This window comes from Bradyrhizobium sp. LB8.2 (assembly GCF_040548035.1).
Classification (GTDB): domain Bacteria; phylum Pseudomonadota; class Alphaproteobacteria; order Rhizobiales; family Xanthobacteraceae; genus Bradyrhizobium.
Genome location: NZ_JBEPQV010000014.1, coordinates 111,329 through 166,842, shown reverse-complemented (window position 1 = coordinate 166,842; position 55,514 = coordinate 111,329). Strand labels below are relative to the sequence as shown.

52 protein-coding genes (2 of these 52 running past the window's edge) are annotated in these 55,514 nt (G+C 63.6%); 13 read left to right on the top strand and 39 right to left on the bottom strand.

Annotated features, from left to right (window positions below):
* The 8 genes from pyrH to ABIB06_RS18935 form a co-directional block, all read right to left on the bottom strand.
* On the bottom strand, window positions 1–577 hold the 5' portion of the coding sequence (pyrH, locus tag ABIB06_RS18970) for a UMP kinase (protein WP_247349256.1). Its footprint begins 140 nt before the window's first position; only the first 577 of its 717 coding nucleotides appear in the window; its start codon is at window positions 575–577; its stop codon lies beyond the left edge, outside the window.
* 60 nt (window positions 578–637) lie between these two features.
* The gene (gene tsf, locus ABIB06_RS18965) at window positions 638–1,561 is read right to left on the bottom strand and encodes a translation elongation factor Ts (RefSeq protein WP_354049548.1); all 924 of its coding nucleotides are present in this window, start codon (window positions 1,559–1,561) and stop codon (window positions 638–640) included.
* Between the two features lie 132 nt (window positions 1,562–1,693).
* Window positions 1,694–2,683, bottom strand: coding sequence for a 30S ribosomal protein S2 (locus ABIB06_RS18960; RefSeq protein WP_247349258.1), 990 nt, complete (start codon window positions 2,681–2,683; stop codon window positions 1,694–1,696).
* Window positions 2,684–2,905: 222 nt separating this feature from the next.
* Entirely contained in the window at window positions 2,906–5,407 is a 2,502-nt protein-coding gene (locus tag ABIB06_RS18955; protein WP_354049549.1) for a caspase family protein, read from the bottom strand.
* Between the two features lie 213 nt (window positions 5,408–5,620).
* Window positions 5,621–6,361: a carbonic anhydrase gene (locus ABIB06_RS18950; RefSeq protein WP_354049550.1), complete on the bottom strand. Its 741-nt coding sequence runs from the start codon at window positions 6,359–6,361 to the stop codon at window positions 5,621–5,623.
* A gap of 112 nt (window positions 6,362–6,473) precedes the next feature.
* Window positions 6,474–6,992 (bottom strand): hypothetical protein, encoded by a 519-nt coding sequence (locus ABIB06_RS18945; protein ID WP_354049661.1) that lies wholly within the window; start codon window positions 6,990–6,992, stop codon window positions 6,474–6,476.
* A 114-nt stretch (window positions 6,993–7,106) separates the two neighbouring features.
* Window positions 7,107–10,613, bottom strand: a complete 3,507-nt coding sequence (gene dnaE / locus ABIB06_RS18940) for a DNA polymerase III subunit alpha (protein ID WP_354069210.1) — start codon at window positions 10,611–10,613, stop codon at window positions 7,107–7,109.
* A 480-nt stretch (window positions 10,614–11,093) separates the two neighbouring features.
* Entirely contained in the window at window positions 11,094–11,819 is a 726-nt protein-coding gene (locus ABIB06_RS18935; protein WP_354049552.1) for an outer membrane protein, read from the bottom strand.
* Between the two features lie 254 nt (window positions 11,820–12,073).
* Between ABIB06_RS18935 and ABIB06_RS18930 the strand changes: the two genes are divergently transcribed.
* The 3 genes from ABIB06_RS18930 (at window position 12,074) to ABIB06_RS18920 (ending at window position 14,022) form a co-directional block, all read left to right on the top strand.
* Window positions 12,074–12,391 carry a DUF3551 domain-containing protein gene (locus tag ABIB06_RS18930; protein WP_354049553.1) on the top strand — a complete coding sequence of 106 codons (318 nt, stop codon included), beginning with the start codon at window positions 12,074–12,076 and terminating at the stop codon, window positions 12,389–12,391.
* On the top strand, window positions 12,318–12,542 hold the full coding sequence (locus ABIB06_RS18925) for a DUF3551 domain-containing protein (protein WP_354049554.1): 225 nt from the start codon (window positions 12,318–12,320) through the stop codon (window positions 12,540–12,542). The genes ABIB06_RS18930 and ABIB06_RS18925 overlap by 74 nt, the downstream gene beginning before the upstream one ends.
* A gap of 145 nt (window positions 12,543–12,687) precedes the next feature.
* Window positions 12,688–14,022, top strand: a complete 1,335-nt coding sequence (locus ABIB06_RS18920; RefSeq protein WP_354049555.1) for an MFS transporter — start codon at window positions 12,688–12,690, stop codon at window positions 14,020–14,022.
* A 10-nt stretch (window positions 14,023–14,032) separates the two neighbouring features.
* On the opposite strand, the gene map is transcribed toward ABIB06_RS18920, so the two are convergent.
* Complete coding sequence (map, locus tag ABIB06_RS18915) at window positions 14,033–14,782, bottom strand: type I methionyl aminopeptidase (RefSeq protein ID WP_354049556.1); 750 nt, start codon at window positions 14,780–14,782, stop codon at window positions 14,033–14,035.
* Window positions 14,783–15,010: 228 nt separating this feature from the next.
* Here map and ABIB06_RS18910 point away from each other — a divergent pair, with 228 nt between their 5' ends.
* Window positions 15,011–16,330, top strand: a complete 1,320-nt coding sequence (locus ABIB06_RS18910) for an epoxide hydrolase family protein (RefSeq protein ID WP_354049557.1) — start codon at window positions 15,011–15,013, stop codon at window positions 16,328–16,330.
* A gap of 430 nt (window positions 16,331–16,760) precedes the next feature.
* Here ABIB06_RS18910 and ABIB06_RS18905 read toward each other — a convergent pair whose 3' ends face one another.
* The 3 genes from ABIB06_RS18905 to ABIB06_RS18895 all read right to left on the bottom strand — a co-directional run bounded on the left by ABIB06_RS18905 (window position 16,761) and on the right by ABIB06_RS18895 (window position 18,639).
* A complete protein-coding gene (locus ABIB06_RS18905; protein WP_354049558.1) occupies window positions 16,761–17,276 on the bottom strand; it encodes a hypothetical protein in 516 nt (171 codons plus the stop codon).
* 66 nt (window positions 17,277–17,342) lie between these two features.
* Window positions 17,343–17,804, bottom strand: coding sequence for a YybH family protein (locus ABIB06_RS18900; protein ID WP_354049559.1), 462 nt, complete (start codon window positions 17,802–17,804; stop codon window positions 17,343–17,345).
* 85 nt (window positions 17,805–17,889) lie between these two features.
* A complete protein-coding gene (locus tag ABIB06_RS18895; RefSeq protein ID WP_354049560.1) occupies window positions 17,890–18,639 on the bottom strand; it encodes a hypothetical protein in 750 nt (249 codons plus the stop codon).
* A gap of 577 nt (window positions 18,640–19,216) precedes the next feature.
* On the opposite strand from ABIB06_RS18895, the gene ABIB06_RS18890 reads away from it, so the two are divergent.
* Window positions 19,217–19,516 carry a hypothetical protein gene (locus tag ABIB06_RS18890; protein WP_354049561.1) on the top strand — a complete coding sequence of 100 codons (300 nt, stop codon included), beginning with the start codon at window positions 19,217–19,219 and terminating at the stop codon, window positions 19,514–19,516.
* A 512-nt stretch (window positions 19,517–20,028) separates the two neighbouring features.
* Here ABIB06_RS18890 and ABIB06_RS18885 read toward each other — a convergent pair.
* The gene (locus tag ABIB06_RS18885; RefSeq protein WP_247447360.1) at window positions 20,029–20,823 is read right to left on the bottom strand and encodes a helix-turn-helix transcriptional regulator; all 795 of its coding nucleotides are present in this window, start codon (window positions 20,821–20,823) and stop codon (window positions 20,029–20,031) included.
* 106 nt (window positions 20,824–20,929) lie between these two features.
* Between ABIB06_RS18885 and ABIB06_RS18880 the strand changes: the two genes are divergently transcribed.
* The gene (locus ABIB06_RS18880) at window positions 20,930–22,009 is read left to right on the top strand and encodes an alcohol dehydrogenase catalytic domain-containing protein (protein ID WP_354049562.1); all 1,080 of its coding nucleotides are present in this window, start codon (window positions 20,930–20,932) and stop codon (window positions 22,007–22,009) included.
* 165 nt (window positions 22,010–22,174) lie between these two features.
* Here the strand turns inward: ABIB06_RS18880 and ABIB06_RS18875 are convergent, their stop codons facing one another.
* The 10 genes from ABIB06_RS18875 to ABIB06_RS18830 all read right to left on the bottom strand — a co-directional run bounded on the left by ABIB06_RS18875 (window position 22,175) and on the right by ABIB06_RS18830 (window position 32,976).
* Window positions 22,175–22,876 carry an ABC transporter ATP-binding protein gene (locus tag ABIB06_RS18875; RefSeq protein WP_211398118.1) on the bottom strand — a complete coding sequence of 234 codons (702 nt, stop codon included), beginning with the start codon at window positions 22,874–22,876 and terminating at the stop codon, window positions 22,175–22,177.
* A 7-nt stretch (window positions 22,877–22,883) separates the two neighbouring features.
* Complete coding sequence (locus ABIB06_RS18870) at window positions 22,884–24,152, bottom strand: lipoprotein-releasing ABC transporter permease subunit (protein ID WP_456649699.1); 1,269 nt, start codon at window positions 24,150–24,152, stop codon at window positions 22,884–22,886.
* 84 nt (window positions 24,153–24,236) lie between these two features.
* Window positions 24,237–25,556: a proline--tRNA ligase gene (proS, locus tag ABIB06_RS18865; RefSeq protein WP_247349275.1), complete on the bottom strand. Its 1,320-nt coding sequence runs from the start codon at window positions 25,554–25,556 to the stop codon at window positions 24,237–24,239.
* A gap of 154 nt (window positions 25,557–25,710) precedes the next feature.
* The gene (locus ABIB06_RS18860; protein WP_354049564.1) at window positions 25,711–27,273 is read right to left on the bottom strand and encodes a copper resistance CopC/CopD family protein; all 1,563 of its coding nucleotides are present in this window, start codon (window positions 27,271–27,273) and stop codon (window positions 25,711–25,713) included.
* Window positions 27,273–27,791, bottom strand: a complete 519-nt coding sequence (locus tag ABIB06_RS18855) for a YcnI family copper-binding membrane protein (RefSeq protein ID WP_354049565.1) — start codon at window positions 27,789–27,791, stop codon at window positions 27,273–27,275. Before ABIB06_RS18855 ends, ABIB06_RS18860 begins: the two co-directional genes overlap by 1 nt.
* 32 nt (window positions 27,792–27,823) lie before the next feature.
* Window positions 27,824–28,345 carry a copper chaperone PCu(A)C gene (locus ABIB06_RS18850; protein WP_354049566.1) on the bottom strand — a complete coding sequence of 174 codons (522 nt, stop codon included), beginning with the start codon at window positions 28,343–28,345 and terminating at the stop codon, window positions 27,824–27,826.
* Between the two features lie 28 nt (window positions 28,346–28,373).
* On the bottom strand, window positions 28,374–28,871 hold the full coding sequence (locus tag ABIB06_RS18845; RefSeq protein WP_354049662.1) for a TlpA family protein disulfide reductase: 498 nt from the start codon (window positions 28,869–28,871) through the stop codon (window positions 28,374–28,376).
* Window positions 28,868–30,079: a sialidase family protein gene (locus ABIB06_RS18840; protein WP_354049567.1), complete on the bottom strand. Its 1,212-nt coding sequence runs from the start codon at window positions 30,077–30,079 to the stop codon at window positions 28,868–28,870. The genes ABIB06_RS18845 and ABIB06_RS18840 overlap by 4 nt, the downstream gene beginning before the upstream one ends.
* A 26-nt stretch (window positions 30,080–30,105) precedes the next feature.
* On the bottom strand, window positions 30,106–32,517 hold the full coding sequence (locus ABIB06_RS18835; protein ID WP_354049568.1) for a TonB-dependent receptor family protein: 2,412 nt from the start codon (window positions 32,515–32,517) through the stop codon (window positions 30,106–30,108).
* A gap of 84 nt (window positions 32,518–32,601) precedes the next feature.
* A complete protein-coding gene (locus ABIB06_RS18830; protein WP_247447351.1) occupies window positions 32,602–32,976 on the bottom strand; it encodes a DUF2946 domain-containing protein in 375 nt (124 codons plus the stop codon).
* Window positions 32,977–33,454: 478 nt separating this feature from the next.
* On the opposite strand from ABIB06_RS18830, the gene ABIB06_RS18825 reads away from it, so the two are divergent.
* From ABIB06_RS18825 to ABIB06_RS18810, 4 genes are all read left to right on the top strand, one after another.
* Window positions 33,455–33,859 (top strand): globin, encoded by a 405-nt coding sequence (locus tag ABIB06_RS18825; RefSeq protein ID WP_354049569.1) that lies wholly within the window; start codon window positions 33,455–33,457, stop codon window positions 33,857–33,859.
* A 135-nt stretch (window positions 33,860–33,994) separates the two neighbouring features.
* Window positions 33,995–35,017, top strand: coding sequence for a sugar ABC transporter substrate-binding protein (locus ABIB06_RS18820; RefSeq protein ID WP_247349284.1), 1,023 nt, complete (start codon window positions 33,995–33,997; stop codon window positions 35,015–35,017).
* Between the two features lie 6 nt (window positions 35,018–35,023).
* Window positions 35,024–36,526: a sugar ABC transporter ATP-binding protein gene (locus ABIB06_RS18815; protein ID WP_354049570.1), complete on the top strand. Its 1,503-nt coding sequence runs from the start codon at window positions 35,024–35,026 to the stop codon at window positions 36,524–36,526.
* Window positions 36,527–36,538: 12 nt separating this feature from the next.
* On the top strand, window positions 36,539–37,567 hold the full coding sequence (locus ABIB06_RS18810) for an ABC transporter permease (protein WP_354049571.1): 1,029 nt from the start codon (window positions 36,539–36,541) through the stop codon (window positions 37,565–37,567).
* A 323-nt stretch (window positions 37,568–37,890) separates the two neighbouring features.
* Here ABIB06_RS18810 and ABIB06_RS18805 read toward each other — a convergent pair whose 3' ends face one another.
* Both ABIB06_RS18805 and ABIB06_RS18800 read right to left on the bottom strand, forming a co-directional pair.
* A complete protein-coding gene (locus tag ABIB06_RS18805; RefSeq protein ID WP_354049572.1) occupies window positions 37,891–38,595 on the bottom strand; it encodes an L-2-amino-thiazoline-4-carboxylic acid hydrolase in 705 nt (234 codons plus the stop codon).
* A gap of 39 nt (window positions 38,596–38,634) precedes the next feature.
* Window positions 38,635–39,027 carry a RidA family protein gene (locus tag ABIB06_RS18800; protein WP_354049573.1) on the bottom strand — a complete coding sequence of 131 codons (393 nt, stop codon included), beginning with the start codon at window positions 39,025–39,027 and terminating at the stop codon, window positions 38,635–38,637.
* Window positions 39,028–39,155: 128 nt separating this feature from the next.
* Here ABIB06_RS18800 and ABIB06_RS18795 point away from each other — a divergent pair, with 128 nt between their 5' ends.
* From ABIB06_RS18795 to ABIB06_RS18785, 3 genes are all read left to right on the top strand, one after another.
* Window positions 39,156–39,779, top strand: a complete 624-nt coding sequence (locus ABIB06_RS18795) for a LysR family transcriptional regulator (RefSeq protein ID WP_354049574.1) — start codon at window positions 39,156–39,158, stop codon at window positions 39,777–39,779.
* A 583-nt stretch (window positions 39,780–40,362) separates the two neighbouring features.
* Entirely contained in the window at window positions 40,363–41,820 is a 1,458-nt protein-coding gene (locus ABIB06_RS18790) for an amidase family protein (protein WP_354049575.1), read from the top strand.
* Between the two features lie 73 nt (window positions 41,821–41,893).
* The gene (locus ABIB06_RS18785; RefSeq protein ID WP_247447343.1) at window positions 41,894–42,475 is read left to right on the top strand and encodes a TetR/AcrR family transcriptional regulator; all 582 of its coding nucleotides are present in this window, start codon (window positions 41,894–41,896) and stop codon (window positions 42,473–42,475) included.
* Window positions 42,476–42,586: 111 nt separating this feature from the next.
* Here the strand turns inward: ABIB06_RS18785 and ABIB06_RS18780 are convergent, their stop codons facing one another.
* The 14 genes from ABIB06_RS18780 to ABIB06_RS18715 all read right to left on the bottom strand — a co-directional run.
* Entirely contained in the window at window positions 42,587–42,805 is a 219-nt protein-coding gene (locus tag ABIB06_RS18780) for a hypothetical protein (RefSeq protein ID WP_247349293.1), read from the bottom strand.
* A 205-nt stretch (window positions 42,806–43,010) separates the two neighbouring features.
* Window positions 43,011–44,048 (bottom strand): ABC transporter ATP-binding protein, encoded by a 1,038-nt coding sequence (locus ABIB06_RS18775; RefSeq protein ID WP_354049576.1) that lies wholly within the window; start codon window positions 44,046–44,048, stop codon window positions 43,011–43,013.
* Window positions 44,041–45,021, bottom strand: a complete 981-nt coding sequence (locus ABIB06_RS18770; RefSeq protein ID WP_354049577.1) for an ABC transporter ATP-binding protein — start codon at window positions 45,019–45,021, stop codon at window positions 44,041–44,043. The genes ABIB06_RS18775 and ABIB06_RS18770 overlap by 8 nt, the downstream gene beginning before the upstream one ends.
* Window positions 45,018–45,839: an ABC transporter permease gene (locus ABIB06_RS18765; protein WP_247349296.1), complete on the bottom strand. Its 822-nt coding sequence runs from the start codon at window positions 45,837–45,839 to the stop codon at window positions 45,018–45,020. Before ABIB06_RS18765 ends, ABIB06_RS18770 begins: the two co-directional genes overlap by 4 nt.
* Window positions 45,836–46,759 (bottom strand): ABC transporter permease, encoded by a 924-nt coding sequence (locus tag ABIB06_RS18760; RefSeq protein ID WP_354049663.1) that lies wholly within the window; start codon window positions 46,757–46,759, stop codon window positions 45,836–45,838. Before ABIB06_RS18760 ends, ABIB06_RS18765 begins: the two co-directional genes overlap by 4 nt.
* A 60-nt stretch (window positions 46,760–46,819) precedes the next feature.
* Entirely contained in the window at window positions 46,820–48,409 is a 1,590-nt protein-coding gene (locus ABIB06_RS18755) for an ABC transporter substrate-binding protein (protein WP_354049578.1), read from the bottom strand.
* A gap of 132 nt (window positions 48,410–48,541) precedes the next feature.
* Complete coding sequence (mtnK, locus tag ABIB06_RS18750) at window positions 48,542–49,828, bottom strand: S-methyl-5-thioribose kinase (RefSeq protein ID WP_354049579.1); 1,287 nt, start codon at window positions 49,826–49,828, stop codon at window positions 48,542–48,544.
* A 35-nt stretch (window positions 49,829–49,863) separates the two neighbouring features.
* Complete coding sequence (locus ABIB06_RS18745; RefSeq protein ID WP_354049580.1) at window positions 49,864–50,211, bottom strand: hypothetical protein; 348 nt, start codon at window positions 50,209–50,211, stop codon at window positions 49,864–49,866.
* Window positions 50,212–50,243: 32 nt separating this feature from the next.
* Window positions 50,244–50,519 (bottom strand): DUF1467 family protein, encoded by a 276-nt coding sequence (locus ABIB06_RS18740; protein ID WP_247349302.1) that lies wholly within the window; start codon window positions 50,517–50,519, stop codon window positions 50,244–50,246.
* Between the two features lie 10 nt (window positions 50,520–50,529).
* Complete coding sequence (gene mce / locus ABIB06_RS18735; protein WP_354049581.1) at window positions 50,530–50,934, bottom strand: methylmalonyl-CoA epimerase; 405 nt, start codon at window positions 50,932–50,934, stop codon at window positions 50,530–50,532.
* A 69-nt stretch (window positions 50,935–51,003) separates the two neighbouring features.
* Window positions 51,004–52,674, bottom strand: coding sequence for a ribonuclease J (locus ABIB06_RS18730; protein WP_247447338.1), 1,671 nt, complete (start codon window positions 52,672–52,674; stop codon window positions 51,004–51,006).
* Window positions 52,674–53,480, bottom strand: a complete 807-nt coding sequence (locus ABIB06_RS18725) for a biotin--[acetyl-CoA-carboxylase] ligase (RefSeq protein ID WP_354049582.1) — start codon at window positions 53,478–53,480, stop codon at window positions 52,674–52,676. The genes ABIB06_RS18730 and ABIB06_RS18725 overlap by 1 nt, the downstream gene beginning before the upstream one ends.
* 1 nt (window position 53,481) lies before the next feature.
* Window positions 53,482–54,918, bottom strand: a complete 1,437-nt coding sequence (gene nuoN, locus ABIB06_RS18720; RefSeq protein ID WP_354049583.1) for an NADH-quinone oxidoreductase subunit NuoN — start codon at window positions 54,916–54,918, stop codon at window positions 53,482–53,484.
* A gap of 22 nt (window positions 54,919–54,940) precedes the next feature.
* Window positions 54,941–55,514, bottom strand: the 3' portion of a protein-coding gene (locus tag ABIB06_RS18715) for an NADH-quinone oxidoreductase subunit M (RefSeq protein ID WP_247447335.1). Its footprint extends 935 nt past the window's final position; the window shows 574 of its 1,509 coding nt (coding positions 936–1,509); its start codon lies off the right edge, out of view; its stop codon occupies window positions 54,941–54,943.

The following is a 55,514-nucleotide window of genomic DNA, read 5'->3' as shown; positions in this document are numbered from 1 at the left end:
CGCCCTCGATCGCCTGCGAATGCGTCAGACGGTCGAATCGCGTCGCCGTCGGATCCTTCTTCGGGTCGGCCGAGTAGACGCCGTCGACATTGGTTGCCTTCAGCACCGCCTCGGCGCCGATTTCGGCGGCGCGCAGCACTGCGGTCGTGTCGGTGGTGAAGAACGGATTGCCGGTTCCGCCGCCGAGCAGCACGATCCGGCCCTCGGCGAGGTATTTGTGCGCCACGGTGCGGGTGAAAAGCTCGGAAATCTCGGGCATGACGAAGGCCGACAGCGTGCGCGCCGGCGTTCCCTTGCGCTCGATCGTCGCCTCCAGCGCGAGGCAGTTCATCATGGTGGCGAGCATGCCCATGGTGTCGCCTGTCGGGCGCGACACGCCGCGCGAGGACACCTCGACGCCGCGAAAGATGTTGCCGCCGCCGATCACGACCGCAACCTCGGTGCCCAGTTGGCGGGCGGCGATCAGATCGTCCGCGACCCGGTCGATGGTCGGCTGGTCGATGCCAAAACCCTGCTGTCCCGCGAGATATTCGCCGGACAGCTTGATCACGACGCGACGATAGACCGGATCAGTCATGAGCACTTTCCTTGTCCGGGCGCCGCTTCCGGCGGCACGCCGGAAGGAACGTTCCGGCGCTTACTTCTTGCCGCTGACCGCGGCGACCTCGGCCGCGAAGTCGCTTTCCTGCTTCTCGATTCCCTCACCGAGAGCATAGCGCACAAAGCCCGCGATCTTCACCGCGCCGCCGACCTTGCCTTCGGCTTCCTTCACCGCCTGCGCCACCGACTTGCCGGTGTCGTGGATGAAGGCCTGCTCGAGCAGGCAGACTTCCTTGTAGTAGGTCTTGAGACCGGACTCGACGATCTTCTCGATCACGTTCTCGGGCTTGCCCTGCTGGCGATATTTGTCGGCGAGCACGTCCTTCTCGCGCTTGACGACCGCCGGGTCGAGACCGGACGGTTCGAGCGCCAGCGGATTGGCGGCCGCGACATGCATCGCGATCTGGCGACCGAGCGTTGCGAGCTCGTCGGCCTTGCCCGGCGATTCCAGCGCCACGATCACGCCCATCTTGCCGGCGCCCTCGACGACCGAGCCGTGGACGTAGCTTGATACCACGCCCTGGCTCACTTCGAGCGAAGCTGCGCGGCGCAGCGTCATGTTCTCGCCGATGGTGGCAATCGCGTCATTGATCGCGGCTTCGATCGTGACGTCGCCGACCTTGGCGGCCTTGATCTTCTCGACATCGGCGCCGACGTCGAATGCGACCTGGGCGATCATCTTGACGAGGCCCTGGAACTGGCCGTTGCGCGCGACGAAGTCGGTCTCGGAGTTGACCTCGACCACGACGCCCTTGGTGCCCTTGGTGAGCGCACCGATCAGGCCTTCGGCGGCGACACGGCCCGACTTCTTGGCGGCCTTCGACAGGCCCTTCTTGCGCAGCCAATCCTGCGCCGCTTCCATGTTGCCGTCGTTTTCGGTCAGCGCGGCCTTGCAGTCCATCATGCCCGCGCCGGTCGACTCGCGCAGCTCCTTGACCATCGCAGCTGTGATCGTTGCCATCGTTGAAAATCCTTTTTGCCTGCCGGTTCGACGCGGCGTGGCATTCAATTGCCCCGCCGCGGTCCATCTCAGGAATTCGCGTCAACTGAAATGGTGGCCGGAGCTTATCCGGCCAATCCATCGCTCTTTTGACTATTCCGCTTCCGCGGTCAGCGCCTTGGCCTTGGCCACCCAGGCATCGGCCCGGCTCGGCAGACCGACTTCTTCGCCGATCTTGTGCGCGGTGTCGTGATCGAGCTCGGCGAGCTGCCAGAAATGGAAGATGCCGAGGTCGTTGAACTTCTTCTCGATCGCACCCGACACGCCCGGGAGCTTCTTGAGGTCGTCGGAGGTGCCGCGCGGACCGGCGAGGCCCTGGAAGCCGCTCGTGACCGGCAGCTCTTCGGCGGCCGGCCGAACCGAAGCGCCGACGTCGACGCCGGAATCGCCCTGGGCACGCGAGATGCCGTCAATCGCCGCACGCGCGATCAGATCGCAATAAAGCGCGATGGCGCGGCCGGCGTCGTCATTGCCCGGCACCACATAGGTGATGCCCTTCGGATCCGAATTGGTATCGACAATCGCGGCGACCGGGATGTTGAGCCGCTGGGCTTCCTGGATCGCGATGTCTTCCTTGTTGGTGTCGATCACGAAGATCAGGTCGGGCAGACCGCCCATGTCCTTGATGCCGCCGAGCGAACGGTCGAGCTTGTCGCGCTCGCGCTGAAGCGTCAGGCGCTCCTTCTTGGTGTAGGAGGAGGCATCGCCACCGGCGAGCACGTCGTCGAGATGACGCAGGCGCTTGATCGAGCCCGAGATCGTCTTCCAGTTGGTCAGCGTGCCGCCGAGCCAGCGCGAATTGACGAAGTACTGCGCGCAGCGCTTGGCAGCGTCGGCGACGCCGTCCTGCGCCTGGCGCTTGGTGCCGACGAACAGGATGCGGCCGCCCTTGGCGACAGTGTCGCTGACCGCCTGCAAGGCGTTATGCAGCAACGGCACGGTCTGCGCGAGGTCGACGATGTGGATGTTGTTGCGAGCGCCGAAAATGAAAGGAGCCATTTTCGGATTCCAGCGGTGAGACTGGTGACCAAAGTGCACGCCGGCTTCGAGGAGCTGACGCATAGTGAAATCGGGTAGTGCCATCGTTCTAATTCTCCGGTTGGTTCCTCCGGAAGCGTGTGAGCAAAACGGAGCGTTGTCGCCCCGGCTGCCACCGGACGGCCTTGTGAGCCATGCTTCCGTGTGAGATGGCGCGCTGTATAGCGCGATTCCGGCCAGAAGCAAGGAAATAAGGGCCATTCTGCGGCGGTTTTCGCCCGCGAGAGGCCCTCTTCCGTAAAGACCACGCTGCGCCCTGGCCCGCGACTAGCATCTGGGCTGGTTCGGCGGGCATTTCTTTGCCGCCGGCGGCGGGGCCGCGGGACGCGGCGGAGGTGCTGCCGGGCGCGGCGGTGGCGCGACGGCCATCCGGGGCGGCGGCGGTGGCGCCGGCCGGGCTACCGGTGGCGGCGGCGCGGGTCGGGCCATTGGCGGCGGCGCTGGCCGAGCGGCCGCGACGGGGGGAGCCACCCGGGCCGGCGGCGGCGCTGCAACACGCGGCGGAGGCGGCGGTGCCGGACGCGCCACGGCCGGCGGTGGAGTCGGCCTCGCCACGGCCTGAGGCCGCGGTGGTGATGCCGACGGCCGGGCGGCCTGCGCGGGAGTAGCCGACGGCTGATTCTGGGGCCTGATCGGCTCGCGCGCGGCAGAGGGCGGCGGGGTGACCGGTCGTCCAGCTGCGCCGGGAAGCGTGCGGGCAGCAGGCGGCGTGCCAGCCGGGTTGCGGGTCGCGGACTTGCCATGCTCCCCGGGCCCGGTCCCGGGCGCGGGCTGGGCCACCGGCGGCTTCGGCGATTGGCCGGCCGCAGCGGCCGGATTTGCAGTGATGGGCTTAGCCGTCGGCGGCGCCGCGGCGGTTGGCGCACCGGGATGAGCCGGCAGAGCGGTACCGGGACCAGCAGTCGTCGGCGCCCCCGGATGCGTCGGCAGCGGCGCGCCGGGTGCAGTCGCCGTCGGAGGTACAGGTCTGCCGCCAGGCAGAGGCCCTGCCCCCGCTGGTGGCGTCGGCGGCCCGCCATGGCTCCCTGGAACCGGCAGTGTATTGGCCTGGGGCAGCCTGGCCGATGGAGCAGCGGTTGGCGCTCCGATCGGTGCCGCGGTCGGCGCGACATTGGCCGGCGTCGCCGGAGCTAGCCCTGGCCTTGCCGTCGGCTGCATCGTCGCGCTCGGCGGCATCGGCGCCTTGCCCTGCTGAATCAGGGCGGCGCGCTGCGCGACCGCCTGCGGCACGGCTGGACCGGCCGGGCTGGCGCGGCCGGCAACGGCTGGTGCGAGATTGCCCGGTCCGGGCCCCGGCCCCACACCCGCCGGCAATGCCTGCGGCCGGTTGATGACGGTGTTGATGACCGTGGTGTTGTGAATGTTCTGGTAGATGATGTTGTTCGGCGGCGGCGCGACATAGATCGGCGGTCTGACGAACACCGGGATCGGCACGAAAACCGGCTGCGGCAGCACGAACAGGCCGAGCACCGGCATTGGCGGCGACAGCACGACGAAATCCGGCGGCGGCGGCGGCAGATAGTAGATCGGCGGCGGCGGAGGCGGCGCGAAGCCAAAATCGGGATCGCTGAAATACAGCACCGGACGGTCGACATAGACGATCTCCTCCGGCGGCGGAGGCGGTACGTCATAGTCGATCATCGCAAAGCTCGGCGGCGGCTCGACCGGCGCGGTCAGGATCGCCAGGCGACGGCGCGCGTCGGCCGCATGCGGCCCTCGCGAATAGCGATGCAGATACGACCAATAAGCTTCCGGCGTATCGGTCCGATAGGTCCGCCGCCAGGTGATCGCCTCGCGGCGCGCCGCGACGATCGCCATCACGCGCTTGGACATCGGATCATTCGGATAGGCGCCGAGAAACTCCTCATAGGCCGGCAGTGTGTCGCGCGCGAGCGCGGCGGCATAGGCATCCTGGACGCCGAGGTCGCGGATCGGCTTGTTACGCATCGCGGCGACCTGGTCGGGCGCGGCCTCCGGCGGCGGCGCGTCGGGCCCGCGCTCGAAGAACGAGAACTGCGCCGATATCTTCTGCTCGTTCCAGGGTACCTGCGCGCCCTTGCTGGCCTCGTTGACGCGCAGGCGAACGCGATCGAACACATCAGGCAGCGGCAGGCCGCCGGTGCGGATCATCTCCGCCAGCGACTGTGCGTAGATGCCGTATGGCCCCGGCTCCTCCGGCGCCACCGTGCCGGGCGCGGCATTGAAGGCGATCAGCATGTTCGGATCGGGCTCGACCAACGCAAGCCCGCTCGCGATCGGCTGGCCGCCCTCGACGAAGGGCTGCGCCCGGGCTGCGTCGAGCACAACGATGTTGGCCTTGAGCGGAACGGAAGCGAGCTGCCGCGCATAATCGCTGATGCGCAGGCCTTCGGTCGGAATGTCGGTGTCACGGGTGATGTTGGAATCGACCGGGATGAAATAGTTCTCACCCGCAAGCTGCACGCCGTAGCCGGCGAGATAGATCATCGCGACGGTGCCGGGGCCGGAGGCCTGCGCCTTCTGGATGAAGTCGCGAAAACTCTTGCGCAGCGTGTCGCCGTCGAGATCGCGGGCGCCGACAACGTCGAAGCCCGCCGCTTGCAGCGTCTGCGCGATCAGGCCGGCATCGTTCGCGGTCGTCGCCAGCGGCGACTTGGCATAGGCGCCGTTGCCGACCACGAGCGCGATGCGCTTTTCCTGCTGCTGAGCGCGCGCCGGATCCGGCGCGCCCGCGGCAAAAACCGCGATCGGCAGGAGAAGGCAGATGAAGGCTCTGAGCGTCCCACGCATGGCTTGCTGCCCGTTATTGTTGTTGAGGTGCCGCCACGCATCAGACGCGCGGCCAGCTGAATGGCACTTGAACGAAGGGCTAAATAACGAAAGGCCCAAATAACGAAAGGCTTGGATTGAGGCGGAGGCATGGCGCCCGTTGCCGGCGCCAAGCTCCTGCGTCAGAGTCGCATCAGCCTCGCGACGGTGGACCGGCGCGAGGCGATCAGCGCGTCAGCCCTGCGCGATCAGTTCGACCGTTCCCGTCGTGAGCCGGTAGATGCCGCCCACGACCTTGAGCTTGCCCTGCTCCACGGCCGCATTGAGGATCGGCGCCGCCGATTTCAGCTTCGCGACGTTGTCGATCACGTTCTGCCGGATCGCATTGTCGAGGACGTTCCCGCCTTGCTGCATCGCAGCCTTGGCGGCAGGCGCGATCGCATCGACCAGCGAGGGGATGTGGCCCGGCGGCGGCTTGTTGTCCTTGATCGCCTTCAGCGTCGCATCGACGGCGCCGCAAGCGTCATGGCCGAGAACGAGGATCAGCGGCGCGTTGAGCACGGCGACCGCATATTCCATGCTGGCAATGGTTTCGGTGCCGGCAAAATTTCCGGCGACGCGGCAGACGAACAGATCGCCGCGGCCGGTGTCGAAGGCATATTCCGGCGCGATGCGCGAATCGGCACAGCTCAGCACGGCCGCGAACGGGTTCTGCCCGCCTGCCAGCGCCTCGCGCTCGTGCTTGAAATCATGACGCCGCGCCACGCCGTCGACATAGCGCGCATTGCCTTCCATCAAGCGTTTCAATGATGCGTCGGGCGACAGCACGTTCTGCGGCTTGGGCGGCGTTTTCGTCTCCTTGGCGAAGGCTCTGCCGGTCAAGGCGAGGCCGAGGGCCGAGGCACCAAACAACATCGCGGACCGCCGCGATGGTACGATCTTCTCCTGTAGGGATTCATTGCATTTGTCGCACATGTTACGTTTCCTCCCGGCGCGATGGACCAACGGCATCGGTGCAATCATAGACGCAACGATGTGACGAAACCACAAATGACGGTGCGGGCCGGCGCCCGAGTTTCGCGCGGGCCTATTCCGCCAAGCGAAGCTCTGCGATTGTCGTCATGGCGGCCGTTTCATCCAGGGGCAGGAAATCCAGCGGGCCCTGATTTTTATAGCCGGACGTCATCGCAAGTGTGAGACCCCAGCCCAGCAGCCCAGTGCTCGCGTTCGCGATCATGGCGCTCTTGCGCTGACTGAAGCGCGCAACGAAGAACACGGTCTGGCCGGACTGAGCCGAGAAGTCCACGCGCGTCACGCCGAGCGCCGCCTCCTCTGCTACGAACTGGTGTTGGCCCGCCGGGCGATCGACATAGACATATGTCCCGGTCTTCAGGCCCTTGATCGGCGTACCGTCGAGGGAAAATGCCCAGTCCGGATCGCCGATGCCGCCGAAGCCCTTCTCGCGAAACACGACGACCCGTGCCTGCCCGGCTTTCGGCGGACCCAGCTTTCGCACCGCCTCCGAATACCCGAGCCCACTTCTCGCCGTCTCACAGCCGCACAGCAATGCCGCAGCCACGAGCAACACCAGCCCACGCAATAGCATCACGCCCCCAGATTTTCCCCGGGAGCATGCTAACCGGAATCAGCGACAGGTTGCAACGGGACCGCAGCATCACCCGCGCAAAACATGCAACCGGCTGCAACTTCGTGCGTGTTGCTAGAGCTGCTGCACGTCCACGACACCCGCCACCGCCTTGATGGCGCCAGCGATCTGCGGCGAGACCTTGAAACGGCCGGGCAGCTTCATCTCGACCTCGGTCTCGAGGTCGAGCATCATCACCAGCGAGACCTCACCGTCGCCGTTGGAGCGCGGCGCGGTGCCGGGGCTGCCGACTTTCGGTGCGGCGCCGTTCGATGCCGCCATGTCGGGTCCGGCGAGACGCTTGGCGATCGAGTCCAGCGGCTTGGTGTCGCGCACGAAAATGCGCAGGCCCTTCTGGGTCTTGGCCGCGGCGTCGTCCAGCGGCTCGGCATGCAGCACGCGGGCGCGCACGTCCTCGCCCTGGAGCTCGGCACCGAGCTGGAGCAGCACGGCAGCGCCCGGCTCCAGCACGTCGCGATATTGCGCGAGGCCTTCCGAGAACAGCACCGCCTCGAAATGTCCGGTCGGATCGGACAGGCCCATAATGCCCATCTTGTTGCCGGTCTTGGTGCGCCGCTCCATGCGCGACACCACGGTGGCCGCGACCTTGCCAGCGGTGGCGCCGGTCTTCACCGCGCGCGAGAACTCGGCCCAGGACTGTACGCGCAGCCGCTTCAGCACGGTGGCGTAATCGTCGAGCGGATGTCCCGACAGGAAGAAGCCGATCGCGTCATATTCGCGGCGCAGCCGCTCGGCCGGCAACCATGGCTCGATCTGCGGCAGCATGACGGTCGGCGCATCGGCCGAGCTGCCGAACATGTCGTTCTGGCCGATCGTCTCGGCCTGATGCGCGCGCTGGCAGGCGGCGAGGATCGCGTCCGCACCGGCGAAGACGCGCGCCCGGCTCGGCTCCAGCATGTCGAAGGCGCCGGCCGCGGCAAGACTTTCGATGACGCGTTTGTTGATCGCGCGCGGATTGACCCGCGCGGCGAAATCGGCGAGCGAGGTGAACAGTCCCTTCTTCGTCCGCTCCTCGATGATCTGCTCGACAGCGGCAATGCCGACGCCCTTCAGCGCGGCGAGCGCGTAGTAGATCGTCTTGTCGCCGACCTCGAAGGTCGCGCCTGAGCGATTGATGTTCGGCGGCTCGACCTTGATGCCGAGGCGCTGCGCCTCCGAGCGGAATTCGGAAAGCTTGTCGGTGTTGTTGAGATCGAGCGTCATCGACGCCGCGATGAACTCCACCGGGTAATGCGCCTTCATGTACGCGGTGTGGTAGGACACCAGCGCATAGGCCGCCGCGTGGCTCTTGTTGAAGCCGTAATCGGCGAATTTCGCCAGGAGCTCGAAGATGGTGTCGGCCTGTGCCTTCGGCACGCCGTTCTTCACCGCACCGGCGACGAAGATCTCGCGCTGCTTCTCCATTTCGGCGCGGATCTTCTTGCCCATGGCGCGGCGCAGCAGGTCGGCGTCGCCGAGCGAATAGCCCGACATCACCTGCGCGATCTGCATCACCTGTTCCTGGTAGATGATGACGCCGAACGTCTCTTTGAGAATCGGCTCCAGCACGGGGTGCAGATATTCCGGCTCCTCGTCGCCGTGCTTGCGCAAACAATAGGTCGGGATGTTCGCCATCGGACCCGGGCGGTAGAGCGCGACCAGCGCAATGATGTCCTCGAACCGGTCGGGGCGCATGTCGACCAGCGCGCGCCGCATGCCCTGGCTTTCAACCTGGAACACGCCGACCACCTCGCCGCGCGCCAGCATCTGGTAGCTTTCGGCATCGTCGATCGGCAGCGTGGCGAGATCGACATGGATGTCGCGCGGCTTGAGCAGCTTGATCGCGACGTCGAGCACGGTCAGCGTCTTCAGGCCGAGGAAGTCGAACTTCACGAGGCCCGCGGGCTCGACCCATTTCATGTTGAACTGGGTGACCGGCATGTCCGACTTGGGATCGCGGTACATCGGCACCAGCTCGCTCAACGGGCGATCGCCGATCACGATGCCGGCGGCATGCGTCGAGGCGTGGCGGGTCAGGCCTTCGAGGCGCTGGGCGATGTCGAAGGCGCGCGCCACCACCGGGTCTTCGTCGCGGAACGCCTGGAGTTTTGGTTCGCTCTCGATCGCGGCAGCCAGCGTGACGGGCGCGGCCGGATTCTGCGGCACGAGTTTTGTGAGCTTGTCGACCTGACCGTAAGGCATCTGCAGAACGCGGCCGACGTCGCGCAGCACGCCGCGCGCCTGCAGCGTTCCGAAGGTGATGATCTGCGCGACCTGGTCGCGACCATAGCGCTCCTGGACGTACTTGATCACCTCGCCGCGGCGGTCCTGGCAGAAGTCGATGTCGAAATCCGGCATCGAGACGCGTTCGGGATTGAGGAAGCGCTCGAACAGCAGGCCGAACTTGATCGGGTCGAGGTCGGTGATGGTCAGCGCCCAGGCGACCAGCGAGCCTGCGCCGGAGCCGCGGCCCGGCCCGACCGGAATGCCCTGGCCCTTTGCCCATTTGATAAAGTCGGCCACGATCAGGAAGTAGCCCGCGTATTTCATGCGCATGATGACGTCGAGCTCGAACGCCAGGCGCTTTTTGTAGTCCTCGTCAGTGGTGCCCGGCGACAGGCCGTGCACTTGCAGACGGTTGCCGAGCCCCTCCTCGGCCTGCCGCTTCAATTCGGCCGCCTCGACCGCGGCGGCATCGGAGCTTGCGGCGGCGCCGACCGTGAAGAACGGCAGGATCGGCTTGCGCGTCATCGGGCGGAACGAGCAGCGCTCGGCGATCTCCACCGTCGAGGCCAGCGCCTCCGGAATATCGGCGAACAGCACCGCCATCTCGGCGCGGGTCTTGAAGCGGTGGTCGGGCGTGAGCTGCTCGCGCTCGGTCTCTGCGATCAGCCGCCCGCCGGCGATGCAGAGCAGCGCGTCATGCGCTTCGTAATCGTCGGTCGCGGCGAAATACGGCTCGTTGGTCGCAACGAGCGGCAGGCCCTTGACGTAAGCGATGTCGATCAGGCTGCTTTCGACTCTCCGCTCCTTCTCGGTATTGTGGCGCTGCAGCTCGACGTAGAGGCGGTCGCCAAACAGGCTGGCCAGACGCTCGCAGCGCGAGGCGGCAATTTCGGGCTGCCCCGCGGCAAGCGCCAGCGAGATCGGCCCGTCCGGACCGCCCGTCAGCACAATCAGGCCTTCGGTCTCGCCCTCCAGCCAGTCAAACTTGATGTGGGAGGCATGGGTGTCGGGGGGCGTCTCCAGGAACGCGCGCGAGTTCAGCCGCATCAGGCTGCGGTAGCCGCGCTCCTGCGCGGCCAGCAACACCACGCGCGAGGGCAGAAGCGCGTTGCGCGCACTGGGATCCTGGTCGCCGAAATCGATCGCGATCTCGCAGCCGACGATCGGCTGGATGCCGGAGCCCGCCATCTTGTCGGAGAACTCCAGCGCACCGAACATGTTGTCGGTATCGGTCAGCGCCAAGGCCGGCTGATGGTCTTTCTTCGCAAGCTCGGCGAGCTTGGCGATCTTGATCGAGCCCTTGAGCAGCGAATAGGCCGAGTGAACGTGAAGGTGGACAAATCCGGCGCTCGGCATGGTCGCGTGACGGCCTCTTGCAGATGGATGGAGCGGTCGCCGGCACCAAGGGGATCATGGAGGCATCCTGCACCCTCCCGGCCGACTCGCCTCACAATGGTGGGGTCTCACCGCTTCAGAGTCCACGCCGGAGCGGCCGATCGGCCGCGTCGTCCCGCTTTTCCCCAATGGGCGCCCGTGAGCGGAGCACCGGTTTACAAAACCGCGGGTCTAGAGCTGCGGAATCACCTGCGCCCAGATTGCGATCATCCCGACGAACAGCGCGATCGAGGCGAGTGCGGCGGCTTCTTCGACGAAAATCCTGAACATGGCTTGCTCCATGGCGAGAACGTATGAAGAACATTGTTCTCATTTTGTTCCTGGGAGTCAAGCCGTCTGCGCCGTCTTGAAAAGCGATGGTTAACTCGCTGAATTCAAATAATAAAAAAGCCCCGGCACAAGGCCGGGGCTTTCATCAACCGCTCGATGGAGTGATCAAGCTCAGTAACGGCCGAGCATCTGGCCGGGGCCGAACTTGTAGTTCAGGCGGACGAGGCCCATGTCGACGTCCTGCTTGACGTGGACCGGCAGAACACCGAAGCCGCCGGTCAGGTTCTGATCGTTGCCACCCAGGAAGATGTGGTTGTATTCGGCGCCAACCGACCAGTTCGGAGCGAACCCGAACTCGAGGCCCGCGCCGACCGTGCCGCCCCAACGAGTGTCGTTGGCCGATGCAAGCGACACGCCGCCGAGAGAGGCGTCGTACTTGGTGCCAACCACCGCCGCACCACCCTTTACGTAGAGCAGCACGTTGTTCCAGGCGTAGCCGACCTGACCGGTGATCAGACCGAACGAGTCGATCTTTGCGTTGTTGGTGAAGCCGGAGATCGCTCCAACGTGGCTGCCGGAGAAGTCAGCCCAGTTGCCCTGGCCTTCCACGCCGAACACCCACTGGCCCGACTGCATGCGGTAGCCGATCTGGCCACCGACCGTGCCCCCGGTCGCGTCATGCGAACCATCGCGGCCGAAGCCCACCAGATCCCACGTCGCGTGCGAGGAACCGCCGCCGCCGTTGACGCCGATGTAGAAGCCGCTCCAGTCGTAGATCGCGGCAACCATCGCGGGCGCCTTGGTGTAAGGCCGCGCAGCGAGGTCAGCAGCCACCGCCGGCGCAGCCGCGCCGAGCGCGATAAGGCTCACAGCAGCAAGCAACAGATTCTTGTTCATTTGATTCCCGTTCCAGTTTCGTCGTTAGGCCCCCGGGCCGTGTCGTCGTTCATACCAGCGCTCGACGGAATTGCTGTAACCTCGACGCCACAGTCCGCCCCAAAGGGCTGCGCTTCATTAATGAAGATTTATCAGGGCGCGCTGGAAACCCTTTGAAACAAGAGTTTTCACGAGTTCCAATGTCGGTTACACGACATATACGGCATGCACGCGTAACAATATCGCGCGCACATTCGCGTGATTGGAGAATTGAAATGCGCAGACGAATTGTTCTCCCCATTTTTGCCATATTTTCGCTCGCGCTCGCCACATTTGCGCTTGCGCCCGGCGGAAGCACGCCGGCGCATGCGTTCGGAACTCACCATGCCTTCTGTCTCACCGGCGATGAATGGCCGGGGCTCAGCAATTGCACGTTCGACAGTTACGCGCAGTGCCAGGCGAGTTCGTCGGGCCGCGCCCTCACCTGTATCGCGAACCCGTATTTCGCAGGCCAGAGCGATGATCCCTACGCCTACCAGAACAGGCCGCACGCGCAGACGCCTGGTTATCCGCCGGGCTATTTCCTGCGCTAAGCTGCGTCGCGCTCGCTTCGCGCTCCTTGATTGCCGCTACGCCTCGCACGAGCAGTGCAGGTATTTGGCCGTGGGTCGGTCGGCGATGCGCATTGCGAACCCGTATTTTGCGCAGAAGATGCCCCCTCGCCGCGCAAGGCGCCTCAATTAAATCGGGACGCTGATATGCGGCCTGCCCAGCATTGAGCTTCCAGTGTTGACGCCGACTGATCCGGGTTTAAGTACGACAGAGAAATCTTGCAGGGGTGGCGACGTTCGCTGGGCTGGTTCCCGTTGACGCCACCATTGCAGGACACATGACGACATCGCACCGAGCGACCTCGCCCCGCGCGACCGCGGCCTCAGCACCCCCTCATCTCGCCATCGTCCTGTTCTCGCTCGCGATGGGCGGCTTTGCGATCGGAACCACCGAATTCGCATCGATGAGCCTGCTGCCGTTTTTCGCCGCCGACCTCGGGATCGACGAGCCGACCGCGGGACACGCAATCAGCGCCTACGCGCTCGGCGTCGTGCTCGGCGCGCCACTGATCGCCGTGCTCGGCGCGCGATTGGCGCGGCGCGCGCAGCTACTGGTCCTGATGGTCGTATTCGCGCTCGGCAATGCCCTCACCGCACTGGCGCCGGGCTTTGGCTGGATGATCGCAGCGCGTTTCCTCTCGGGATTGCCCCACGGGGCCTATTTCGGCATCGCCGCGCTGGTCGCGGCCTCCCTCGTTCCGCAACATCGCCGCTCGCAGGCGATCGGCCAGGTGATGCTCGGACTGACCACTGCCACCATCATTGGCGTGCCGCTGGCCAATCTGATTGGGCAGGCCGTCGGCTGGCGCGCGAGCTTCGGTCTCGTGTCGGTGCTGGCGTTGCTCACGGTCCTGCTGTGCGCCCTGTTCGCGCCACGCGACCAGGCAGGCCGGTCCGATCCGCTGCGAGAGCTGGGAGCGCTGCGAAGCGGCCGCGTCTGGATCACGCTGGCGATCGGCGCCATAGGCTTCGGCGGCATGTTCGCCGTCTACACTTACCTGGCGACCACGCTGATCGAGGTGACCAAGGTCAGCCCCGCGGTCATTCCGCTTTTTCTGGCCGTGTTCGGCATCGGCGCCACGCTCGGCAATCTGTTCGTGCCGCGCTTTGCCGACCGCGCGCTGATGCCGACCGCGGGCGTCATCCTGTTATTCTCGGCAGTTGCGCTGCTGGTGTTTCCGCTTGCCGCTGGCAATCCCTGGCTGCTGGCGGCAGACGTCTTCGCGATCGGCGCCAGCGTCTCGCTCGGCGCCATTCTCCAGACGCGGCTGATGGACGTCGCCGGAGACGCGCAGGCACTTGCGGCCGCCCTCAACCATTCGGCATTCAACACCGCCAATGCGCTCGGCCCGTTTCTCGGCGGCATCGCCATTCGCGAGGGGCTGGGCTGGACCTCCACCGGCCCAGTCGGCGCCGCGCTGGCGGTTCTGGGTTTCCTGATCTGGATCGTCGCCTATCGCGACGCCAGATCTGCTGAAGCCGAATCTGCTCCGGTCGATGTCAGCTCAGGAAGCAACGCGGCCGCACCGGAGAATCCTCCGGCGAGACTGGCGCCACCGTTGGCGCCGGATGATCGAAGCCGTTCGGATGCCGCCAGTGATCCGGTGGCTTGAGGACGCCTCCTCAATCAGCCATCGTAACGATCAAAGGTCCGCTTCGGGTGGCGATCACGGTGTGCTCGTATTGAACAGTCGCCGCTTCGGGGCTGCTGTAGAGCGTCCACGGATCATCGCCATCCTGTGCCCACTCGGCGCCCAGGGACAGGAATGGCTCGACCGTGAACACCAGGCCGTCGCTCATGATACGGCGCTCGGAGCGGTCGGGCCATGTCGCGATCTCCGTCGGCTCCTCGTGGAGCGACAGGCCGACACCGTGGCTAGCAAGGTTCCTGACCAGGCTGTAACCGTTCTTCCGCGCGAAGGTCCCGATGGCCTGACCGATGCCGGCAATCGGTTTGCCGGCTCCAACCTGCCGCAGGCCCGTCCACATCGCGCGCCTTCCATCCCTGCAAAGACGTTCGACCACGCGGGTTACTGGCGGAACGGCGAATGACGCTCCCGTATCCGCAAAGAAGCCGTTCTTCTCGGCAGACACGTCGATGTTCACAAGATCGCCGCGCGCGATCCGTCGCTCACCCGGAATGCCGTGAGCGATCTCCTCGTTCACGCTGATGCAGGTCGCCCCGGGAAAGTCGTAGGCCAGCTCCGGAGCCGAACGTGCGCCGGCAGCCTCCAGCAGTGTTCGTCCGATCTGGTCGAGCTCGGAGGTGGTCATGCCCGGCTCGAGCGCCTTGCCCATCGCCTCGAGAGTGTTGGCGACGATGCGCCCGATCTCTTTCAGGCTGGTGAGGTCGTTGTCGTCCGAGATTGTCATATCAGGCTCTTCCGAAAGCCGGGGCATAGCGCTTGTGAAGGCGGCTTGCAAACGGAAGGACCCATGCCAAATCGCGTCGGCGCAATTGCTTCTTGCCGGGAGGGCCCGGCATTTCGAAAACGCACGACGTGACGCACCGGACCTCGCAATCGCCGTTCATATGATATTTCAGCGATGCTATTCCCCTGTCGCTCTCGACAACACAGACGAGAGAACTGGAGAATGTTCATGTCTGTCACGAACAACGGAATCGGCCGGCGAGACTTCATTGCATCGTCGCTGGTCGGTACCATTGGCCTCACCTTTCCGCTCACTTCGATCGCGTCATCCGCTCAGGCCGCAGAAAGCACCGCAAGCCCCGCCGGCGACGCCAGCATCCGCAAATTCAATATCAGCATCCCCGACTCGGCGCTCGATGACCTGCGCCGGCGCATCGAAGCAACGCGCTGGCCCGACCGGGAGACGGTGCCCGACACCTCGCAAGGCGTGCAACTCGCGCGGCTGCAATCTCTTTGCGGCTACTGGGCCAAGTCCTATGACTGGCGCAAGATCGAAAAGCAGCTCAACGCACTGCCGCAGTTCATCACCGAGATCGATGGCCTCGACATCCATTTCATCCATGTCCGGTCACGCAATCCCGACGCGCTGCCCATCATCATCACGCACGGCTGGCCGGGCTCGATCCTCGAAATGCTCAAGACCATCGGACCGCTGACCGATCCCGTAGCGCACGGTGGGCGCGCCGAGGACGCCTTCCACGTCGTCATCCCCTCGATTCCCGGTTACGGCTTCTCGGCGAAACCACGCGAACTCGGATGGGGCCCGGACCGCGTAGCGCGCGCCTGGGATGTGCTCATGAAGCGGCTGGGATATGTCAGATACGTCTCCCAAGGCGGCGACCATGGATCGGTGATCTCCGACGCGCTCGCCCGTCAGAAACCTGCTGGCCTTCTGGGTATCCACGTCAACATGCCGCCGACTGTGCCTGCCGAATACGTCAGAGGCATCAATGCCGGCGATCCGCCGCCTGCAGGCCTTCCTGAGCCGGAACGCGTGGCCTTCGAGACCCTGAGCAAGTTCTTCGCGCGAAGCGCGGCCTACGGCGCGATGATGGTGACGCGCCCGCAGACGATCGGTTACGGGCTTTGCGACTCGCCCGCGACACTCGCTGCCTTCATGTACGAGAAGATTGCCGAGTGGACGGACAGCGGCGGCGAGCCCGAGCGCGTGCTGACCAAGGACGAAATCCTGGATGCCATCTCGCTCTACTGGCTCACGGATACCGGAGCGTCGGCCAGCCGGTTCTACTGGGAAAACAACAACAACAACTTCAGCTCCGCCGCGCAGAAGACCACGGAGATCACGGTGCCGGTCGCGGTGACCGTATTCCCTGCCGAGATCTATCGCGCGCCGAAGACATGGACGCAGCGCGCCTATCCGACGCTCCATTACTTCAACGAGGTCGACAAGGGCGGCCACTTCGCGGCGTGGGAGCAGCCGCAGCTCTTCGCCGCCGAGATGCGGGCAGCGTTCAGATCGCTACGCTAGGCAGTTCAATCCATGAACCGGGACATGAACCGGGGCGGCGGCACGTTGCCAATGCTCTCGATGCGCCCGGTCGAGCGATGGCCAACGGTTTCGGATCGATCGCCAAAAGTTGCTCCAGGCGCTGTGCGACGGGCAAGGTGGTGCGGCTTTGACCGGAAAAGCAGGTGGGTCCAACCGCACCTGCTCAATTGACAAGAGCATCGTACGCGCGACACACGCGAAATTGTAGGCATGTAAGCTGCGCGTAAGCAAAGCGGAGGAGACCGCAGGGTTTCCGCTGCAGGCCGGCAAGTACGGGGTCTGGCGCGGCCGCATCGCCCCTGACATGGTCATGGCGATGCTGGCGCCCCGCTCCCTGCATGTCCGCGAAATCACACCGATGCCGGACGGAAAGCCAGACACAACAAGGTTCGGCATCGACATGGCGGGCTTAGTTCGTCTTGACGAACTTGTAAGTCCCCTTCTTGTGGCCAATGACCTGACTGATGCCATCGAAGTTGCTCTTGAGAGGGTCGATGGTGACGACGAGCGCGGCTTGAAGACCTTCGAATTTGCCGGTCCCCCCGGTTATGTTGCAATTGTTGGGGGATGCGGGCATCCAGTCGCATTGCTCGAACACTTGATCGCCGTCCTTGTCCACGTAAGCACAGAACCCATGAATTTCGGCGGTCTTCGCCGATGGATCCGTTAGGCGGCTGAGCTGACAACGTCCACCCATGTTGTTGAGTACAGGATTTCCCGCCTCGTTTGAGGCTGCCATGGCTTGGTTCATGAGAACAAACTCTCTGCCGCCGCCGATCGGCATCGGCTTGGGAGCAGGAATCGGCGTGGCGGTAAATATGACCGAGACGGCGCCTTCCGGTGGCATACTCTGAGCGTGGACACCCGTAGTTATCAGAACGACCGCGACTGAAAGCAATGCGACGTTTGCGTGTAAAATGACCATCGTTAGCTCCCTTTAAGTTAAGGTGGTGCAGAGAACTATTGCGAGCAAAGCAGGCTATGTCTTGAGTTACTTTGCTGCCTGCTGCGGCTGGGGCGGCGGCGGCTTGGGAATCGACGTGAGCATGCGAATCTTCCATTGCCCGTCCTCACGAACATCGAGAGCGGTCCAAATAACGGTGAAGTCTATGGGAGCACCTGTCTCGCTCTTGCCAGTAACGCGAGATTCGCCGGTTACCAGAGCCGTGCTTTCTGACAATGACTCAACCTCGGTCATCTTTACCTCGAGACGACTAACTCCCGCTCTGAAGGCGTTCTCATAGTACTTGGTATTATCCACGACTCCGTCTTCAGTAACACGCATATAGCTCTTCGTATAAAGTGAAGTAATCCCGGCGGTGTCCTTGTTGTTGAAGTACTGCTCGTAGGCAGAACCTATCTTTCCAATTTCTTCTTTGAGATTTTGATCTGACGCAGTCGCAGGAATTGCTGATAGTAACAGCGAGATAAATACAAATCCAAATCTGCGCATGATGCTACTCCCTACTGTTGATGCCTCTCCAGACGAGAGGCAGTCGCGGACACCCACTGTTTGCTCGAATTTTGTTGGTTCGTCCTCATGGTGGCAGGAGAGCGGCCGCTGTATCGAGCCCGCCGATGAGTTCGGGCGACCGCACGAAAAGAAAACGAGAGGTCGCCGGTATTTCAGCGTCGTCCTTGCCGTCCTGGCCGATCAGGATCAATCCGGCTCCGCCATTTGCCACGTTGAGAACCACCGGCTCTCCACTCCACGTCTTGATTGGCTGCATTCCCACGATGAGAAATTCGCCCATTGGCTGATCAAAATATTGAAGGCGCAATTGCGGACCGATCTCCGCTGCCGCAAGTTCAAAGCCAAGTTGCCGGGCCCGCGCGTAAATGACGGCCAGCGGCACGCTATCGGTTTTGAAGCCAAGCTCGATAGCAGACACCACTACAAGCTCCACGTCTGTCTTGTTGGAACTGACGGTGAAGGCCGGTCGAGCGAGAACTTCCGCGGCCAACCCGCCAATACTGCAACCTACGGAATCCAATGCATTGCGCAACGCAATGGAATTGGCAAAGGTGCCGACCGCTATCGTCTTCCATGTCGGAACATCGCGGGCGGCCCCGATGAGTTTTTGCGGCAAATCAACTGCACGAACTTTGCCGAGCTTCAGTTGATTCTGTAAGACGTCGCGCGCCGAGCATTGTCCCCATGCCTGCAGCGTGGACTGAAACAAGGGGGCGGCACAGAGAAATGCAACAATCAGGCAATGCCTGCTCCGCCCCGCGTTCGGATGATGATCTAGTGCGGCGCGATCCGCGTGGCTTATCGGAATGCACATGTCGAAGATCGACTTTGTTGCAAAATTCGACTGAAAGAACCCGCCTCCGAGTCAATGGGAAGAACGGAGGTCAATGAAAAAACATTGTCCGACCGCACTCAAAAGGGGGGCCGGAGGCGGGGCGCTATTGGCTCAAGTATTCCAATTTCAAATGAACGGGCGGCAGTCCGTAAGCCCGATAGCCCGTCGCATCAAACCGAAAACGGAATGACGTGGCTGAAACGTAGCACCACGGGTCCGACGGTTCAATCTGCAACTCCGCCCACCAGCGTGCATAACGCGCTTCGCCGCGATCGCGACGTTCGAACAGCCCCTCTGGCACTCGAAGGCGTTAAGTCAATTAAACTCGGCAATTCTCAGGTTCGCCGCGAACACCACTCCGCGCGAAAAATTGCCTGCCAGTAACGATGCGAGTCCATCCGCCGAGAAAGGGCAGAGTTGCTTCCGCTTACGAAGCCTGAACCAGAATCAAGCCGCTGAAGACGAACCTTTATCGAGATTGAACTGGAGGTTCGCTCCTCACACGTTGCTCGATACATGCCTCTTGGAAATTTTACACAACTATGGAGGTAGCCTCATGCCGATCGTTCAATTTACTCGCTTCAAGACCGACAAGGCCGAGGAAATGGTCCAGCTTATCAGGCAGGCGAAGAAAATCTTTGAAAAACATGGTGCCGAATTTCTTCGGCTCTCCCGTTTCCACACTGGTCCCTGGTCAGGAGAGTTGCTGGTTGCGACGCGCTACTCCAGTTGGGAGGTTTACGGCAAAGTGCAGGAGGCCGTGGCAAAGGACCCGGAGTTTGCGCAGGTGCAGGCTGACGGAATGAAGATTGCCGAACTACAGAGCCGTAACATTGCCGTTAGCATCGATCTCTAGTCGGGGCGCCGCCCCGCAAACCACATTAAGCGCGGAGGCCGCTGGACATATGCCGGCGGTCTCCCCAATCTGCTGCCCGGTGGTGCAGGCCGGCTGATTCAGGCTCTCGATCATCCGCCGAATGGGCGGCGGTACGATCTCGGGCGTGAACGCGCGCCAGTGCCTTCAGATGCCTATGCTGGGTCTTGCTGAGACGCAGCGCGCGAGCCAGCGCGTTGAAGGTCTTGGCCTTTGCGTTCTACGCCCTAGCCCGGACAAGTTCCCGGACCTTCCGCAGCGGATGGTTCGCTGGCACGCGCTTATCCGGCGCGATGTACGAAAACAGGCCGCCCTGATCCGTAAACCTGCCGCGCATGATCGTCTCCGCCGATTCGAGATGATAAAGTGAATCATCAAGTCCCCTCCCTGGCGAGGGGGTTTTTCAGCAGACTGCTAGAGCATGATCCAGAAAAGTGTGCAGCGGTTGTCCGAAAAGATCATGTTCAAACAATAACCTAAAGCGCGATGACGATTCATCCCAATCTCATCGCGCTTTGGACTGGTGTGTAGATCACCAGCTTCAGCGCCGGATCGTCATTGGCCTGAAAGCTCGTGTGTTCGAACTGGAGCACGCCCCTGGTCGGGTGGTTCATGGTCTTGAGGCCCGCGGCGGTGCTGCGGATGTCGTGCGCTTCCCACCATTTGACGAATTCCGGACTGCCCTCACGCAACCGCGTGAGCAACTCCGTGAAGGCGGGATCGCCCGCCCAGACGTCGTGGGTGGCGCGAAACATCGCGACCATGCTCTTGGCGACGTCGTTCCAGCCGGCACCATAGAACTTTCGCGTCTGCTTGTTCGTCATCACCAGCAGCAGCGTGTTGCGGTCCTGCTCGGGCAATTGTCCGAACCCGAAGACCTCCTCGGCCGCCTCGTTCCAGGCCAGCACGTCCCAGCGCCGTCCCGTGACATAGGCGGGCTGCGTCAGGCTCTCGATCATCCGCCGAACGGGCGCCGGCACGATCTCGCGCGTGAACGCGCGCTTGTCACCGTCGCGCGCCAGCGCCTTGAGATGGGCATGCTCGGTCTTGCTGAGGCGCAGCGCGCGGGCAAGCGCGTCGACGGTGGTCACTGACGGACTGACGGTGCGGCCCTGCTCGAGGCGGATGTACCAGTCGACGCCGATGCCGGCGAGCTGCGCGACCTCTTCGCGCCGGAGCCCTGCGGTGCGGCGCCGCCGGCCAGCGGGAAGCCCGACGGTCTTCGGCGACAGCTTTTCGCGGCGGGACCTGAGGAAGTCGCCGAATTCGACGCGGCGTGGATCGGCCATGATGACATGCCTCGATGGAGGGCCTAGACAATACTAGGATAATACCAGGCCTTCCTGCGCCTGGAAAGGCGGCGCATATCGGCTTCACCCACTTTAAGGTGAGATCATGAAAGCTGCCGTACTGAAATCCTTTGGATCCCCGCTTGCGATCGAGAAAGCCCCGGACCCTGTGCTCGGGACCGGCGAGGTGATCGTCGACGTCGTCGCCACGCGCGTGCTGTCCTACATGAACGAGGTCTTCAGCGGGATGCGCAACTATGCGCTCGACCTGCCGATCATCCCGGGTCCTGGCGGCATCGGACGGGTGCGTGCGATCGGCCCGGACGCGACGAAGCTCAGCGTTGGCGACTGGGTGTTCTGCGATCCGACGGTGCGTTCGCGCGATGACGCCGCAGCGCCCGACATCGCCCTGCAGGGGCTGACTGCCCCCGGTGCCGGCGCCATGCGCCTGCAAAAGCATTTTCGCCACGGCTCGTTTGCCGAGCAGATGCGCGTGCCGACGGAGAACGTGAAGCGCCTTGGCCAAATCACGTCCGACGAAGCCACGCAATGGTGCGCGCTGGGGACGCTGCTGGTGCCCTATGGCGGCTTCCTTGCCGCCAACCTTCAACCCGGCGAGACCGTGCTGGTGAGCGGGGCCACCGGAAATTTCGGTAGCGCAGCGGTCTCGGTCGCGCTCGCGATGGGCGCGGCCTGCGTGGTCGCCCCCGGCCGCAACGACAATATTTTGGCCGATCTCGTCGGGCGCTTTGGCGACCGCGTGAGGCCGGTCAAACTCACCGGCAATGAGGACGACGACCGCGAGAGCATGAAGCGAGCGGCTCCCGGGCCGATCGATTGCGTGTTCGACATCATGCCGCCCTCGGTGAGCACGACCGTCGTGCGCGCGGCGATCATGACGGTGCGCGCTTACGGCCGCGTCGTGCTGATGGGTGGCGTCGGCATGGCGGGCGGCGCGGGCCTCGAGCTGCCCTACCCCTGGATCATGCGCAACTGCATCAGCATCCTCGGCGTCTGGATGTACCCGCCTGATGCAGCAAGCCGCCTGATGGCGCTGGTGCGCGCCGGACTGCTGCGGCTCGACGAATACGAGACCACGGCCTTCGATCTCGACCATGCCAACGAGGCGGTCGAACACGCCGCAGCCAATGGCGGTCCGTTCAAATTAACAGTGATCCGGCCGTAAATCGCCTTCCGCGGCGGCGATGCGCCGCCGCGGCTGATATGCCCAACATGTCAAATGGCTGGAGGAAGTCATCCCTGACGTAGCCGGCCACGCCCAGCTACTGTGCATGGGGTTGTTTTCGCGTTTTTCATTCGAGCTCGATGACGTTACTCGAGCTCGATGGTTTTATTCGAGTTCGATCACTTGTCCGTTCGACAGCGACACGCGCCGGTCCATGCGGCCGGCCAGCTCCATGTTGTGGGTCGCGATCAGCATCGAAACCTTGGTCGCCTTGACGAGTTGCATCAGGGCCTGGAAGACGTGGTCCGCGGTGTGCGGATCGAGATTGCCGGTCGGCTCGTCCGCGAACAGCACCCGCGGCGCGTTGGCCACCGCGCGCGCGATCGCAACGCGCTGCTGCTCGCCGCCCGACAGCTCGGACGGACGGTGCGTGATGCGTTCGCCGAGGCCGAGATAGCCAAGAATCTCCTTGGCGCGCTTGACGCTCTCGGACTTCTTCAGGCCGCGGATCATCTGCGGCATCATGACGTTCTCCAGCGCGGAAAACTCCGGCAGCAGCCGGTGGGACTGGTAGACGAAGCCGATATCGGTGCGGCGGAGCTGGGTGCGCTCGATGTCGGGCAGTTGTGAGGTCGGCGCGCCATTGACATAGACCTCGCCGGAATCGGGAGCTTCCAACAGCCCCGCAATGTGCAGCAGCGTCGACTTGCCCGAGCCCGACGGCGCCACCAGCGCGACGGATTGCCCCGCCCACAGCGCGAGCTTGGCGCCGTCCAGGATCGTCAGCGGCACCTCGCCCTGCAAGTACTGCCGCTTTATCTCGTGGAGATAAATGACCGGTACATCTTCCGCCCCCTGCTGCTCCATCAGCCCCTCACTCGTACCGCAGCGCTTCGACGGGATCGAGGCGTGCGGCCCGCCAGGACGGATACAGCGTCGCCAGGAACGACAGCGTCAGCGCCATGATGACGACGGCCGAGGTCTCGCCGATGTCGATCTCGGCGGGCAGCTTCGACAGGAAATAGAGCTCTGGCGAAAACAGCTCGGTGCTGGTCAGCCAGGACAGGAATTGCCTGATCGACTCGATGTTGAGGCAGATCACCAGCCCGACGAAGAAGCCGACCATCGTACCGACCACGCCGATCGAGGCGCCCGTGATCAGGAAGATGCGCATGATCGAGCCTTGCGAGGCTCCCATCGTGCGCAGGATCGCGATGTCGCTGCCTTTGTCCTTCACCAGCATGATCAGGCCGGAGACGATGTTGAGCGCCGCGACCAGCACGATCATGGTGAGGATCAGGAACATCACGTTGCGCTCGACCTGGAGCGCGTTGAAGAAGGTCGAGTTGCGCTGGCGCCAGTCGACTAGGAACACCGGCCGGCCCGCGGCCTCCGTCACGGCTTGGCGAAACGCTACGATCTGATCCGGATTGGTGGTGAAGACCTCGATCGAGGTGACGTCGTTGCTGCGGTTGAAATAGGCCTGCGCCTCCGCGAGCGGCATGAACACGAAGCCGAGATCATACTCGGACATGCCGATCTCGAACACCGCGGCGATCTTGTACGGTTTTATGCGCGGCGTCGTGCCCATCGGGGTGACCGCGCCCTTCGGCGCCACCAGCGTGATGCTGTCGCCGGCGTGCAGCGACAACTGGTCAGCGAGGCGCCGGCCGATCGCGACCCCCTGCCCGTCGTCAAAACCCTCGAGCGAGCCTTGCTTGATGTTCTTGGCGATCGAGGTGAGGTTGTTGAGGTCGTCGGAGCGGATGCCGCGCACCAGGACGCCGGAGGCGTTCCACGGCGATGACGCCAACGCCTGGCCGTCCACCACGGGCGCGGCGAGCCGGATGCCCTGGACCTGGCTGAGACGGTCGGCGACGTCCTTCCAGTCGGTCAGCGGCGATTCCAGCGGCTGGACCAGGATGTGGCCGTTGAGCCCCAGGATCTTGTCGAGCAGTTCCTTGCGGAAGCCGTTCATGACGGCCATGACGATGATCAGCGTCGCCACCCCCAGCATGATCCCGAGAAAGGAGAACCCGGCTATGACCGAGATGAATCCCTCCTTGCGGCGCGCCCGCAAATAGCGCGCCGACAGCATCCACTCGAATGGCGCAAAAGGCGCGGTCTGTACAGTCTTGGTCATGGGTTCATCCATCGGTTGATAATCCCATGATTCGGGGTCAATTGTGGCCGGATTGCCGGCCCATTACCGCGCGGTGAACACTATTCAGCCGGCCAGGCGCGCAACCACGTCCGCAGGCGACATATTCTCGCGCGAGCCGTCGGCACGCCGCTTCAACTCGATCTTGCCGTCGGCGAGCCCCTTCGGCCCGATCATGATCTGCCAGGGGATCCCGATCAGGTCGGCGGCGGCGAATTTGGCCCCGGCGCGCTGGTCGGTGTCGTCGTAGAGCACGTCGACGCCCTTGGCGGAAAGCTCCGCATAGAGCTTCTCGCAGGCCGCATCGACCGCGGCGTCGCCCTGCTTGAGGTTGAGAATCGACACCCGGAACGGGGCCACGGCCTCGGGCCATTTGATGCCGGCATCGTCATGGCAGGCCTCGATGATGGCGCCGAGCAGGCGCGAGACGCCGACGCCGTAGGAGCCGCCGTGGATCGGCACATCGACACCGTCGGGACCCGCAACCAGCGCCTTCATTGCGTCGGAATACTTCGTGCCGAAATAGAAGATCTGCCCGACCTCGATACCGCGGGTGTTCACCCGCTTGTCCGCGGGCACTTCCTGCTCGAAGCGGGCGGCGTCGTGAACGTCTTCCGTCGCCGCATAGACCGAGGTCCATTGCTTGATGATCGGCGTCAAATCGCTCTCATAGTCGACGTCCTCGCCCGGCACCGGCAGGTCAAGCACGTCGCGATTGATGAAAACGCCGGATTCGCCGGTCTCGGCCAGCACGATGAACTCGTGGCTGAGATCGCCGCCGATCGGGCCGGTCTCGGCCCGCATCGGGATTGCCTTCAGCCCCATCCGCGCGAAGGTGCGCAAATAGGCGACGAACATCTTGTTGTAGGCGACCCGCGCCGCGGCCTCGTTGAGGTCGAACGAATAAGCATCCTTCATCAGAAACTCGCGGCCGCGCATCACGCCGAAGCGCGGGCGCTGCTCGTCGCGGAATTTCCATTGGATATGATAGAGATTGAGCGGCAGGCTCTTATAGGACTTCACGTAGGCGCGGAAGATCTCGGTGATCATTTCCTCGTTGGTCGGCCCGTACAGCAGCTCACGCTTGTGGCGGTCGGCGATGCGCAGCATCTCCGGACCGTAGGCATCGTAGCGGCCGCTCTCGCGCCAGAGGTCGGCGAGTTGGAGCGTCGGCATCAACAGCTCCAGCGCACCGGAGCGGTCCTGCTCCTCGCGCACGATCTGCTCGATCTTCTTCAGCACACGAAAGCCGAGCGGCAGCCAGGCATAGATGCCGGCGGCCTCCTGCCGGATCATGCCGGCGCGCAGCATCAGCCGATGCGAAACAATTTCCGCCTCTTTCGGATTTTCCTTCAGGATCGGCAGAAAGAACCGCGACAACCGCATGGCAATACTCGAGGAATCAGGTGACGGCTTGCAGTGAAACCGGATTGGGAGCCAAAACACAAGAGCGGGAATGAGGAAAAGCCGCTAAGGCAACGGAATTCCTGTCATTTTTCCGTCGACTTCAGGTTCAGCTTGAACTGTCGAAGAGCCGGATTCAGGGCGCCCCCACCTCGAGTTCGTCCTCCAGCGTGATCATCTCGAAATCGGTCACCAGCGCGTCGATCCGCATATGCCAGCGGCCGGCAAAGGGAAGCTCGACCTTGCGCACGTGCCAGTAGCCATCGGGTCCTAGCGAAGCGTTCCGCTCCATCGGCTCGATGCCCCGTTCAGGCAGGCTCAGGGTCAACGTCGCTTCCTTGGCGGTCAGCGGCGTCGCGTCGCCGGTCATGAGCTGGAGCACGAAATCGTCGAGCCCGGCCTTACCCGGCGAGACCAGGACTTGGAACATCGCCTTGTCGGTGTGAATGTGGATGGCGAGCGGCGTCTCCGGAACGATCGTCCGCGGCGGCGGCGTGAAGCGCCAGCCCGCGACGACGGCAAAGATGCCGAGCGCGATCGCGCATTCGAGCAGGATCGAGCGCTTGAGGGCCGGCGCGGACTTGTGATTCCCGGGGAGCGCCGGGGTCAGGCGAAAGCGGTTGAGCGCGGCAAGCGCCAGCAGCACCAGGACCAGCGCCAGCTTGATCGAGAGGATCAATCCGTAGCGGGTCTCGACCAATGCAGACAGCTTTTCAAGCTGGACGAAGGCGAGCGCGAGGCCGGTCAATGCGAGAACGCCAACAACCGGGACGGCGATGTGGGAAAAGCGGTTCACGACAGGCAATGCCGCGGCTGGCGACTTCGACACAAGTGCACCGAGCGGGGCGAGCGCGCCAATCCAAAAGGCAACGGCGAGGCCATGCAGGAAGATAGCAGGCCGCGTGAGCGCCTCGGGCGGTGCCGTAGCAGCGTGCCCGGTCATGGCGAGCGACAGACCGACGCCGACGAAGGCGATGAGAGCAAGAGCGCGTGCATACCCCGTACCGCGCAGCGCCATTAACGCGAACAGCATCGCAGCGATGGCAACAAGCAGCGCGGGGCCGGCGCTAGTCTCAAATGCGACTTTCCAAGGAGCAATCGTTGCGAGAGCCGCCAGCGGCAGCCCAAGAAGATCGAGACCCAGCGCACCAAGGGACGCAACCGCGCTCGGAAGGCCGATCGCGAGCGCTATGCGCGGCACGGTCATGCCGGTCATCGACCACGCAACCCAGCGCGCAAAGAACACGCCGCCGGCGCCGACGAACAGGCCAAGATAAAGACCGACCCGCGCCAGCCAGATCAGCACGTTCAATCCGCTATCCGCGTTTGCCGGAGGTTGCGTCCCCGTCGGCCGGCCGATCGAGAAGATCACCGATCCCGCGACGGGATGGCCATCCTGCGAGATCACGCGATAGCTGACGACCGCCGTGCCCTGCGGCAGGTCCGCCGGCATCGCAACCGAGATCGTCTCGCCCGATGCGCTGACGCGCACATCATCCCGCGCCCTGCCCGCGCCGTCGATCATTTGGATCGCGCCCGGCGTCACCGCCTCGTTGAAGCGCAGTTCCACCGCCTTCGGCGCGCTCGCAAGCATGCTGCCGCTTGGCGGCTCGACCGCGACGAGCGCCGCGTGCGCCGAGGCGCCGGTCGCGAAGCCGACAAAGAGGAGCAGCGTCGCGAGCGCGGTGAGCAGGCGCATCAGGGTTTTGGCAGGAGTTTTACGCCCGGCGCCGGTGACTTGCCCTCGCGCGAATGCCCCGCTCCCTCCGTTGGAATCTCGATCCAGCGGCTGACGCCGGTCTCGCATTCCTGGACGACGGGGAAGTACAGAATCGTGTTCGGCTTGAGCGTCTCGGTCAGGGCCGTGTGCATGACGAACTCGTCATAGTTCTTGTCCGGCAGCTTGCCGCCGGACCAAGTCACCTCCTTGACTCCGGAGGAGACCTTGGTGCCGTGATAGTCGTATTCGCCGGCATATTTGCCCTCGACGACATCGACGTTCCAGCCGGCCTTCGGCATCGGCTTCACCGCGATCACGCCCTCGGGGATCTGCACCCGGATCTTCACCGTCGGCGAGCCCGCGCAACCGTGCGGCACGGCGAAGACGGCTTTGTACGATCCCCCCACAGTCGCCTGCTTGGCTTCGAGGAAGACGTGCGCGGTCGCCGGCGTTGCCGCAAATGCGCTCAGAAAAATCAGCCAGATTCGCGTCGACATGTTCGGTCTCCCGAAGGTCCGGATCATGCTCGTCACATCTTCATTCCCGAATGATCAGGCATTTTCTTCATCATCTGCCCGCTATCGCCGGGCGCCTGGGCGCCGACGCCCTGGACGTCGAGGGAGACGGCAACTTTGCCGGCCTTCTCGAACTGAAGCGTCACCGGCACCTTGTCGCCCTGCTTGAAGGGGCCCTTCAGCTCCTGAAGCATGAGGTGGTAGCCGCCGGGGGCGAACTTCACCGTCTTGCCGGGATCGATCACGAGGCCCTTGTTGAGCAGGCGCATCTTCATCACGCCGTTATCCATCGCCATTTCATGGACCTCAGCCTTCCCCGCGATATCGGCGGAAATGCTGACCAGCTTGTCGGCGGTCGTGCCCTTGTTCTCGATGGTCAGATAACCGCCGGCGACCTTGGCGCCGCCCGGTGTCGCCCGGCTCCACGCCTGCGAGATGACGAGATCGCCCGCCTTGACGTCGTCGGCCACCGCTGGCGCGGCGCAGAGCGCGAGAGCGAACGCCGCGAACAGCACATCTTTCAACATGGTCTTCATATTGGTCTTCCCGTTTGCAGATTGAATTTCAGTGTGTGGAGAGCTGTTGCGCCGACCATTTTTCGAGGTCGGTCATCTCGGCCGAGCCTTCGATCGTCGTAATGGTTCCATCCCGAGAGATGAGCATTGTCCGGGGAATGTCGCCCTGCCAAGCAGGATCGATCTCGAACCGCAAACGCTCGACAAAGCCGTCGTTGAAGATGAAGTTTTCGGTCGACGACAGCCCCGCTCTGTCGAGCATCGATTGCGTCGCCGCCGGCAGGTTCGGCACGAGATCCGCGCTGATCGTCACGACATCGATCCCGGGATAATCCTTCGCAAACTGCCCGAGCAGCGGCAGCTCGACCTTGCAGGGCCCGCAGGTTACGCCCCAGAAATGCACGAGCGCAGGGCGGCCCGCATGCCCCTTAAGCAAGCTTTGCCACGTGCCGCGCTCGAACGGTTTCAGAACCGGTGCCGCCTCTAGCGCAGACGCTGACGCCATCAGGATACCCAGACCCAGTAGGCCGGCAAATCGACGTCTCATGGCTGGTCCTCGATTGCTGTGAGACGATAGCCATCCGCCTTCGTCATCCATGACAGGTAGGTCTGCCGGCCGTTGGAAACGAGCAAGGGGTGGTCGGAGGTGTCGGTGGTACTCGATATCGTTCTCGGTGCCGACCACGTCTCGCCATCGTCGTGCGAGATCGTCATCTGCACCGAGGTCTTCTCGCCATCGAACTCTTTCCAGACCATCACCGTTCCCGCCGGGCCCGCAAGCACGAACGGGCGCGTCGGACTGCGATCAGGCCGCCCCAGCGCCAAGGGCGCAGAGAACGTCCGGCCTTCGTCGCGCGAGTGGGCGTAGAACAATCCCTTTCGCACCTTCCCGTTGGTGTACCAGGCGACGTGATAGGTCCCGTTCGGTGCAACCGTGAGGCTCGGCCCGTGATGCGGGCAAGCATTGATCTGCCAGTCGTCATTGCTGACCCGATGGATTTCACCTGGCGTCGAGACGTCGGTGAAGGTCATGACCGCATGATCGCGCACGCCGCCCTCGAAGATGTTCCTGAAGATCACGACCGGCCGCCTTGGTGCTGCGAACGCCAACCCCAATCGGCAGCATTCGCAGGTGTTGTCATGCGCGAGACCGGCCTCTGCGTAGGTGGCGCCGCCATCGCGCGACGACGCAAAGAACAGCCCTGCGCCCTCGTACTTCCGTCCCGCCTCCTTCGCCGGGACGCGATTGCGCTTGTCAAGCCAGGCCGCGAAGACAGTGCCATCCTGATCGAGCGCCAGCGCCTCAAAACGCTGGCTCTCATTGTTTGCGGTGATCGGCTTCAGCTCCGCAAAACTCCTCCCGCCATCGGCCGAGCGCGTGTAGAGCACCTGACCGTTGAATGCCTCGTCCCTGAAGATCGAGAATGCGAGGGCGATGCCGCCCTTGCGATCGACCACGATCTTCGGCCGGGCATCCGGCCCCCAGTCGAGGTTGAGCCGCGTCGTCGTGACCTGGGTGGGAGGCGAAAAACTCCGCCCTGCATCCTGCGAACTCGCAACCGAAACCTGCCCGCCCGCCATCCAGGCGAGCCACAGCGTTCCGTCCGGGCCGAATGCAGGCGTCGCCTTCGTTGCGCAACGCAACGTGGGCTCCTCACAGGCCGCTTCGGAGGCATGCTGAGTATGCATCTGCGCGAGCGCCGTACCTTGCAAGAACGCAAGGGCGACTATGCCGAGGAGGCCACTTCGGATCATGGCCCTACTCCCTTCAAGAGTCCGGATCATCTAAACGCCACCTTCATACCTGCAACGAACGTGCGCGGCGAGCCCGCGTAGATCGATCCCGTTGTGTTTGCGAGCACGCTCGCAGGATTTTGAAGGCCGGCCCCGGTCACCGTGTTGGCGATGTTGTTTGCCGACGCAACGTAGGTGCGATCGAACACGTTCCTGACTTCGAGAAACAAGTTGAGGGATCTGAAGGTATCCGACACCAGATCGGTCTTGTAGTGGACGTTCACATTGACCAGCTCATAACCTGGCGCTTTCAGCAGATTTGCATTGTCCATGTAGAAGGAGTCCTTCCACTGGACTTCGACAAAACCTCCCAGCCCCGTCAGTGGCCCCGCAAATTCGTCGTAGCCGATCCTGGCCGTCAGCTCGTTAGGCGAGATTCCGGGGATCTTGTTGCCTGCCCGGTTGAAGCTGAACACCGCGACATTGGTGAAGTTCTCCACATACTCGGTGTAGACCTCGTCGAGATAGGTGTACGCCGCCATGAACCGCCAGCCCGGATAGAACTTCCAGTCGGCGGCGAGCTCGATGCCGCGATGTTCGGAGCGCGGCGCGTTGAATGTATAGCTTGTGTTGGCTGAATTGGCTGGAGTTGCCTGCGATACAAGTTCGTCGCGGAAAAATTCGTAGAACCCAGTCGCGCTGACCTTGAGCGTGTTGCTCGGTGTCCAGTCGAAACCGAGATCGTAGCCCAGGTTTTTCTGGGTCTGGAGTTGGGTATTGTTGCCCGACAGCCCGCTCGCCAAAACGAACAGGTTCGAAACCTGCGGAGTGCCGTACCCCGTCGCGACCCGTCCCCGGAGCAGCCATTCGCTGTTGACTGTATAAAGCAACGCCAGCTCGGGCGACGTATTCTGGAACTGCCTGTCCGCGGCCGTAATCTTCAGAGAATCCAGGACGCCTGTCGGACCAGTGTAGCTGTAGGCCGTGTTTATGCCCTTCAGGACGGTTTGCTCCCAGCCGATGCCGGCAACGGCGAGCAGCGATGGTGTCAGCCTCAGCTCCTCTCGCGCGCGCACGCCGTAGTTCGACGTTTCGCTGTAGAGATTGTTCGTGATCCTGCCAAGCGTGGCATTGCCCCCCGGCATCACGCTTCGGGTGTCGCTCGACGCCGTCAGGGTGTTGTAGAAAGCGCCAAAGAACGCGGTCGACTCCAGGCCGAGAATTTCGCCCCGCTTGGTGAGATCGCTCATGTAATTATACGACGGGAAGTCGCCGATCGCGCTGGTCGTGCCGGTGGGCTGACTGATGTTCCTGTCGTCGAACACGAACTGGTTGCGCCAGGTCGTGGTGTTGTCAAAATCGTGCTCCCACCGGCCGCCGACGATGGTGCGGCGGTCGTTGCGGCCGAGCCCGGCCTGCACGGCCGTCTCCTTGTCGGTTCCGGCGGTCGCGTTGAAGCCGTTGTTGTTCAGCGTGACCGTACCGCATCCGGCCGCGGCCGCGGCGCCGGTCGCGCAGCCTTGCTGGAAGGGATTTTGATAGTACTGGTTCAGCGACTGTCGGATTGGCAGCCGCGCGCTGAGGTCGTTGTTGATGATCTTGACCGTGAAGCGATCGTCCGGCGTCGCCTTCAGCGTTCCGAGGAAATTGACGGTCTGCGTGTTGAACCAGCTATTGCCGATGTAGCCGTCGCCCCGCGTGTCGCTTGCAAACAGCGAGCCCTCGAAATTCCCGACCTTCTTGCCGGCTGCCAGGTAGTTGTTGCGATAACCGTAGCTGCCGCCGTCGACGCCATATTCGACGCCGTCGATCGTGCCGCCCCGCCGCGTTCGAAAATTGAGCGCGCCGCCGGTCGCATAGTTGCCGTAGAGCGCCGACGAAGGGCCGCGGATCACGTCGATCGCACCATAGGCATGGGGATCGATCAGGTCGCTCCGCGACAGGCCGTCCGGCTGCGTCACCGGAAAACCGTCGTCGAAGATCACGAGATTGCGGATGCCAAAGCCGTTCCGGGCGTTGGAGCCGCGAATCGAGATGCCGAAATCGCGGGGGCCATTCCCCTGCTTGATCGAGATGCCCGGACTATCCCGCAAGACGTCGCTGACCGAAAACGACGGGCGATTGTCGAACTGGCTGCGATCGATGGTCGTCGCGGTCTGTCCGGCAGGCGCCTGATTGAGACCATCTCGGGCTGCACCGGCAGTCACTGTCCTGCTTTGGGTCGGTGCGCTGACGTTCGCGTTCGCCGCAACAGGCCTCGCCGCGCGGCCCGCCGAAGCGGAGCGTAGTCGTGATGGCCGGGTTACCGCTGGTTTGGGCCGGGCGGCCGGCGGCGCCTCAACGGTCACCGCAGGAAGCACGGTATTGCTGTTTTGGGCAAAGACTCCGCTCGACGACGCAAGCAGCGCGGCCTGAACGGCAACGAGGCTCACGCCACGGCGGGCATGACAACGTAACATGGGGCATTCCTGACGCCGGCAGCTATCGCCGGCCAATGACAACATCAATCGCCAGCGGACGGGCCGCGGCGTTACCTTGGGTCGTCAGGAAGATTGAGGCGGCGCGCGTGCCTGGGCGTTTGAGTCCCTATAGACGGCGACGGCGGATACATCCGCCACGTGCCACACCACGCGTTCGGCGTGGCGGAAGGGAATGGAGAGCGCGGCGTGCGGCGGCGAATCGGGTGACGCGCCCACCTGCGCCAGACAACACAGCGCGCAGGCGCCACCATGCGCGGCCGGTGCACCGTTCTGGTCGCTCAGGCCGCCCTGCTCGCTCGGGCTGTGGCAGATGACGGCTGCAGAAAGCGGATTGGCCATGGCCTGGCCGGCCGCCAAACAGGCAGCGATCGGCGCCAGCACCTGCATCGCCAAAGCGAGCAGGACCAAGGGTAAGAATTTTTGCAGCCGTGCGCGCATCCGCCGAACCATTCGTTCGTCTACCAACTAAACACCGCGCGGAGAGCCGAGTCGAGGCCGGTTCCGCGGCCTTCGTGGTCCAGCGCAAATTTCTGGAGAACTGTGGTCGGGCCGCCCCACGAGAGGGATCTGCGGCATTCTAGGCAGTCCCGCAACCCTGCCCCGTCCACAGATTTCTTATATTTGTCATATGCTTACAAGACCGGAAGCCCGATCATTTCGTTAATTGCTCGAATTTTGAACATTCGTTGCCGAAAATGATGACAAGTGAGAAAAGTTGATCTAGCATCCCTCTTGCTCAGGCTGGCCGTGAGGTCGAAGTCTGGTGGTCCAAGTCTCGGGAGGAGCCCCTGACGCGCAAAACGCAGCGTCGCCCCGCCAATCAAGATCAAATCTTAGAATCGGGGATAATAGGGTCGACACAATTTTCGAGCGGGGCTAGGGCCCCGCTCTTTTTTTGTCTGCATGGCCACAGGCGGTGAATAATTCTCCCAATCCGATCGAACAGGGCTTTGAACTCGCGGCCTTGCGCTGCGCGGATCTCACGCCGCTCGTCTATCAACGTCTGTTCGAAGAGCATCCCGAAACGCGGGCGATGTTCCGCACGCAAGGCAGCGAGCTCGTGATGGGATCGATGCTCGCGCTGACGATCGAGGCGATTCTCGACTTCGCCGGTGATCGTTGCGGGCATTTCCGGCTGATCGCGTGCGAGGTCGCCTCGCACGATAGCTACGGCACGCCGCGCGAGCTGTTCATCGCCTTCTTTGCCGTGATCAGGGATACGCTGCGCGGGTTGCTCGGCGATGAATGGTCGCCGGATGTCGCGCAGGCCTGGGACCGACTGCTCATCGAGATCGACGCATTCGCCGCCGTTCAGGCCTGACGCTTGCGCTGCACCAACACCGGTTGCGGCGATCTCGCGTGATTGCAGATTGAGTGGCATCAACTCTTGTGAGACACTTTCCGTATCGGTCGCGCAATCAATGACGCGCCGACGATAAATATATGGGAGCGAGCGATGTCCGGGACGAAAGATTTCTCGACGACGAGGCGCGATCTTCTTCAAGCGGCGGCAACCGCCGGCGCCGGGGCTGCCATCCTCGGCGGCATGGGCATAAACCCCGCCCTTGCAGCCGAAGTCGGACGAAGCGAGAAGCCGCTGAAGGCGGCGTTCTCCAATGCGGGCCTCCAGGCGACCTGGTGCGCGCAGGGCAAGCAGGCCGCGGAGTTCTGGGGCAAGCTGTTCAACGTCGAGGTCACCTGGTTCGACGGCCAGCTCGATGCGGTGAAGCAGCGCGCGGCGATCGACAACATGGCCTCGCAGAAATGGGATTTCGTCGCCATCCAGGCTTTTGGCATCGGCACCCTCACCCAGCCCGTGCAGAAGATGATCGACGCCGGCACGCCCGTGATCGACATGGACACGCTGATTGCCCCTCTCGACCAGATCAACGTCCACTCTTTCCTCGCCCCCGACAACGAGTTCATGGGCGCGTCCGTGACGCAGGCGCTGTGCAACGCCATGGGCGGCAAGGGCAAGATCATCATGACGCAGGGCGCGCTCGGCCATACCGGCGCGCAGGGCCGTGCCAAAGGCTTCAACAATGTCGTGAAGCAATTCCCTGGCATCGAGGTGCTCGACACCCAGCCGGCCGACTGGGATGTGTCGAAGACCGCACGTCTCTGGGAAACCTATCTGACGAAGTACCCGCAGATCGACGCAGCGTTCTTCCACAATGACGACATGGCGCTTGCCGCCGCCAACATCATGAAAGCGCGGGGCCGCACCAATATCCTGATCGGCGGCGTGGATGCGATGCCGCCGGCGATCCAGGCGGTCAGCGAAGGCCGCATGTTCGCCACCGTGCGCAATCCGTCCTGCCGCATCCATGGCGGCGCGATCGTCGCGGGCGTCTCCGCCGTGGTCGGCGGGGAGAAGAGTGGACAGGGCATTCCCAAGAACGTCGTCACCGACGGTCCGGTCGTGACCAAGGCCAACGCACCCGGCATGCAGTGGATGGAGGATCACTTCCTGATCTGACCCTCCATGCCTGAGGGACACCAGCCCATCCTGGAATTGCAGGGCATCACGAAGAGCTTCGGCGGCGTCGAAGCGCTTCGTGGTGTCGATTTTGCGCTCTCACCCGGCGAGATCCATGGTCTCGTCGGCGAGAACGGCGCGGGAAAAAGCACGCTGATGAAGATCATCGCCGGCGTGCACACCGAATTCTCCGGCCGCTTCCTGATCGACGGACAGGAGACGCATTTCCGCTCGGCCCGCGATGCGCACTCCGCCGGCATCGCCATGGTGCACCAGGAGCTATCTGTCGCCCCCGACCTCACGGTCGCCGAGAACGTGTTTTTGGGCAACCAGCCGACCAACCGGCTCGGCCTGGTACAATGGCGGCGCATGGCGCGCGAGGCCGGCGAACAGCTCGCCCGCTTCGGCATCGACGTCGATCCGATGAGCAGGCTCGGCGACCTCCCGATCGGGCTTCAGCAATTGATCGAGATCGCGCGCGTGCTGTTCTCCGGCGCGCGCATCGTCATCCTGGACGAGCCGACCTCCGCTCTTTCCCCGCCCGAGGTCGAACGGCTGTTCGCAACGCTGCGGCGCCTGCGCGCGGAAGGCACGGCAATCGTCTTCATCTCGCATTTCATCGAGGACATCTTGCGCGTGTCCGACACGGTGACCGTGTTCCGCAACGGGCGAAAGGTCGCGGAGACGGCAAGCGCTGCGACCAGCAAGGGCGCGCTGATCGAGGCCATGATCGGCCGCGGCGGTGAAGCGCTCGAGCACAGCTATAGCGACGATCTGATGCTGCCGCGGCCGAGCGACAGCTCGGTGGTCCTGAAGGTCGATCAGCTGTCGCTGGCCCGCAGCTTGAAGGACATCTCCTTCGAGGCGCGTGCCGGCGAAGTGCTGGGAATCTACGGCTTCATGGGCTGCGGCCAGCAGGAGCTGTCGCGCATATTGTTCGGCAAGCTGAAGCCGGATGCCGGCACGCTCGCCGTCGAGGGCAAGCCCAAGACCTTCGCCAGCACGGCAGCGGCGCGGCGCGCGGGCGTGGCGCTGGTGCCGGAGAGCCGGCGCGCGATGCTGTTCCACCAGGAGCCGGTCTACAAGAACATCTCGATCAGCATTCTCGATCGCATCTCGGCGCTGCTGCTCAAGCCGGCGCAGGAGCGCGATATCGCCCAGCGTCAGGTCGAGCAACTGCAGATCAGGCCGCCGGTGGTCGGCCTCGATCTCGGCATGCTCTCCGGCGGCAACCAGCAGAAGGTCGCGCTGGCGAAATGGCTGACCTATCCGCCAAAACTGCTGGTGCTGTGCGAGCCGACCCGCGGCATGGATGTCGGCGCCAAGAACGACGTCATCAACATCGTCCGCGACCTCCGCGCCAAAGGGCTCGCGATCATCGTGCTGTCGACCGAGCCGGAAACGGTGCTGTCGCTGGCCGACCGCATCCTCGTGCTCAAGCGCGGCGCATTGGTGCGGGAATTCAGGAACGAGCCGGTCAGCAAGGACCGCCTGCTGGAAGCGGCGTGACGGAGAAGCACCATGGCGAGCAGTGAGACGGCACCGGCGGCGAGGCAACGGGCGCGCGGGTTAGCACCCTTCCTGCGCTCGCAGATGCGCAACATCGCGCCGTTCCTGACGCTGATTTTCCTGTCCGGCTTCTTCGCCCTCGCCAGCCCCTCCTTCGCGACGCTGGACAATCTCGGCAACATCCTGACGCAGGTGTCGGTCACGGGCGTCATCGCCGTCGGCCTCACCTTCGTGATCCTCTGCGCGGAGATCGACCTCTCGATCGCCAGCATCGCCAACGTCACCGGCATCGCGGTCGCCTACTTCACGGTTCAAGAATCCTACGTCAACATTCCCAACATTCCCCTCCCCGGCGCTGCGGCGATCTTGCTGGCCATTCTGCTCTGCGCGGCTCTCGGCCTCGTCAATGCGCTGGGCCTGACCGTGATCGGCATCCCCTCCTTCATCATGACTTTGGCGATGATGCAGATCGCGGCCGGCATCTCCGCGCTGCTGGTGCGCGGCCAGATCGCCTACAAGGTGCCTGACGTGATCACCACGCTCGGCTCCGGATCGATCGGCGGCATTCCCTGGATCGTCATCGTCGCCGCGATCATGCTGCTCGGCGGCCATCTGGTGCTGACCTACACGCGCTTCGGCCGCTACGTCTACATGGTCGGGGGAAATCGCGAGGCCGCCGAATATGCCGGCCTCAACGTCAAGCTCATTCTCGGCGCGGTGATGGTGATCTCGGCGGTCTGCTCCGGCATCGGCGGCATGCTCGGTGTCGCTCATTTCGGCAGCGCGCAGCAGAACGAATTCGACACTTACCTGCTCGACTCCATCGCCGCCGTCGTCGTCGGCGGCACCAGCCTGTTCGGCGGCCGCGGCGGCATCGGCAACACCATCGTCGGGCTGTTCGTGCTTGGCGTGCTCAACAACGGCCTCGACCACGTCAACATCGACAGCTTTTTGAAGATCCTGATCCGCGGCCTGATCCTGCTCTTGGCCCTGATCATCAACGTCTACGCGCAGCGGCTGAGGGAAAAGGCGGCGGAGTAGACAGCCATCAAAACAAAAAGCGCGAAAACGACCCCATGCACAGTAGAAACTGTGAGGAAGTTCAGCCGCTTACAATATTCGCAATTGCGTGATTGCGACCGCGCCGACGTTTGACTCGTCGGGCAAAACAGGCGCACGATGTCATTGTGGCGCTTGGCGTCGGTGGACTCAGAGTCACGCTCAAGTTCCGTCATTGCGAGCGCAGCGAAGCAATCCAGACTGCCGCCACGGAAAGATTCTGGATTGCTTCGCTACGCTCGCAATGACGATGTGACAGCAGGGCAATCCAGCCTCCCCTCGATCGCCGAGCATGCGAACGCGGCTTAACTGTCCGACTTCTCTTCCAGCGCGAGCTGCGAGAATCGGAAATTGCAGTGGCTCGCACCGCCCGCTAACGTCTGTGTCCTTTCCAGCCGGATGCCTCGCGCTGCGTAGGCGACGAAATCGAGTCCGCAGATGTTCGGCAGAATGTCCTTGTCGCCATGGCGCGCCGCGAATTTGCAGAAGCCGCAGGCCTTGTAGTTGATCCCGAACTCGAAATTGTCTTTCGGACCCGGCTCGACGAAATCGTAGGCGAAATCTTCCGGAAACTCGTTCTGATGGCTGTCAGTCATGCTTGTGGCCGCCTGCTCGCGCAGCAAAGCCTGGTTCTCCGGCGACATGAATTGACGCCCCGAGGCGAGACGTTCCGCTTCTGATACGGTCAGCAATTGCGCCCTGTAGGTTTCCCGCTCGATCTCGCCGATCACAGGCAGCGGCACGCCGTGCCGCCACAGTACCCGACTGATGGCCATGAAGCCCATCAGGCGCATGAAGAAATCGCTCATGCGACTGGCCGCGCCGCCGACATAGGGCATCTGTGTGAGCACGATCTCGAATTCGTCCATCACCTCCTGCCTGATCCCGTCGATCTCGGTGAGATGCGCGCGCTCGCGCAACATCGCATAGGCAAGGTCGAGCCGCTGGCGCATGGCCGCTTCCATAGCGCTCCGATAAGTCTCGTAGAAGGGATGCATGTTTTCAGCCATTGGACGCTCGATATGATTGGTTCATTCGCGAAGTCGGTTTCATTCCGCGGCGATCGCCTCGATCTCCAGCAGCCATTTGCTGTCGACGGTCTCGACGATCACGACCGTCAGCGCGGGCTGGTGTTCCCCGAGCACCGCGCAACGAATGGTGCGGTTGGTCACGACCTGATTGCGGTCGGTCAGGAACGTGGTCACCTTCACCAGATGCTCGACGCCAAGGCCTGCGGCGGCGAGCACCTCCATCACGTTGCGCCAGGCCTGCTCGCATTGCGCCTCGAAACCATCGGGCACGGTGCCGTCGGTTCTCTCAGGCACCTGGCCGCTGATGAACAAGAGGCGGCGGTGCTGCGTCAATTCAACTCCCAAGCTGTAACCACCGGCGGGAGCATGGACCGTTGCGGGATTATGGCTGACGACGTGAACTGGCGGCATAGGGTTTCTCCGGATTGCGGGCCGACCCTATGCGGCGACATCGCCGCCGTGCAAAGCATTGTTGCTGCGGTTCAACGCAAGAAAATCTATTGCAAGGCCGCGGCCCATCAGTGTCAAAGTGGAGCACGATGACCTACACCCTTCCACCCCTCAACGCGCTCCGAGCCTTCGAAGCCGCTGCCCGCCATCTCAGCTTCAAGCTGGCCGGCTACGAGCTGCACGTGACGCCCGCCGCCGTGGGGCAGCAGGTGAAAGCGCTGGAGGCGCGCCTCGGCGTGCAGCTGTTCGAGCGGCTGCATAAGCAGCTCATCCTCACCGCGGCCGGTCAGGCCTATCTGCCCGGGGTCTCCGAAGGCTTTCGCCACATCGCGGAGGCGACCTCGCAATTGAAACCGGCGGGTGCGGTACTGCTGCAGTTGGGCGTTCATGGCAGTTTCGACCTGCGTCGCCTCGAATTGGCGGAGTTTCGCGGCGCGCATGCGGAGATCGGTTTGCGGGTGCTCCAGCCCGCCGGCCTGCACGAATTGGTCGAGGGCAAGGTCGACCTGCTGATCGCCCGGGGTCTCGGCCGCCATCCGGGCTATCGCTGCGACCGGGTCGATGCGGGATCCGGCTTGGGCGATTGGCTGATCGCGCCTGAGGGCACCGCGGATTGTCCCGAGATCGTCAGTTTTCGCGCGTGGCTGCGTGGCCTGCCGGCCGAGAATCCGCTCGCAAACCGCCGCCCTCGTCTGGTCGGCATCAGACGATAGGCTCGACTGGCAATCCATAGTCTCGCCGCGACGACGTTGGACAGGTCGGGCAAAACAGGATCAGAACATCATCACGCGGCGATCGCATGTCTGGCGAGCGCTAAGCTCAAGCCCAGCTCGGTCGTTCGAGCCGCACTCGCCTCCTCATCGGGAGCTTGAATGACGGCTCGGCGGTCAGGATCAACCCAGCCTGCTACCGAGCGGATTGGTGGCAATTTGCCCGAAAGCAGACCTATGGTGCTCGGTTCGAGCTTTGTCGTTCATGACCCAAAGCAGAAGTCATGTGCTTGACTAGACGCCGCCGATTGCGGCGGCACTAGGCGGGCAGTCGCGCGCGCCGGATTGCTCGAGAAATAGCGTGTCGGAGCCCTGCGCTCGCTAACGGTCCCTCGTCGGAACGGTGTTTGCTGGCTTCATCGGTCGCGCATTAACGCCTCACGCTTATGTGTTCGGTGACGCGGCATTGCCGCGAGAATGGCCATTGAAGTACGATCGTAATGTTATATTATGATCGTAATGGCATTCATCTGCGCCTCCCTCGGCGGGAGTGAGATGCTGCTTCTCAGCTCCTCGCGAGGATTTCATGGACGACACCGTTGCCACTTCACGCCACATCGCATCGCAAGCAACCCCAGATATCACCTTTCTTGGGCTCGCAGCCGCCGCAGCAGCGGTTCGTAACGGCGAGATCACGTCGGAGGCCTATACCGCGGCGCTTCTGCAGCGCGCCCAGTTGCTTGCCGATCTCAACGCCTTCATCACCATCGACCAGGCCGCCGTGCTGGCGGCCGCGAGGGATGCGGACAAAGCGCGTGCGGCCGGATCGGCGGCCTCGCTGCTTGGCGTGCCGCTCGGGGTGAAGGATAGCTATTTGACGAAAGGGCTGCCTACTAGCCTAGGTCTCGATAGCCTCGCTCACTTCGTACCGCGCGAAGATGCGGACGCTGTACGAGCCATTAAGGGTGCGGGCGCCTTGATCTTCGGCAAGAATAACCTCGTCGAAATGTCTTACGGTTTGACCGGTCACAACGCACGTTACGGCCAGGTGAATAATCCGCACGCACGAGATCGCGTGTCCGGCGGCTCCTCGAGCGGCTCTGCCGCATCGGTGGCCGCCGGCCTCGTTCCCGCGTCCTTGGGCGGTGACACCGTTGGGTCAATTCGGGTGCCCGCATCGTTCTGTGGCGTCGTGGGATTCAAGCCAACCACCGGGCGTTGGCCGCGCTACGGCGTTGCGCCGATCTCCCATACGCTCGACACGACGGGGGTATTCACCCGAAGCGTTGAGGACTGCATTCTGGTGGATCAGGTCGTGACTGGTGACGAGTCCTCCGACGGCGGCTATGGCCTGAAGGGAGTCCGGCTGGCCTTCGCGCCGCGACAGTTCCTGGATCTGGTGGATTCGGAAGTCGAGACCCGCTTCCGCGAGGTGGTTCGGCAACTGCAGGACGCCGGCGCCGAGGTCATTGAAGTAGACCTTGGCGACGATTTCAACTCCCTCGTCCAAACCACGACATGGGGCATCTTCGCTCATGAGACGATGGGCGCAATTTCGCAGTTTCTTCGCCGCCATGACATTCCGACCACGTTCGAGGCCATTTACGACGGCCTTAAGCCCCAACTTCGGCAGGCGTGGGGGCACATCGTACTGCCGGGTGGTGCAGGTTCTACCTCGGCAGAGGCCTATCGGACGGCGCTCGACGTGAGCCGGCCGGAAATCCAGCGCCGCCTCAACACGGCGTTCGTCTCTCATGGGGCGCTGGTCATTTTGCAACCGACCACGCCCTGCACGGCGCCTTTGATCGAGGAGCAGTCGACCGTCCATATCGCGGGGCAGGAAGTCAGCTACCTCGCTTTGGCGAACCACACCGTGTCGGCGAGCAGCGTGGGGCTACCGGGTATCAGCCTTCCCGTCGGCTTGTCTCGCGCTGGGCTACCGATTGGTCTTGAACTGGACGCTCCCTTGGGGAGCGACCGGGCGCTTCTGAACCTTGCCCGCGGCATCGAAGGCGTCTTGGGCGCCAAGTCGACTGCGATCTGACGCCGTGGCCTTGGCCCCTCGCTTGGCGAAGCTGCTGCCTAACGGTTGCGGGATATAGTGGAGTGGAGAGAAGATGCGTTTCGAGAAAGGTCATAAGGCAGCGACGCGACGGCACATCGTCGATGTGGCGTCGAAGTGTGTGCGCCGAGACGGCATCTCCGCCGCCGGGATCGCCGGGATCATGGGCGAAGCCGCCCTGACCAAAGGGGCATTCTCTCCTCACTTCGAATCCAAAGACGCGCTCGTTCGCGAGGCGCTGGGGAGCGCACTCGCCGACCAGCAACATCGCCTCGATGAGGATCAGCGGAATGGCCTGGACCTTGAGGGCGCGATCCGGAGGTACCTGAACCGCGCTCACCTCGATGACCCGGCGGGTGGGTGCCCCTCAGCGGCGTTGCTCCCCGAAATCTCCCGCCAGCCCCTGTCCACGCGGCGAGACTACGAGAAAGGACTGCGAAGCTACGTTTCGACTCTCGCGGCACTGCTTCCTGACGCCGGTTCTGCAGCGAGTGGCCGCCGCGCGACGGCCATCTTCGGCCTCATGGTCGGCACCCTCCAGTTCGCGCGGGCCGTGCCCGATGGTGCCCGGGCGGAGCAGATCCTGGAAGGCGGCGTTGAGGCCGCGTTGCACTTGGCACGAACTCCGTCTTCATAAATTAGAAGGCCGGAACGGCTTAGCTTTTCCATTGTTATCCCTCAAATCCCCGAGGTCCGCTCCTGACCCAACTGAGACATTGGCGCGAGGCTTCTGTCCCGCGTTTTGTGTTTAGGACCATGGCGGCTCTTCGCTCTTCCCGACCGCCTCGTGGTGGGTCGTGACACCCGCCGAGCGCAAGCCGGTCAGCAATACGGTTCTCACAGAGGCCGGATCGAATCCAATATCCTTGGCGTTTGGTGGATGTGCTTCGCTGCCCTTCAATCGGAACGCCAAGTGCAATTGCTCGCAAAGGTGCTGAACGACGAGATTGACCTGATCATCAGTCATGATCTGCCTTTCCTGCTACATTTTGCTATCCAATCTGGTAGCACACATGAAAATAGGGCGATATGCGATTGGACCGCCCCAAGAATCAACCCCACGCGATTGCCCATGGGCGGGCCCCAAATCGTCAGGCTGTCAGGACAGACCGGAAGTAACTAGCGGGCCACTAGAGCGACGCTTTTGAGCACGACGGACGCGCCTTTCATCCTTAGGGATGCCCGCCCTCGGTCGAAGCCAATTGCGTCTGACCAACAATCTCGTCAGCACGCCAGCACCGGACCTCATGCCCGTCGGCTCGCGTTTCCAGCACCGGACCGGGCTCGCTCCGACATACGTCCTCGGCGTAGCGACAACGCGGACTAAACGCGCATCCGTTCGGCGGATTGAGGGGATTGGGAAGGTCGCCGCCTGTCGTCGCGAGCGGTGCATGGTGCAGGGGATCGGGGATGGCGGCGATCAGGGCTTGCGTATAGGGGTGCGCGGGCCGTTCGAAGATTTCGCGCCAGTCGCCGTTCTCGACGATGCGGCCGAGATACATCACGGCGACCCTGTCGCTCATGTGTTCGACCACGCCGAGGTCGTGGCTGATCATGATGAACGACAAGCCGAGCGTTTCCTTCAGTTCCAGCAGCAGATTGATGATCTGCGCACGGATCGAGACATCCAGCGCCGACACGGGCTCGTCGCAGATGACGATTTTGGGATTGAGGATCAGGGCGCGCGCGATGCCGATGCGCTGGCGCTGGCCGCCGGAGAATTCATGCGGGTAGCGGTCGGCCTGTTCGGGCCGCAGGCCCACATGCCGCAGCATGATCGCAACGCGGTCCCCGATCTCGCTTGCGGCGGTCACGCCATGCACGCGCAGGGGATCTTCCAGCGTGCGACGAACGGTCTGGCGTGGATTGAGCGAGGCGTAGGGGTCCTGAAACACCATTTGCACGATGCGGGCCAGCGCCTTTCGATCGCCGGATGGCCGGCCCGTCACGATCTGCCCGTCCACCACGATGCGGCCGCGCGTCGGGGTCTGGAGACCAAGGATCGACAATGCGACCGTCGACTTGCCGGAGCCGGACTCGCCGACGAGGCCGAGGCATTCGCCCCGCTTCAGCCTGAGATCGACACCGTCGACGGCGCGGAGCAGCCGACGGCCGCGCCCCAGCAGGCCGCCTCCGAGCGGAAAATGGACCGCAAGATCCTCGACGCTGAGAATGACATCGTCGTCTGGCCTTCCCTGCGGCTCATGCATGGTGATGACACCTGACCAGACCGCCGGCCTCCAGCAAATCCGTTCCCGGCACGGTGGTCCGGCAAATATCGGTCGCATGCGCGCAGCGCGGATTGAACCGGCAGCCATCCGGGAAATTCGTGATGGCCGGCACGACGCCCGCGATCTCCTTCAGCCTGGTGCGGCCAAGCGCGGCGCGGCTGCCGAGCCGCGGCAGCGAGGCCACCAGGCCTCGCGTATAGGGATGCGAGGGCGCCCGGAAGATATCGGCCGAGCCGCGCTCCTCGACGATGCGGCCGGCATACATTACGGCCACGCGGCGACAGACATTGGCGACCAGGCCGAGATCGTGGCTGATCATCAGGATTGCCGTTCCTCTCTCGGCGCATAAATTCCGCATCAGCTCGATGATCTCGGCTTGCACGGTCACGTCGAGTGCCGTTGTCGGCTCGTCGGCGATCAGGAGATCCGGACCGCATGCGAGCGCAATGGCGATCATCACGCGCTGACGCATGCCGCCTGACAGCTGGTGCGGGTAATCCTTCACGCGTCGCTCCGGCGCGGGGACGCGGACGCTCGCCAGCGCCTCGACTGCCAGCTGGTTGGCTTCCCGCCAGCTCTTGCCCTTGTGCAGCACGAACATCTCGGCGATCTGCCGGCCCACGGGCGACACCGGGTTCAACGCCGTCATCGGCTCCTGGAAGATCATGGCGATGCGATTGCCGCGCAGCTCCCGTTGCCTGCCGGCTGAAAGTTGCTGGATCTCCCTGCCCTCGAACCGGATGGCGCCGCCGCCGATCGACAACGGCTGCCGCAACAGGCCGATCAAAGCGAGCGCCGTGATGCTCTTGCCGCAGCCGGATTCGCCGACAAGGCCGAATGTCTCGCCGCGATCGATGCGGAATGAAATGCCCTCGACCGCCGCAACGCGCCTCGATCCATCGTTGAGATCGATACGCAAATCCTCGACCTCGATCAGCGGCGGCCCGGTCATGTGCGCCGGCTCCGCGATTGTGGATCGAGAATGTCGCGCAACCCGTCGCCGAGCAAATTGAGGCCGAGCACCGTCAGGAAGATGGCAAGACCGGGAAAGACCGAGAGCCACGGTGCCGTCGTGATCTGGTCGCGGGCATCCGACAACATGCTGCCCCAGCTCGGAAACGGCGGGCGCACGCCGAGGCCGAGGAACGACAATGCGGCTTCGGACAGGACCGCGCTGCCCATGCCGAGCGTGCCGATGACGACGATCGGTCCGAGCATGTTCGGCAGCAGCTGCGTGGTCATGATGCGCAAATCACCGTAGCCGAGCACGGTCGCGGCCTGCACATAGCCCTGGCTCCTGAGCGACAGCGCCGAGGCCCGTGCGATCCGGCACGTGAAAGACCAGTTGGTCAAGCCGAGTGCGATTAGCAGGCTAGTCAGGCCGGGACCAAGTACCGCCATGATGGCCAGCGCGAAGATCAGCGATGGGATCGCGAGCATGACGTTGGTCAGGCCGTTGACGACATCGTCCCACCAGCCGCCCCAATAGCCGGCGCTCAGGCCCAGCGCGACGCCGATGACGCTGTTGATGAGCTGCGAGACGATGCCGACCGTCAGCGAGACGCGCGCGCCGTAGACGACGCGGGAATAGATGTCGCGGCCCTGGTCGTCGGTGCCGAACCACCAGGTCCAGCTCGGGGGCTCTTCCGCATTCAACAAATTGGCGTCCATGACGGGATCGGTATGGGCCAGCCAGGGCGCGAGCAGGCCGACCAGGATGGCGAGCGCGAACAGCGCGCCGCCGATGATGAGATTGGCGCGCAGCTTCATGCGTATCTGATCCTGGGATCGATCACGCCGTAGAGCAGGTCGATCAGCAGATTGATCGCGAGAAAGGCCAGCACCACCACGAGAATGGATCCTTGGACGGCCGGAATGTCGCGCTGCAGGACACTGTCGACCAGCAGCGAGCCGATGCCGGGCCAGGAGTACAATTTCTCGACGACCACCGCCTGCCCCATCAACGCGCCGAACTGCAGGCCGACGGTGGTGAGAATGATGACAAGCGCATTGCGCATCACGTGCCACTTCACGACCCGTGTCTCGCTCATGCCCTTCGAGCGCGCAGTGCGCACGAAATCTGCGGTCATGATCTCGAGGACCGCAGCGCGTGTCGTCCGTGCGAACAGCGCCATCGGCGAGACGCCGAGCGTCACGGCCGGAAGGATCAGATATTTCAGTCCGCCATCACCATAGCCGAAACTCGGCAGCCAGCCGAGCTTCAACGCAAAGAAGTACATCAGCACCAGTCCAAGCCAGAATTTGGCGATCGAAAGGCCCGAGACCGCCACGACCATTGCGAGCGTGTCGACGATGCCGCCAGGCTTCAGCGCTGCGATGAAGCCCAGCGGCACGCCGATCACGACGGCAAGTGCCATGGCGGCGAAGATGAGTTGCAGCGTCGGCCACATCCGTTTGGCGATCATGGTCGTGACAGGTTCGCGGGTCCGGAACGATGTTCCGAAATCACCTGTCGCGAGCTTGGCGATGTAGGCGCGGAACCGCACATAGACGGGATCGTCGAGGCCGAGCTGCTTCTTCATGCGCAGCTCGACCTGTGGATCGCTGTCGTCGCTCATGGACGAGACGATGCTGCCGGGAACGACGCTGAACAGCACGAAGACCAGCAGCACGACGGCGAGCACGGTCGGAATGGTTTGCAGGAGACGACGGAACAGGAAGGGGAGCATCGGCACTTTTCCTCTCTCCCTCCATCGTTCGTCGCGATGGAGGGAGCGCGAGAGCGCGTATCACTTCGCGGGCGAGGTCTCGTCGACCCAGAGGTCTTCGACGTTCTGATGGGTCAGCTCCGTCGCGTTCAGCTGAATCCCCTTGAGCCACGGCTGCACCGCCATGACCGCCTTGTTGTAGTTGAAGAACCAGACCGGCGCCTCTTCGTAGAGCAGGGCGTTGGCCTTTTGCAGCAGCTGGGCGCGCTTGGCGGGATCGTCGGCCTGCCCTGCTTCGTCGACCATCTTGTCGAAGTCGGCATTTTTGAAGTTCATGTAGTTGCAGGCTGGTTGCGGCGTCGCCGAGTGGAAGCATTTGAGGGCGGCCTGCGGATCCGGGCCGCTCGCCTGGGAATAGATGAAGGCCTGGTAATCGCCGCTGCGAACCACCTCCGCCAGCACCGCGGTCTCGACCTGCTTGACTTTCACCTTGATGCCGACCTTGTCCAGCATCGGGATGACGGCCGAAACGATCGGCAGACCCCAGCTTTCATTCTGGCTGGTGGTCCATTCGAATTCGAAGCCCGAGGGATAGCCGGCGTCGGCGAGCAGCTGCTTGGCCTTGGCGGGATCAAAGGCGTAGGGCTTCATGGTCTTGTCGTAGGCGGGAGAGGTCAGCGGCAGCCAGCTGGTGGCGCGATAGGCCTTGCCCTTGACCAGCTTGTTGATGATCAGGTCGGTGTCGATCGCATAGTTGATCGCCTGCCGGACCCGCTTGTCGGCGAACGGCTTGAACGCGGGGTTCATCCCCATGTAGCGCGTAAACACCTCGGCGACCTCGACGACGGTGCCCTTGAGGTCGGCATCGTTCTGATAGGCCACATACTGCGCAGGTCCCAGCACCGAGGTGTCGATCTCCTTGTTGCGGAAGGCGACATCGCGTGCCGCGGCCTCGCCCATGACCGACACGATGATCTTGTCAGCGTAGGGTTTGCCGGGCTTGTAGAACCGGTCCCACCGCTCCAGAACGATGCGCGATCCCGGCACGTGCTCGACGAACTTGAAGGGCCCAAGACCGATCGGCTTCTGGAGAAAGCTCTCCTTGGCGGCTTCGTCGGCGGGATAGATCGAAGTTATCGCGTTCCAGAAGTAGAAGCCTGGATCGACTTTCTCGGTCAGCTTCATCTCAAGTGTGAAGTCGTCGATCTTCTTCAGGCCGGAGATTTCCTTGGCCTGGCCCTTCTCGACCGCGGCCGCGCCCTCGATCACGCGGACATAGCGCGCGCCGGGATAAGCCTTGGTGCCGTCCATGATGCGGTTGTAGGTCCAGATGACGTCGTCGGCCGTCATCTTGCGGCCGTTGTGGAAATAGGCGTCGTCGCGCAGCTTGAAGGTGTGAACGAGACCTCCGCCCGAGACAACGTCCTCCCTGGCAAGCTCCAGAACCGGCTTGCCTTCCGTGGAATTCCAGATGTAGAGCGACCGGTGCAGGGCCTTGGCGTAGATTTCGTCCTGGGCGCGCTGCGTCGTGTGAATGTCCAGGCTTGTGAAGCTCGAACCATAAGGCGCGGTCATGCGGATGGTTCCGCCCTTGCGCGGAGTCTGGGCCTCCGCCGAGGCGACGAGCGCCAGTCCAAAACCAGCGACGATTGCCACTATCCTGAAGATCATGTGTCCCCCAACAACGCAGGCGTGCTCCGGTTCGAGAGTTGACCATCCACGGCACGTCGAGCGCAAGCGCCTTGAAGGGGTTGACGTATGCGAGCGTAGCGCTCGGGCCCCGCCGATTTGTGAGTACGTGCCCTAGCCAGTCGCGAACTCCGGCTGCCAGTCGCGCAATTTTCGCGCTGCAGCAGTGACGTCCGCAATGGTCGGAAATGCCCCCGCCTCCAGCATCATCGTCCTTGCCAGCCTCACGGCGCGTGCTTCGCTGATCGCGCGCCTGCGCGGATCCTCGATCAGCTCGAAATCGATATTGTGGGCGAGACCGAAGATGCGGCGGATGGTTTTTGCTGCGGCGAAGCCGACCGTGTCGGCGAACAGCCGCTGCATGTAGGCCTGCCGCTCGGCCTCAAGCCGCGCGGCGCCCTTCTCTCCTGCGAAGAGCGAGGCCGGGTAGGCATCTCCCGCCGCGCCAGCGCGCCAGAGGTCGAGGAATTTGCGGGCGAACTCGTTCCAGACCTGCTCGACGGTCTCGAGCACCCAGCCTTCAAAGGCGCGGCGGTCCCCCGGCGAGCGCTCGTGGCCTGATGACGCGAAATAGGCCATCAGCAGGTTTGCCAGCACAGCGCCGACATCAAACCCCATCGGACCATAGAACGCGAACTCGGGATCGATCACCCGCGTTTGGCCCTCCGTCACCATGACCGAGCCGGTGTGAAGGTCCCCGTGGATCAGCGCCTCGGGGCTCGCCATGAATTTCAGCTTCAGCCGGGAGATCGCGATATGCAATTCCAAATCAGCACGCAGGCTCGCGGCTAGTGTGTTGAGGTAGGGCACGGTCCAGTGGTTCTGTACGGCCACGCGGTACGGATCGGTGAAGATCAAATCCTCTGTGATCTTGCACAGCGCATGGTTGCCGGCGAAGGCTGCGATGGCCTCCTTCTTGTCGGCCGCCGACAGCGCGAGGTCGGAGGTGAAGAACAAGGTCCGGGCCATGAAGGTGGTGATGTCACTGGCGAAGCCCGGATATTGCGTTCCCGCGACCATCCCCTTGCGCATGATGATGTGGGGCTCGAGCAGCTCCATCACCGTCAGCGCCAGCGCCTCGTCGTGATGCAGCAATGCCGGCACGAGGCCGGGCGCGAGCTGGGCCTGCCGGGACAGAGCGAGATATTCGTAATGGGCCCGGGACAGCGGCAGCGGCCAGCTCTCGCCGACGAGGCGGACATAGGGCAGCGCCTGCTTCACGGCGACACCGCTGCGGCCGCCCTTCACGATAAAGACGAGATTGAGATTGCCGTCGCCGACTTCGGTGATCGACCAGGAGGCAGCCTCGCCGCCGAGAAGCGCCTTGAGGTCCGGAACGCCTGCGAGATAGTCCCGCAAGTCAGCCTCATGCAGAATCCGGTACCCCTCCGCCTGCGCCATGACGATCCCATCCCATGCTTGTCATGGCCGGATCGCTACTCCCGCTCCAGGAAGCTCGAGCCGATCTCGGCCTTTCTTTTGACCGGATCGTAATCGCAATAGACGTTGTCCGCCACCAGCGTGTAGCTGGCGCTGACATTGTATTTGTCCAGCTTGACCGAGTTCAGGCCGATGACCGAGGTGCTCTTGCCCCCGTTCCATTTGAACGGCGTCGAGCTCTTTGCCTGCTCGCAGGCCATCACCGCGTCGTTGAAGACGTAGCCCTCGACAAACGCCTTCAGGGTGCGCACCTGCGCGGCCATCTTCCACTCGAAATAGCCGATCGCACCGAGACCGGCGACGATCAGCACCAACAGCGCGATGACGATCCTCTGAAAATTCATTCGTCCCCCCAAACCTACGCAACCGAAAAATTCTAAAACGGCATTCCCATCAATTTCGACAGGCGTTCGATCGAGAGATAGCCGGCGTGATAGGCCGCTATGCCGATCCCGTAGATGATGGCCGAGATGATCGTGGTCCAGATCAGCTTGCGCCGCATGCCGGTCAGGATCGGTGCGCCGGGATCGGTGCCTGGCGTGCCCACGCCGTCCTCGTGCTGGCTGCGCACGCCGAACGGCAGCGTCAGAAACAGTGCAATCCACCAGATGACGAAGTAGATCGCGAGCGCGGTTGAGAGCTGGATCGCCATGGCTTCGGCCTTACGCCTGCTCGATTTCGACCAGCGCGCCGGAAAAATCCTTCGGATGCAGGAACAGCACCGGCTTGCCGTGGGCGCCGATCTTCGGCACGCCGTCGCCAAGCACGCGCGCGCCCTCTTTCACCAGCGTGTCGCGCGAGGCGATGATGTCCACCACCTCGTAGCAGACATGATGGATGCCGCCGTCGGCGTTGCGGTCCAGGAATTTTGCGATCGGCGAGGCGTCGCCGAGCGGCTCGATGAACTCGATCTTGGTGTTGGGCAGGGTCGCGAACACGGTGGTGACGCCATGCTCGGGCAGCGCGACGGCCTCCGAGATCTGGGCCCCGAATGCGGCGCCATAGATCCTGGCGGCCTTGACGGCGTCCTTGGTCGCAATCGCGACATGGTTGAGCCGGCCCAGCATGTTTCTTCTCCCTCAGAGCATGATCCGGAAAAGTGTGAAGCGGTTTTCCGATGAGATCATGCTCAAACTTTATACTGTCAGCACGTGTACCAGACAGGGGGGCTTTTTACCCCAATGTTCGTTGATCACGGAGCGGACAGCGCGTCGCACCGACTCAGCCAGCGCATCCGCGTCGCGACGGCGCGCCTTCGGCAGGCCTTCGATGGTGGAGACCACGGCGTCGAAGACGATGTCGTCGAAGGGCTCGCCCGCTTTGTTCTTCTCGGGGATGCCGATCAGATCGACCTCGGGATCGTCGACGAGCTCGCCTTGCTGCGTCATGGCGATAGCCACGAAGGCGCAGCCGGAGAAGGCCAAGCGGCGCCGCTCGACCACCGCGCGGGACTTGGAGTCCTCCAGAATCGTGCCGTCCTTGTAGAGACGGCCCGCGGGCACTTGCCCGATGATGCCGGGATCGCCGGGGCCGAGCTTGACCAGGTCGCCGTTGCGGCAGACCAGCACGCGCGGCACGCCGGCGGCACGCGCGAGCTTGGCGTGCTCGTTCAGGTGCAGGGCCTCGCCATGGACGGGGATCAGGAGCTGCGGCCGGGTCCAGGCGATCATGTCGCGCAATTCGTCGCGGCGGGGATGACCGGAGACATGGACCAGCTGGTCGCGGTCGGTGATGACCTCCACGCCCTGTAAAACCAGGCCATTGATGATGGCGCCGACCGCCTTCTCGTTGCCGGGAATGGTGCGCGAGGAGAAGATCACGCTATCGCCGCGGTTGAGCGTGATCTCGGGATGGTCGTCATTGGCGATGCGCGCCAGCGCGGCACGGGGCTCGCCCTGGCTGCCGGTGCAGAGCGCCAGCACCTTGTCTTGCGGCAGATGACCGTAGACCTCGGGGGAGCGGAAACTCTGCACGCCGTCGAGATAGCCGGTCTCGCGCGCGACCTGCACCACGCGCTCCATGGCGCGGCCGACCACGACGACCTCACGGTCGGCGGCCTTCGCAGCGATGGCGACCGCCTTGAGGCGCGCGACATTGGAAGCAAAGGTCGTGACTGCGACGCGGCCCTTGGCGGCCTTGACGAGCTCGGTGATGGATCTCGCAACCTCGGCTTCCGAGGGTGAGCGGCCGTCGCGCACGGCGTTGGTGGAATCGCCGATCAAGGCGAGCAGGCCCTGATCGCCCAGCTCGCGCAGCCGCTTTTCGTCGGTCGGGCGGCCGATGATCGGGGTCGGATCGATCTTCCAGTCGCCGGTGTGGAGCACCGTACCGACTTCGGTGTGAATCGCCAGCGCATGCGACTCCGGAATCGAGTGCGCGACGGGGATGAACTCGACGTTGAACGGACCGATATCGACGCGCCCGCCGGACGGCACCACCGTCACCGGGATCTTCGGCGCATTGCGCTCGGCGGCGCATTTGGCCTCGAACAGCGCGGCGCTGAACTGCGTCGCATAGATCGGGCATTTCAGCCTCGGCCACAGGTCGATGATGGCGCCGAAATGGTCCTCATGGGCGTGAGTCAGCACCAGGCCCATCAGGTTCTTGCGCTCCTTCTCCAGGAAGCTGATGTCGGGCATGATCAGGTCGATGCCCGGCAGATGTTCCTCGTCGCCGAAGGAGACGCCGAGATCGATCGCCAGCCAGGCGCGCTGCTGGCGGTTGCCGAGGCCGTAGATCGACAAATTCATGCCGATCTCGCCGACACCGCCGAGCGGTGCAAATACCAGTTCTTCAGGCTTCGCCATCACGCAGCTCCCACGGAGGCGGCCGAGCCAAAGAACACCTCGCCCGCGGCCACCGGCACGCGCCGGCCCTCCGCGGTGCGGACGATCAGGCAGCCGGCGTCGTCGATCGTGTCAAAAATGCCTTCCAGCGTCATCACTCCCGTGTGGATCGCAACCCGCTCGCCGAGGCCGGCGGCGCGCTCCAACCATAGTTTGCGGATCTCGGCAAAGCCGCGACCATTGTCCCAGATGCCGCGGAACTCCACCCAGGCGTCAGAGAGTGCCGAGAACAGCTCCTCCGCGCTGATCTGGACGCCGAGCGCGGCGAGCGACACCGCGGGCGTGGGCGTGCCCTCGGGCGCGGCGACGACGTTGGTGCCGATGCCGACGACGATGGCAAGGCGTTCGCCGACGGCTTCGGCCTCAAGGCCGATACCGACCAGCTTCTTGCCGCCGGCAAGCACGTCGTTAGGCCATTTCAGGGTGTAGCGGGGACGACCCTCGCCGAGGCGCAGTGCAGCCTCCAGGCTCACCTTTTCCAGGGCGGCCTCCTCGGCCAGCCCGGCCGCAAAGCCGATCGTCGCGGCGACAGACGGGGCAACGTCCAGGACTTCGAGGACGCTGGCGGCGAGGTTGCCCTTTGGCGCGATCCAGGCACGCTGACGTCGGCCACGGCCCGCGGTCTGCTCCGACGTGACGAACCACATCGGGCCGCGTTCGCCGCCCCTCGCGTGCTCGATCGCCTCGGTATTGGTCGAGCCGGTCCGTTCGAAAGCCGCGAGCTTGTAGCCCGCCGACAGAGCGCTGGGACCGAGCGCGAATGCCATCCTAGAACAGCGACTTTGCCGCGGCGGAGGCGACGCTCACCACCGGACCCGCGAACAGGGCGAACAGGATATTGAACAGGCCCGCGACCGCCAGCACCGTCCGCACCTCGACCCTGACAGGATCGACCTCCCCGGCCGGCTCGTCGAAATACATCGTCTTGACGATGCTGAGATAGTAGTAGGCGCCCACCACGCTGGTCAGCACGCCGACGACAGCGAGCGTGAACAAATTCGCCTTGATGGCGGCGACGAAGACGTACCATTTGGCAAAGAAGCCGGCGAGCGGCGGGATGCCGGCGAGCGAGAACAGCAGCATCGCGAACATGAAGGCGAGCAGCGGATTGGTCCGCGACAAACCGGCGAAATCGCTGATTTGCTCGACGGGCTGGCCGTTGCGCTTCATGGCCAGGATGACCGAGAACGAACCGAGCGTCATCGCGACATAGATCACGATGTACATCAAGACGCCCTGCGCGCCCTCGACCGTGCCTGCGGCAAGACCGACCAGGGCAAAGCCCATGTGGCCGATCGAGGAATAGGCCATCAGGCGCTTGATGTTGCTCTGGCCGATCGCGGCGAACGAGCCCAGCGCCATCGAGGCGATTGCCACGAACACCAGGATCTGCTGCCACTGCGAGACGATGCCCGGGAATGCGGTGAGCGTGACGCGGGTGAAGACCGCGAGCGCGGCGACCTTCGGCGCCGAGGCGAAGAAGGCGGTGACCGGGGTCGGCGCGCCCTCGTAGACGTCAGGCGTCCACATGTGGAACGGGACCGCCGAGACCTTGAAGCAGAGGCCGGCGAGCAGGAACACCAGGCCGAACACCAGGCCGACATTCGAGACGGTCGCGGCCGCCGCGATGCCGGTGAAGGTCACAGTACCGGTGAAGCCATAGATCAGAGAGGAACCGTACAGCAGCATGCCCGAGGATAGCGCGCCGAGCACGAAGTACTTCAGACCGGCTTCGGTCGACTTGGCGTTGTCGCGGTTCGAGGTCGCCACGACGTAGAGCGCGAGCGACATCAATTCGAGGCCGAGATAGAGCGATATCAGATCGCCGGCCGAGATCAGCACCATCATGCCGAGAGTCGAGAGCAGCACCAGGATCGCGTATTCGAAGATGCGGCGCGACGGGTCGGACAGGAACTCGGTCGACAGCACCAGCGTCACCGCCGAGCCGATCAGGGCCAGTATCTTCATGAAGCGGGCAAAATCATCGACGATGAAGCTGCCGCCGAAGGTCACCTGCTTGCCCGCGGGCAGCATGTATTCGAGCACGCCCACCACGATCAGGAGCAGCACCGCAAGCGTCGTGACCGTCTTGGTGGTCTCCTGCCCGCGATAGGCGCCGAGCATCAGCAGCGCCATGGCGCCGATTGCGAGCACGAGCTCGGGCAGCACCGGCGCCAGTTGATAACCTGCAGTCTCAAAGCTCATGGCGATATCCTGACCTGCCCGCTCACTGGAGCAGTGCGGCGGCCTTCACGGCCGTCACAGCGGTGTTGTAATTGTTGACGAGTTGCTGGACCGAGGCCGCCGACATGTCGAGCACCGGCTTCGGGTAGATGCCGAACAGGATCGTCAGCGCGATCAGCGGGAACAGCATCAGGCACTCCCGGAAGGTGAGATCCTTCATGCTCATCAGCGACGGCTTGACCAGCGCTCCGAACACCACCTTGCGGTAAAGCCAGAGCGCGTAGCAGGCCGACAGGATCACGCCGAAGGTGGCGAAGAACGCGGTCGGGATCGAGACCTTGAAGGTGCCGAGCAGCGTCATGAACTCGCCGACGAAGCCGGAAGTGCCGGGCAGACCGACATTGGCCATGGTGAAGACCATGAAGGTCAGCGCGTAGAGCGGCATCCGGTTGACGAGGCCGCCATAGGCCGCGATGTCGCGGGTATGCATGCGGTCGTAGACGATGCCGACGCAGAGGAACAGCGCGCCGGAGACGATGCCGTGCGAGATCATCTGGAACACGCCGCCGGCGACGCCCTGCATCGTGCCGGCAAAGATGCCCATGGTAACGAAGCCC

What these genes read in the sequence shown, in the direction of transcription:
- tsf (WP_354049548.1), bottom strand. Translation starts at nt 1,561, where the DNA reads ATGGCAACGATCACAGCTGCGATGGTCAAGGAGCTGCGCGAGTCGACC.
- ABIB06_RS18960 (WP_247349258.1), bottom strand. Translation starts at nt 2,683, where the DNA reads ATGGCACTACCCGATTTCACTATGCGTCAGCTCCTCGAAGCCGGCGTG.
- ABIB06_RS18955 (WP_354049549.1), bottom strand. Translation starts at nt 5,407, where the DNA reads ATGCGTGGGACGCTCAGAGCCTTCATCTGCCTTCTCCTGCCGATCGCG.
- ABIB06_RS18950 (WP_354049550.1), bottom strand. Translation starts at nt 6,361, where the DNA reads ATGTGCGACAAATGCAATGAATCCCTACAGGAGAAGATCGTACCATCG.
- ABIB06_RS18945 (WP_354049661.1), bottom strand. Translation starts at nt 6,992, where the DNA reads ATGCTATTGCGTGGGCTGGTGTTGCTCGTGGCTGCGGCATTGCTGTGC.
- dnaE (WP_354069210.1), bottom strand. Translation starts at nt 10,613, where the DNA reads ATGCCGAGCGCCGGATTTGTCCACCTTCACGTTCACTCGGCCTATTCG.
- ABIB06_RS18935 (WP_354049552.1), bottom strand. Translation starts at nt 11,819, where the DNA reads ATGAACAAGAATCTGTTGCTTGCTGCTGTGAGCCTTATCGCGCTCGGC.
- ABIB06_RS18930 (WP_354049553.1), top strand. Translation starts at nt 12,074, where the DNA reads ATGCGCAGACGAATTGTTCTCCCCATTTTTGCCATATTTTCGCTCGCG.
- ABIB06_RS18925 (WP_354049554.1), top strand. Translation starts at nt 12,318, where the DNA reads ATGATCCCTACGCCTACCAGAACAGGCCGCACGCGCAGACGCCTGGTT.
- ABIB06_RS18920 (WP_354049555.1), top strand. Translation starts at nt 12,688, where the DNA reads ATGACGACATCGCACCGAGCGACCTCGCCCCGCGCGACCGCGGCCTCA.
- map (WP_354049556.1), bottom strand. Translation starts at nt 14,782, where the DNA reads ATGACAATCTCGGACGACAACGACCTCACCAGCCTGAAAGAGATCGGG.
- ABIB06_RS18910 (WP_354049557.1), top strand. Translation starts at nt 15,011, where the DNA reads ATGTCTGTCACGAACAACGGAATCGGCCGGCGAGACTTCATTGCATCG.
- ABIB06_RS18905 (WP_354049558.1), bottom strand. Translation starts at nt 17,276, where the DNA reads ATGGTCATTTTACACGCAAACGTCGCATTGCTTTCAGTCGCGGTCGTT.
- ABIB06_RS18900 (WP_354049559.1), bottom strand. Translation starts at nt 17,804, where the DNA reads ATGCGCAGATTTGGATTTGTATTTATCTCGCTGTTACTATCAGCAATT.
- ABIB06_RS18895 (WP_354049560.1), bottom strand. Translation starts at nt 18,639, where the DNA reads ATGTGCATTCCGATAAGCCACGCGGATCGCGCCGCACTAGATCATCAT.
- ABIB06_RS18890 (WP_354049561.1), top strand. Translation starts at nt 19,217, where the DNA reads ATGCCGATCGTTCAATTTACTCGCTTCAAGACCGACAAGGCCGAGGAA.
- ABIB06_RS18885 (WP_247447360.1), bottom strand. Translation starts at nt 20,823, where the DNA reads ATGGCCGATCCACGCCGCGTCGAATTCGGCGACTTCCTCAGGTCCCGC.
- ABIB06_RS18880 (WP_354049562.1), top strand. Translation starts at nt 20,930, where the DNA reads ATGAAAGCTGCCGTACTGAAATCCTTTGGATCCCCGCTTGCGATCGAG.
- ABIB06_RS18875 (WP_211398118.1), bottom strand. Translation starts at nt 22,876, where the DNA reads ATGGAGCAGCAGGGGGCGGAAGATGTACCGGTCATTTATCTCCACGAG.
- ABIB06_RS18870 (WP_456649699.1), bottom strand. Translation starts at nt 24,152, where the DNA reads ATGACCAAGACTGTACAGACCGCGCCTTTTGCGCCATTCGAGTGGATG.
- proS (WP_247349275.1), bottom strand. Translation starts at nt 25,556, where the DNA reads ATGCGGTTGTCGCGGTTCTTTCTGCCGATCCTGAAGGAAAATCCGAAA.
- ABIB06_RS18860 (WP_354049564.1), bottom strand. Translation starts at nt 27,273, where the DNA reads ATGCGCCTGCTCACCGCGCTCGCGACGCTGCTCCTCTTTGTCGGCTTC.
- ABIB06_RS18855 (WP_354049565.1), bottom strand. Translation starts at nt 27,791, where the DNA reads ATGTCGACGCGAATCTGGCTGATTTTTCTGAGCGCATTTGCGGCAACG.
- ABIB06_RS18850 (WP_354049566.1), bottom strand. Translation starts at nt 28,345, where the DNA reads ATGAAGACCATGTTGAAAGATGTGCTGTTCGCGGCGTTCGCTCTCGCG.
- ABIB06_RS18845 (WP_354049662.1), bottom strand. Translation starts at nt 28,871, where the DNA reads ATGAGACGTCGATTTGCCGGCCTACTGGGTCTGGGTATCCTGATGGCG.
- ABIB06_RS18840 (WP_354049567.1), bottom strand. Translation starts at nt 30,079, where the DNA reads ATGATCCGAAGTGGCCTCCTCGGCATAGTCGCCCTTGCGTTCTTGCAA.
- ABIB06_RS18835 (WP_354049568.1), bottom strand. Translation starts at nt 32,517, where the DNA reads ATGTTACGTTGTCATGCCCGCCGTGGCGTGAGCCTCGTTGCCGTTCAG.
- ABIB06_RS18830 (WP_247447351.1), bottom strand. Translation starts at nt 32,976, where the DNA reads ATGCGCGCACGGCTGCAAAAATTCTTACCCTTGGTCCTGCTCGCTTTG.
- ABIB06_RS18820 (WP_247349284.1), top strand. Translation starts at nt 33,995, where the DNA reads ATGTCCGGGACGAAAGATTTCTCGACGACGAGGCGCGATCTTCTTCAA.
- ABIB06_RS18815 (WP_354049570.1), top strand. Translation starts at nt 35,024, where the DNA reads ATGCCTGAGGGACACCAGCCCATCCTGGAATTGCAGGGCATCACGAAG.
- ABIB06_RS18810 (WP_354049571.1), top strand. Translation starts at nt 36,539, where the DNA reads ATGGCGAGCAGTGAGACGGCACCGGCGGCGAGGCAACGGGCGCGCGGG.
- ABIB06_RS18805 (WP_354049572.1), bottom strand. Translation starts at nt 38,595, where the DNA reads ATGGCTGAAAACATGCATCCCTTCTACGAGACTTATCGGAGCGCTATG.
- ABIB06_RS18800 (WP_354049573.1), bottom strand. Translation starts at nt 39,027, where the DNA reads ATGCCGCCAGTTCACGTCGTCAGCCATAATCCCGCAACGGTCCATGCT.
- ABIB06_RS18795 (WP_354049574.1), top strand. Translation starts at nt 39,156, where the DNA reads ATGACCTACACCCTTCCACCCCTCAACGCGCTCCGAGCCTTCGAAGCC.
- ABIB06_RS18790 (WP_354049575.1), top strand. Translation starts at nt 40,363, where the DNA reads ATGGACGACACCGTTGCCACTTCACGCCACATCGCATCGCAAGCAACC.
- ABIB06_RS18785 (WP_247447343.1), top strand. Translation starts at nt 41,894, where the DNA reads ATGCGTTTCGAGAAAGGTCATAAGGCAGCGACGCGACGGCACATCGTC.
- ABIB06_RS18780 (WP_247349293.1), bottom strand. Translation starts at nt 42,805, where the DNA reads ATGACTGATGATCAGGTCAATCTCGTCGTTCAGCACCTTTGCGAGCAA.
- ABIB06_RS18775 (WP_354049576.1), bottom strand. Translation starts at nt 44,048, where the DNA reads ATGCATGAGCCGCAGGGAAGGCCAGACGACGATGTCATTCTCAGCGTC.
- ABIB06_RS18770 (WP_354049577.1), bottom strand. Translation starts at nt 45,021, where the DNA reads ATGACCGGGCCGCCGCTGATCGAGGTCGAGGATTTGCGTATCGATCTC.
- ABIB06_RS18765 (WP_247349296.1), bottom strand. Translation starts at nt 45,839, where the DNA reads ATGAAGCTGCGCGCCAATCTCATCATCGGCGGCGCGCTGTTCGCGCTC.
- ABIB06_RS18760 (WP_354049663.1), bottom strand. Translation starts at nt 46,759, where the DNA reads ATGCTCCCCTTCCTGTTCCGTCGTCTCCTGCAAACCATTCCGACCGTG.
- ABIB06_RS18755 (WP_354049578.1), bottom strand. Translation starts at nt 48,409, where the DNA reads ATGATCTTCAGGATAGTGGCAATCGTCGCTGGTTTTGGACTGGCGCTC.
- mtnK (WP_354049579.1), bottom strand. Translation starts at nt 49,828, where the DNA reads ATGGCGCAGGCGGAGGGGTACCGGATTCTGCATGAGGCTGACTTGCGG.
- ABIB06_RS18745 (WP_354049580.1), bottom strand. Translation starts at nt 50,211, where the DNA reads ATGAATTTTCAGAGGATCGTCATCGCGCTGTTGGTGCTGATCGTCGCC.
- ABIB06_RS18740 (WP_247349302.1), bottom strand. Translation starts at nt 50,519, where the DNA reads ATGGCGATCCAGCTCTCAACCGCGCTCGCGATCTACTTCGTCATCTGG.
- mce (WP_354049581.1), bottom strand. Translation starts at nt 50,934, where the DNA reads ATGCTGGGCCGGCTCAACCATGTCGCGATTGCGACCAAGGACGCCGTC.
- ABIB06_RS18730 (WP_247447338.1), bottom strand. Translation starts at nt 52,674, where the DNA reads ATGGCGAAGCCTGAAGAACTGGTATTTGCACCGCTCGGCGGTGTCGGC.
- ABIB06_RS18725 (WP_354049582.1), bottom strand. Translation starts at nt 53,480, where the DNA reads ATGGCATTCGCGCTCGGTCCCAGCGCTCTGTCGGCGGGCTACAAGCTC.
- nuoN (WP_354049583.1), bottom strand. Translation starts at nt 54,918, where the DNA reads ATGAGCTTTGAGACTGCAGGTTATCAACTGGCGCCGGTGCTGCCCGAG.